This window comes from Ralstonia sp. AU12-08 (assembly GCF_000442475.1).
GTDB classification, from domain to species: Bacteria; Pseudomonadota; Gammaproteobacteria; order Burkholderiales; family Burkholderiaceae; genus Ralstonia; species Ralstonia insidiosa.
The window spans coordinates 1-56,155 of the sequence record NZ_ASZV01000030.1; the positions used below are offsets into that span (position 1 = coordinate 1).

Annotated in this window: 55 protein-coding genes and 1 tRNA gene (1 of these 56 cut by a window edge); 20 read left to right on the top strand and 36 right to left on the bottom strand. The window is 63.6% G+C overall.

Annotated elements, in window-relative coordinates; genetic code table 11:
• The 4 genes from parC to C404_RS45655 form a co-directional block, all read right to left on the bottom strand.
• Window positions 1–2,158, bottom strand: a 2,158-nt coding sequence (gene parC, locus C404_RS45640; protein ID WP_021195459.1) for a DNA topoisomerase IV subunit A, incomplete at its 3' end; no start/stop codon positions are given.
• Between the two features lie 56 nt (window positions 2,159–2,214).
• Window positions 2,215–3,108 carry a lytic transglycosylase domain-containing protein gene (locus tag C404_RS45645; RefSeq protein ID WP_021195460.1) on the bottom strand — a complete coding sequence of 298 codons (894 nt, stop codon included), beginning with the start codon at window positions 3,106–3,108 and terminating at the stop codon, window positions 2,215–2,217.
• A 14-nt stretch (window positions 3,109–3,122) separates the two neighbouring features.
• Complete coding sequence (locus C404_RS45650) at window positions 3,123–5,108, bottom strand: DNA topoisomerase IV subunit B (RefSeq protein WP_021195461.1); 1,986 nt, start codon at window positions 5,106–5,108, stop codon at window positions 3,123–3,125.
• A 159-nt stretch (window positions 5,109–5,267) separates the two neighbouring features.
• Entirely contained in the window at window positions 5,268–7,178 is a 1,911-nt protein-coding gene (locus C404_RS45655) for an ATP-binding cassette domain-containing protein (protein WP_021195462.1), read from the bottom strand.
• A 175-nt stretch (window positions 7,179–7,353) separates the two neighbouring features.
• On the opposite strand from C404_RS45655, the gene C404_RS45660 reads away from it, so the two are divergent.
• Window positions 7,354–7,560, top strand: a complete 207-nt coding sequence (locus tag C404_RS45660; protein ID WP_031329532.1) for a hypothetical protein — start codon at window positions 7,354–7,356, stop codon at window positions 7,558–7,560.
• Window positions 7,561–8,082: 522 nt separating this feature from the next.
• Window positions 8,083–9,006, top strand: coding sequence for an amino acid ABC transporter substrate-binding protein (locus C404_RS45665; RefSeq protein WP_021195464.1), 924 nt, complete (start codon window positions 8,083–8,085; stop codon window positions 9,004–9,006).
• 59 nt (window positions 9,007–9,065) lie between these two features.
• Here C404_RS45665 and C404_RS45670 read toward each other — a convergent pair whose 3' ends face one another.
• Together C404_RS45670 and C404_RS45675 are read right to left on the bottom strand one after the other, a co-directional pair.
• Window positions 9,066–10,028, bottom strand: coding sequence for a Kdo hydroxylase family protein (locus C404_RS45670; protein ID WP_031329533.1), 963 nt, complete (start codon window positions 10,026–10,028; stop codon window positions 9,066–9,068).
• A 143-nt stretch (window positions 10,029–10,171) separates the two neighbouring features.
• Window positions 10,172–10,399: a hypothetical protein gene (locus C404_RS45675; protein ID WP_169340107.1), complete on the bottom strand. Its 228-nt coding sequence runs from the start codon at window positions 10,397–10,399 to the stop codon at window positions 10,172–10,174.
• A gap of 211 nt (window positions 10,400–10,610) precedes the next feature.
• Between C404_RS45675 and C404_RS45680 the strand changes: the two genes are divergently transcribed.
• Together C404_RS45680 and C404_RS45685 are read left to right on the top strand one after the other, a co-directional pair.
• Window positions 10,611–12,044: a chloride channel protein gene (locus C404_RS45680; protein WP_049285808.1), complete on the top strand. Its 1,434-nt coding sequence runs from the start codon at window positions 10,611–10,613 to the stop codon at window positions 12,042–12,044.
• Between the two features lie 79 nt (window positions 12,045–12,123).
• Window positions 12,124–12,198, top strand: a tRNA-Arg gene (locus C404_RS45685).
• 116 nt (window positions 12,199–12,314) lie between these two features.
• On the opposite strand, the gene C404_RS45690 is transcribed toward C404_RS45685, so the two are convergent.
• Window positions 12,315–12,503, bottom strand: a complete 189-nt coding sequence (locus tag C404_RS45690) for a hypothetical protein (protein ID WP_021195468.1) — start codon at window positions 12,501–12,503, stop codon at window positions 12,315–12,317.
• A gap of 487 nt (window positions 12,504–12,990) precedes the next feature.
• On the opposite strand from C404_RS45690, the gene C404_RS45695 reads away from it, so the two are divergent.
• Window positions 12,991–14,871 (top strand): DEAD/DEAH box helicase, encoded by a 1,881-nt coding sequence (locus tag C404_RS45695; RefSeq protein ID WP_021195469.1) that lies wholly within the window; start codon window positions 12,991–12,993, stop codon window positions 14,869–14,871.
• A gap of 67 nt (window positions 14,872–14,938) precedes the next feature.
• On the opposite strand, the gene C404_RS45700 is transcribed toward C404_RS45695, so the two are convergent.
• Both C404_RS45700 and egtD read right to left on the bottom strand, forming a co-directional pair.
• Window positions 14,939–16,237 carry an ergothioneine biosynthesis protein EgtB gene (locus tag C404_RS45700; protein ID WP_021195470.1) on the bottom strand — a complete coding sequence of 433 codons (1,299 nt, stop codon included), beginning with the start codon at window positions 16,235–16,237 and terminating at the stop codon, window positions 14,939–14,941.
• A gap of 74 nt (window positions 16,238–16,311) precedes the next feature.
• Entirely contained in the window at window positions 16,312–17,364 is a 1,053-nt protein-coding gene (gene egtD, locus C404_RS45705) for an L-histidine N(alpha)-methyltransferase (RefSeq protein ID WP_021195471.1), read from the bottom strand.
• A 517-nt stretch (window positions 17,365–17,881) separates the two neighbouring features.
• Here egtD and C404_RS45710 point away from each other — a divergent pair.
• Window positions 17,882–18,577, top strand: a complete 696-nt coding sequence (locus C404_RS45710; protein ID WP_021195472.1) for a TerC family protein — start codon at window positions 17,882–17,884, stop codon at window positions 18,575–18,577.
• Here the strand turns inward: C404_RS45710 and C404_RS45715 are convergent.
• Entirely contained in the window at window positions 18,574–19,575 is a 1,002-nt protein-coding gene (locus C404_RS45715; protein ID WP_021195473.1) for a threonine dehydratase, read from the bottom strand. The two genes, C404_RS45710 and C404_RS45715, sit on opposite strands and share 4 nt — an antisense overlap.
• Before the next feature lie 209 nt (window positions 19,576–19,784).
• On the opposite strand from C404_RS45715, the gene C404_RS45720 reads away from it, so the two are divergent.
• Both C404_RS45720 and C404_RS45725 read left to right on the top strand, forming a co-directional pair.
• Window positions 19,785–20,579 carry a thymidylate synthase gene (locus tag C404_RS45720; RefSeq protein WP_021195474.1) on the top strand — a complete coding sequence of 265 codons (795 nt, stop codon included), beginning with the start codon at window positions 19,785–19,787 and terminating at the stop codon, window positions 20,577–20,579.
• Window positions 20,576–21,079, top strand: coding sequence for a dihydrofolate reductase (locus C404_RS45725; RefSeq protein ID WP_021195475.1), 504 nt, complete (start codon window positions 20,576–20,578; stop codon window positions 21,077–21,079). Before C404_RS45720 ends, C404_RS45725 begins: the two co-directional genes overlap by 4 nt.
• A gap of 64 nt (window positions 21,080–21,143) precedes the next feature.
• Here C404_RS45725 and pmbA read toward each other — a convergent pair whose 3' ends face one another.
• Window positions 21,144–22,517, bottom strand: a complete 1,374-nt coding sequence (gene pmbA / locus C404_RS45730) for a metalloprotease PmbA (RefSeq protein ID WP_021195476.1) — start codon at window positions 22,515–22,517, stop codon at window positions 21,144–21,146.
• 81 nt (window positions 22,518–22,598) lie between these two features.
• Between pmbA and yjgA the strand changes: the two genes are divergently transcribed.
• Window positions 22,599–23,216: a ribosome biogenesis factor YjgA gene (yjgA, locus tag C404_RS45735; protein ID WP_275043504.1), complete on the top strand. Its 618-nt coding sequence runs from the start codon at window positions 22,599–22,601 to the stop codon at window positions 23,214–23,216.
• On the top strand, window positions 23,213–23,860 hold the full coding sequence (gene mog, locus C404_RS45740; RefSeq protein ID WP_021195478.1) for a molybdopterin adenylyltransferase: 648 nt from the start codon (window positions 23,213–23,215) through the stop codon (window positions 23,858–23,860). Before yjgA ends, mog begins: the two co-directional genes overlap by 4 nt.
• A 5-nt stretch (window positions 23,861–23,865) precedes the next feature.
• On the opposite strand, the gene orn is transcribed toward mog, so the two are convergent.
• A complete protein-coding gene (gene orn / locus C404_RS45745) occupies window positions 23,866–24,423 on the bottom strand; it encodes an oligoribonuclease (RefSeq protein ID WP_021195479.1) in 558 nt (185 codons plus the stop codon).
• A 171-nt stretch (window positions 24,424–24,594) separates the two neighbouring features.
• On the opposite strand from orn, the gene C404_RS45750 reads away from it, so the two are divergent.
• The 3 genes from C404_RS45750 to C404_RS45760 all read left to right on the top strand — a co-directional run bounded on the left by C404_RS45750 (window position 24,595) and on the right by C404_RS45760 (window position 27,228).
• Window positions 24,595–25,851, top strand: coding sequence for a M48 family metallopeptidase (locus C404_RS45750; RefSeq protein ID WP_021195480.1), 1,257 nt, complete (start codon window positions 24,595–24,597; stop codon window positions 25,849–25,851).
• The gene (gene rsgA, locus C404_RS45755) at window positions 25,851–26,810 is read left to right on the top strand and encodes a ribosome small subunit-dependent GTPase A (RefSeq protein WP_021195481.1); all 960 of its coding nucleotides are present in this window, start codon (window positions 25,851–25,853) and stop codon (window positions 26,808–26,810) included. Before C404_RS45750 ends, rsgA begins: the two co-directional genes overlap by 1 nt.
• A 103-nt stretch (window positions 26,811–26,913) precedes the next feature.
• Window positions 26,914–27,228 carry a hypothetical protein gene (locus C404_RS45760; protein WP_021195482.1) on the top strand — a complete coding sequence of 105 codons (315 nt, stop codon included), beginning with the start codon at window positions 26,914–26,916 and terminating at the stop codon, window positions 27,226–27,228.
• A gap of 27 nt (window positions 27,229–27,255) precedes the next feature.
• Here C404_RS45760 and C404_RS45765 read toward each other — a convergent pair whose 3' ends face one another.
• The 6 genes from C404_RS45765 to rpsP form a co-directional block, all read right to left on the bottom strand.
• The gene (locus C404_RS45765) at window positions 27,256–28,197 is read right to left on the bottom strand and encodes a CobD/CbiB family protein (RefSeq protein WP_021195483.1); all 942 of its coding nucleotides are present in this window, start codon (window positions 28,195–28,197) and stop codon (window positions 27,256–27,258) included.
• Window positions 28,198–28,293: 96 nt separating this feature from the next.
• Entirely contained in the window at window positions 28,294–28,986 is a 693-nt protein-coding gene (locus C404_RS45770; RefSeq protein WP_021195484.1) for a CoA pyrophosphatase, read from the bottom strand.
• 107 nt (window positions 28,987–29,093) lie between these two features.
• Window positions 29,094–29,480 carry a 50S ribosomal protein L19 gene (gene rplS, locus C404_RS45775; RefSeq protein WP_031329539.1) on the bottom strand — a complete coding sequence of 129 codons (387 nt, stop codon included), beginning with the start codon at window positions 29,478–29,480 and terminating at the stop codon, window positions 29,094–29,096.
• Window positions 29,481–29,553: 73 nt separating this feature from the next.
• Window positions 29,554–30,342, bottom strand: a complete 789-nt coding sequence (gene trmD / locus C404_RS45780) for a tRNA (guanosine(37)-N1)-methyltransferase TrmD (RefSeq protein ID WP_021195486.1) — start codon at window positions 30,340–30,342, stop codon at window positions 29,554–29,556.
• A gap of 23 nt (window positions 30,343–30,365) precedes the next feature.
• On the bottom strand, window positions 30,366–30,914 hold the full coding sequence (gene rimM / locus C404_RS45785) for a ribosome maturation factor RimM (protein ID WP_031329540.1): 549 nt from the start codon (window positions 30,912–30,914) through the stop codon (window positions 30,366–30,368).
• A gap of 145 nt (window positions 30,915–31,059) precedes the next feature.
• Window positions 31,060–31,314 carry a 30S ribosomal protein S16 gene (gene rpsP, locus C404_RS45790; RefSeq protein WP_021195488.1) on the bottom strand — a complete coding sequence of 85 codons (255 nt, stop codon included), beginning with the start codon at window positions 31,312–31,314 and terminating at the stop codon, window positions 31,060–31,062.
• A 145-nt stretch (window positions 31,315–31,459) separates the two neighbouring features.
• Between rpsP and C404_RS45795 the strand changes: the two genes are divergently transcribed.
• The 4 genes from C404_RS45795 to C404_RS45810 all read left to right on the top strand — a co-directional run bounded on the left by C404_RS45795 (window position 31,460) and on the right by C404_RS45810 (window position 34,083).
• The gene (locus C404_RS45795; protein WP_031329541.1) at window positions 31,460–32,533 is read left to right on the top strand and encodes a PQQ-dependent sugar dehydrogenase; all 1,074 of its coding nucleotides are present in this window, start codon (window positions 31,460–31,462) and stop codon (window positions 32,531–32,533) included.
• A 191-nt stretch (window positions 32,534–32,724) separates the two neighbouring features.
• The gene (locus C404_RS45800) at window positions 32,725–33,123 is read left to right on the top strand and encodes a hypothetical protein (RefSeq protein ID WP_031329542.1); all 399 of its coding nucleotides are present in this window, start codon (window positions 32,725–32,727) and stop codon (window positions 33,121–33,123) included.
• 131 nt (window positions 33,124–33,254) lie between these two features.
• On the top strand, window positions 33,255–33,437 hold the full coding sequence (locus C404_RS45805; protein ID WP_021195491.1) for a hypothetical protein: 183 nt from the start codon (window positions 33,255–33,257) through the stop codon (window positions 33,435–33,437).
• Window positions 33,438–33,627: 190 nt separating this feature from the next.
• On the top strand, window positions 33,628–34,083 hold the full coding sequence (locus tag C404_RS45810; RefSeq protein WP_021195492.1) for an NINE protein: 456 nt from the start codon (window positions 33,628–33,630) through the stop codon (window positions 34,081–34,083).
• Here the strand turns inward: C404_RS45810 and C404_RS45815 are convergent, their stop codons facing one another.
• The 3 genes from C404_RS45815 to C404_RS45825 all read right to left on the bottom strand — a co-directional run bounded on the left by C404_RS45815 (window position 34,084) and on the right by C404_RS45825 (window position 37,489).
• Window positions 34,084–35,217 (bottom strand): PA0069 family radical SAM protein, encoded by a 1,134-nt coding sequence (locus C404_RS45815; protein WP_021195493.1) that lies wholly within the window; start codon window positions 35,215–35,217, stop codon window positions 34,084–34,086.
• Window positions 35,218–35,299: 82 nt separating this feature from the next.
• Complete coding sequence (locus C404_RS45820) at window positions 35,300–36,919, bottom strand: alkaline phosphatase D family protein (protein ID WP_021195494.1); 1,620 nt, start codon at window positions 36,917–36,919, stop codon at window positions 35,300–35,302.
• A gap of 72 nt (window positions 36,920–36,991) precedes the next feature.
• Window positions 36,992–37,489, bottom strand: coding sequence for an Lrp/AsnC ligand binding domain-containing protein (locus C404_RS45825; protein ID WP_021195495.1), 498 nt, complete (start codon window positions 37,487–37,489; stop codon window positions 36,992–36,994).
• A gap of 122 nt (window positions 37,490–37,611) precedes the next feature.
• Between C404_RS45825 and C404_RS45830 the strand changes: the two genes are divergently transcribed.
• On the top strand, window positions 37,612–38,901 hold the full coding sequence (locus tag C404_RS45830) for a D-amino acid dehydrogenase (RefSeq protein ID WP_021195496.1): 1,290 nt from the start codon (window positions 37,612–37,614) through the stop codon (window positions 38,899–38,901).
• Between the two features lie 58 nt (window positions 38,902–38,959).
• Here the strand turns inward: C404_RS45830 and C404_RS45835 are convergent, their stop codons facing one another.
• Window positions 38,960–39,883 carry a helix-turn-helix domain-containing protein gene (locus C404_RS45835; protein ID WP_031329543.1) on the bottom strand — a complete coding sequence of 308 codons (924 nt, stop codon included), beginning with the start codon at window positions 39,881–39,883 and terminating at the stop codon, window positions 38,960–38,962.
• 113 nt (window positions 39,884–39,996) lie between these two features.
• Between C404_RS45835 and C404_RS45840 the strand changes: the two genes are divergently transcribed.
• Window positions 39,997–41,415 carry a cytochrome P450 gene (locus C404_RS45840; RefSeq protein WP_021195498.1) on the top strand — a complete coding sequence of 473 codons (1,419 nt, stop codon included), beginning with the start codon at window positions 39,997–39,999 and terminating at the stop codon, window positions 41,413–41,415.
• Window positions 41,416–41,479: 64 nt separating this feature from the next.
• Here the strand turns inward: C404_RS45840 and C404_RS45845 are convergent, their stop codons facing one another.
• The 7 genes from C404_RS45845 to C404_RS45875 all read right to left on the bottom strand — a co-directional run bounded on the left by C404_RS45845 (window position 41,480) and on the right by C404_RS45875 (window position 48,989).
• The gene (locus C404_RS45845; protein WP_021195499.1) at window positions 41,480–43,264 is read right to left on the bottom strand and encodes an acyl-CoA dehydrogenase; all 1,785 of its coding nucleotides are present in this window, start codon (window positions 43,262–43,264) and stop codon (window positions 41,480–41,482) included.
• Window positions 43,265–43,436: 172 nt separating this feature from the next.
• Complete coding sequence (locus C404_RS45850; protein ID WP_021195500.1) at window positions 43,437–44,372, bottom strand: electron transfer flavoprotein subunit alpha/FixB family protein; 936 nt, start codon at window positions 44,370–44,372, stop codon at window positions 43,437–43,439.
• A 49-nt stretch (window positions 44,373–44,421) separates the two neighbouring features.
• Window positions 44,422–45,171, bottom strand: a complete 750-nt coding sequence (locus C404_RS45855) for an electron transfer flavoprotein subunit beta/FixA family protein (RefSeq protein ID WP_021195501.1) — start codon at window positions 45,169–45,171, stop codon at window positions 44,422–44,424.
• 180 nt (window positions 45,172–45,351) lie between these two features.
• Window positions 45,352–46,164, bottom strand: coding sequence for a MetQ/NlpA family ABC transporter substrate-binding protein (locus tag C404_RS45860; RefSeq protein ID WP_021195502.1), 813 nt, complete (start codon window positions 46,162–46,164; stop codon window positions 45,352–45,354).
• A 31-nt stretch (window positions 46,165–46,195) separates the two neighbouring features.
• Window positions 46,196–46,849, bottom strand: a complete 654-nt coding sequence (locus tag C404_RS45865; RefSeq protein ID WP_021195503.1) for a methionine ABC transporter permease — start codon at window positions 46,847–46,849, stop codon at window positions 46,196–46,198.
• Window positions 46,839–47,888, bottom strand: coding sequence for a methionine ABC transporter ATP-binding protein (locus C404_RS45870; RefSeq protein WP_021195504.1), 1,050 nt, complete (start codon window positions 47,886–47,888; stop codon window positions 46,839–46,841). The genes C404_RS45865 and C404_RS45870 overlap by 11 nt, the downstream gene beginning before the upstream one ends.
• Before the next feature lie 177 nt (window positions 47,889–48,065).
• On the bottom strand, window positions 48,066–48,989 hold the full coding sequence (locus tag C404_RS45875) for a histone deacetylase family protein (RefSeq protein ID WP_021195505.1): 924 nt from the start codon (window positions 48,987–48,989) through the stop codon (window positions 48,066–48,068).
• A gap of 141 nt (window positions 48,990–49,130) precedes the next feature.
• Between C404_RS45875 and mltB the strand changes: the two genes are divergently transcribed.
• Window positions 49,131–50,255: a lytic murein transglycosylase B gene (mltB, locus tag C404_RS45880; protein ID WP_031329546.1), complete on the top strand. Its 1,125-nt coding sequence runs from the start codon at window positions 49,131–49,133 to the stop codon at window positions 50,253–50,255.
• A gap of 77 nt (window positions 50,256–50,332) precedes the next feature.
• Here the strand turns inward: mltB and C404_RS45885 are convergent, their stop codons facing one another.
• From C404_RS45885 to lapB, 7 genes are all read right to left on the bottom strand, one after another.
• The gene (locus C404_RS45885; RefSeq protein ID WP_021195507.1) at window positions 50,333–51,028 is read right to left on the bottom strand and encodes a hypothetical protein; all 696 of its coding nucleotides are present in this window, start codon (window positions 51,026–51,028) and stop codon (window positions 50,333–50,335) included.
• A 58-nt stretch (window positions 51,029–51,086) separates the two neighbouring features.
• A complete protein-coding gene (cysM, locus tag C404_RS45890) occupies window positions 51,087–51,989 on the bottom strand; it encodes a cysteine synthase CysM (protein WP_021195508.1) in 903 nt (300 codons plus the stop codon).
• 114 nt (window positions 51,990–52,103) lie between these two features.
• Window positions 52,104–52,415 carry a ComEA family DNA-binding protein gene (locus C404_RS45895; protein WP_021195509.1) on the bottom strand — a complete coding sequence of 104 codons (312 nt, stop codon included), beginning with the start codon at window positions 52,413–52,415 and terminating at the stop codon, window positions 52,104–52,106.
• A gap of 135 nt (window positions 52,416–52,550) precedes the next feature.
• Window positions 52,551–53,546: an ADP-glyceromanno-heptose 6-epimerase gene (gene rfaD, locus C404_RS45900; RefSeq protein WP_021195510.1), complete on the bottom strand. Its 996-nt coding sequence runs from the start codon at window positions 53,544–53,546 to the stop codon at window positions 52,551–52,553.
• Window positions 53,547–53,564: 18 nt separating this feature from the next.
• Window positions 53,565–54,503 (bottom strand): D-glycero-beta-D-manno-heptose-7-phosphate kinase, encoded by a 939-nt coding sequence (gene rfaE1, locus C404_RS45905; RefSeq protein ID WP_021195511.1) that lies wholly within the window; start codon window positions 54,501–54,503, stop codon window positions 53,565–53,567.
• 36 nt (window positions 54,504–54,539) lie between these two features.
• A complete protein-coding gene (locus C404_RS45910) occupies window positions 54,540–55,904 on the bottom strand; it encodes a UDP-glucose dehydrogenase family protein (protein WP_021195512.1) in 1,365 nt (454 codons plus the stop codon).
• A gap of 62 nt (window positions 55,905–55,966) precedes the next feature.
• On the bottom strand, window positions 55,967–56,155 hold the final stretch of the coding sequence (lapB, locus tag C404_RS45915; RefSeq protein WP_021195513.1) for a lipopolysaccharide assembly protein LapB. It continues 1,086 nt past the right edge of the window; 189 of the gene's 1,275 nt are visible here — the last part of the coding sequence; the start codon falls outside the window, past its right edge; it ends in the stop codon at window positions 55,967–55,969.

A 56,155-nucleotide genomic window follows, 5' to 3' on the forward strand; every position in this document is an offset into this window, starting at 1 on the left:
AGGCCAATGCCTGGAGCAGCGTCTCGTTCTTCTCCAGCTCCATCAGGATCACGCCACGGCCACCGCTGGCGAGCGTCTTCAGCTCGCTGATCTGGAACAGCAGCATGCGCCCGCCTTCCGACAGGCAGGCCACGCCGTAGGCGTCTTCCGGTACGGGTGCCGGCTTGTTGGGTTGGTCGCCCTCATCCAGCGTCAGGAACGCCTTGCCGGCCTTCTGGCGGCCGACCATGTCGCTCACCTTGGCCATGAAGCCGTTGCCGCCGCGCGTGGAGATCACCAGGTTCTGCTCGGCATGGCCGGCGAACGTGTGGGCGATATGCGTGCCCGGTGCCAGTTCGATCAGCGTGGTCAGCGGCACACCGTCGCCACGGCCGCCCGGCAGATTCGCCACGGCCACGGAGTAGACGCGGCCCGTACCCTTGTCGTCGCGCGTGCCGAAGATCAGCAGCGCATCGGTCGTGCGACATTCAAACGTGTCGTACAGCGTATCGCCCGCCTTGAAGCCGAATTGCGTGGCGTCGTGGCCATGACCCTGGCGCGTGCGCACCCAACCCTTCTGCGAGACGACCACCGTGACGGGCTCGTCGATGACCTTCACCTCGGCAGCGGCACGGCGCTCTTCCTGGATGAGGGTGCGGCGGTCGTCGCCGTATTGCTTCGCGTCGGTCTCGATCTCCTTGATGATGCGACGGCGCATCATGGTCTCGGACTTCAGCAGCACGTCCAGCTCGGACTGCTCTTCGCGCAGGTTCTTCAGTTCCTGCTCGATCTTGATGGCTTCCAGGCGCGCCAATTGACGCAGGCGGATTTCCAGGATGTCTTCCGCCTGGCGATCGCTCAGGTTGAAGGCCTGGATGAGCGCCGCCTTGGGCTCGTCGCTCTCGCGGATGATGCGAATCACATCTTCGATGCGCAGCAGCACCATCTGCCGGCCTTCGAGGATGTGGATACGGTCTTCCACCTTGCCCAGACGATGGCGCGTGCGGCGCGTGACCGTGGCAAAGCGGTAGCTGATCCACTCGCGCAGGATCTCGGCCAGACCCTTCTGGCGCGGCCGGCCATCCATGCCGATCATCACCAGGTTGATGGCGGCGCCCGATTCGAGTGACGTATGCGCCAGCAGTGAATTCGCAAATTCCTGCTGGTCGATGTTCTTGCTCTTGGGTTCGAACACCAGGCGCACCGGGGCATCCTTGCCCGATTCATCGCGCACCGCATCCAGCAGGCCGAGCATGGTCTGCTTCATGGTGAGCTGGTCCGGCGACAGCGACTTCTTGCCCGTACGCACCTTCGGGTTGGTCAGCTCTTCAATTTCTTCCAGCACCTTCTGCGACGAGGTGTTGGGCGGCAATTCGTTGACCACCAGTTGCCACTGGCCGCGAGCGAGTTCTTCGATCTTCCAGCGCGCGCGCACCTTCAGGCTGCCGCGGCCGGTCTCGTACACCTGTGCAATGTCCGCTGGGGACGAGATGATCTGCCCGCCGCCCGGATAGTCCGGACCCGGCATGTACTGCATCAGGTCGGTGCTGGTGAGCTTGTCGTCGCGGATGAGCGCCACAGCGGCCGTAGCCACTTCGCGCAGGTTGTGCGACGGGATTTCCGTGGCCATGCCCACCGCGATGCCCGATGCGCCGTTGAGCAGCACGAACGGCAAGCGCGCCGGAAGCAGCTTCGGCTCGTCCATTGAGCCGTCGTAGTTGGGGACGAAATCGGCCGTGCCCTGGTCCAGTTCTTCGAGCAGCATGCGCGAGATGGGCGTCAGGCGCGCTTCCGTGTACCGCATCGCCGCCGCACCGTCGCCGTCGCGCGAGCCAAAGTTGCCTTGGCCGTCGATCAACGGGTAGCGCAGCGAGAAATCCTGCGCCAGACGCACCAGCGCGTCGTAGGCGGATTGGTCACCGTGCGGGTGGAATTTACCCAGCACGTCGCCCACCACGCGCGCCGACTTGACGGGCTTGGCGTCAGAGCGCAAGCCCATCTCATGCATCGCGAACAGGATGCGGCGCTGCACCGGCTTCTGGCCGTCGGCCACCTCGGGTAGTGCGCGGCCCTTGACCACGCTGACGGCGTAGTCGAGGTAAGCGCGCTCGGCGTAGGCGCCAAGCGTGAGCGCTTCGGCCGGCTCGCTAGGGTCGAAGAGGATGTCTTGTTGTTCCATGGAAGCTCAAGCGAAGGCGGCGCGCATGCGGCAAGTGCATTGGCGCGCCACCAGGATCAATGTTGTTGTGCGTTCGTGACCACGCCGGTGGCCGGGTCCAGTACCACTTCGATGCGCGCGGATCGGCCCGTACGACCGGGCTTGCGCGTGACCATGGCACCGTTGGCGCTCACGGTCACGAAGCCGCCCGCCCCGTTCATCTCAGCCATCGGGTTGTAGTAGCGGTAGAACTGCATCACCGTCTTCACGTAGTTCTGCGTTTCGGCGTAGGGCGGGATGTCGTTGCCGTGCTTCTGCACGGCGCCCTCGCCCGCATTGTAGGCGGCGAGCACCAGTTCAAGATTGCCGGAGAACATGCGCAGCAGATCGCTCAAATAGCGCACGCCCGTGGTGATGTTGATCTTGGGGTCGGCCAGTTTCTGCGCGGCCGTGCGGCGCGCATCTCCGATCACGCCATAGCGTGCGCCCGTGTCGGGAATCACCTGCATCAGCCCGATCGCCCCCTTGGGTGACACAGCCTGCGGGTTGAAGCCGGACTCGGCAGCAATCACGGCCTTCACGAGTGCCGGGTCGATACCGCGCTTGCCCGCTTCCTGGCGAATCAGCGGCTCGACCGTCGGCACGTTCGGGTGCTGCAGCACCGCGCGCACGAGGCGCTGGCGCATATCACCCGCGTTGTCCAGCGCATCTCGCTTGCTGGCAGCGAGGTAGGCATCGGCGTCCGGCAGCTCGGTAGCCGGCAGGGCGATGGCGTTGTCGCTCTTGTCGCCCGGTCTGCCCGCCACTGCCGCGCCCTTCATGAAGAGCACGTAGCGGTCGTCCAGACGTTCGGAGGCGAAGTGCGCAAGGCCGTTCTCGTCGATGTAGCCGTAGACATCCGCGCGCGCCGGCTGGCTGGCCAACAGGGCCAGCGCCGTGAGCAGCAAAGCGAATCGTCGGAACAACTTCATCGTTCAGTCAGCGATCAAATATCGGCTTCGACCTCGTTGCCGCGCGCTTCCAGCCATGTGCGGCGCGCGCCGGCTTCACCCTTGCCCATCAGCATGTTCATTACGCCGATGGTCTGCTCCTCGCCCAGTTCCCCCAGTTTCACGGGCAGCAGGCGGCGCGTGTCAGGGTTCATGGTGGTTTCCCAGAGCTGCTCGGCGCTCATTTCGCCCAGGCCCTTGAAGCGGGAGATCTGCCAGGCGCCTTCCTTGACGCCGTCCTTGCGCAGCTTGTCTTCAATGGCTTCGAGCTCGCCATCGTCCAGCGCGTAGAGCTTCTGCGCGGGCTTTTTGCCGCGCGCCGGTGCATCGACCCGATACAGCGGCGGGCGGGCCACGCATACGTGCCCGCGGTCGATCAGTTGCGGGAAGTGCTTGAAGAACAACGTGAGCAGCAGCACCTGGATATGGGCGCCGTCCACGTCCGCATCCGACAGGATGCAGATCTTGCCGTAGCGCAGGCCGGAGAGGTCAACCGTGTCGTTCGGGCCATGCGGATCGACGCCGATGGCGACCGCAATGTCATGCACTTCATTGTTGGCGAACAGGCGGTCGCGCTCAGTTTCCCACGTGTTCAGCACCTTGCCGCGCAGCGGCAGGATCGCCTGGAATTCCTTGTCACGGCCCATCTTGGCGGAACCGCCGGCGGAATCGCCCTCCACCAGGAAGAGTTCGTTGCGGGTGATGTCGTCGGATTCGCAATCGGTCAGCTTGCCAGGCAGCACGGCCACGCCGGAGCCCTTCTTCTTCTCGACCTTCTGCGCTGCTCGCGTGCGGGCCTGTGCTTGCTTGATGACGAGTTCGGCCAGCTTCTTGCCGTGCTCGACATGCTGGTTCAGCCACAACTCCAACGCGGGGCGGCTGAACGTGGAAACGAGCCGCACCGCATCGCGGCTGTTCAGGCGTTCCTTGATCTGACCTTGGAACTGCGGGTCCAGCACCTTGGCCGACAGCACGAACGAAGCGCGCGCAAACACGTCTTCGGGCATCAGCTTGACGCCCTTGGGCTGCAGCGCGTGCATCTCGACAAAGCTCTTCACGGCCTGGAACAGGCCTTCGCGCAAGCCGGATTCATGCGTGCCACCAGCAGGCGTGGGGATCAGGTTGACGTACGACTCGCGCACCGGCGAGCCCTCTTCCGTCCACGCCACCACCCACGAGGCGCCTTCGCCCAGGGCAAAGCCTTCTTCGCCGGACTTGTCGGGGTCGGCAAAATGCTCGCCTTCGAACAGCGGGATCACCGGCTCGGCGCCGCTACCTTGCGCAAGCGATTCGACCAGGTAGCCGCGCAGGCCCTCGGCGTACTGCCACTCGAGCGTCTCGCCGGTTTTCTCCAGCGTGAGCGTGACCTTCACGCCCGGCAGCAGCACGGCCTTGCTGCGCAGCAAACGCTGCAGCTCGGCCTGCGGGATGTTCTCGGAATCGAAATACTTGGCGTCGGGCCAGGCGCGTACGCGCGTGCCGCTCTTCTTCTCGCCGCGCTCGGCCTTGCGGGTGGCGAGCGGCTCAATGACGTCGCCGCCGGAGAAGGTAAGCGTGGACACATTGCCATCACGCCAAACCGTCACCTCCAGCCGCGTCGACAGCGCGTTCGTGACCGACACGCCCACGCCGTGCAGGCCGCCGGAGAACGCATACGCGCCGCCACTGCCCTTGTCGAACTTGCCCCCCGCGTGCAGGCGCGTGTAGACGATCTCGACCACCGACACACCCTCTTCCGGGTGGATGCCGACGGGAATGCCGCGCGCCTCGTCTTCCACGCTCACGCTGCCGTCCTTGTGCAGCGTCACGGCAATCAGCTTGCCGAAGCCGCCCAACGCCTCGTCGGCAGCGTTGTCGATCACTTCCTGCACGATGTGCAGGGGGTTGTCGGTGCGCGTGTACATGCCCGGCCGTTGCTTGACCGGTTCCAGGCCCTTGAGGACCTTGATCGACGATTCGCTGTATTGGGAGGTTTTGCTCATGGAAGGCGGAAAAACTGGCGGGCTCAGGGTCTGCCCTGAGCACCGGAATGCAGCGCGCATTGTAAAGGAAGCTGTCCTGAACAATGCGGAGGGATTGTCAGCATCGGGATGCGGCGCACAGCCGACATCCCGCTGACATATTGACGGACTACTGCAACATCACGCCGTACCGGCGCGCTTGCCTTCGAGTGCTTCCCAGCGCTCAAGCGCCTCCAGCAACTCCAGCTCGATGGCCTCGTGGCGCTCGGCCAGCTTCTGGGCGCGCTCCGGATCACGTCCGTAGATCGTGCCGTCTTCCAGTTCGGCGTTGACTTGCTTCTGCTCGGTTTCCAGCGCCTCGATGGTGGCGGGCAGCGCTTCCAGCTCACGTTGTTCCTTGTAGCTGAGCTTGGCCGTGGCGCGCTCGCGCGGCTTGGCGGCTTCGGGCTTTTTCTCTTCGGCGACCGGCGTGGCAGCTTTGGCCATCTGCGCCGAACGCGCCGATTGCGTCTGCCAATCCGAGAATCCGCCCACGTATTCACGCCAGCGGCCCTCGCCTTCCGCCGCGATCACCGACGTGACGACGTTGTCGACGAACGCGCGATCGTGCGAGACCAGGAACACCGTGCCGCTGTATTCCTGCAGCAGCTCTTCCAGCAGCTCGAGCGTATCGATGTCCAGATCGTTGGTCGGTTCATCCAGCACCAGCACGTTGGCCGGGCGCGCGAAGAGGCGCGCCAGCAGCAGCCGGTTGCGCTCGCCGCCAGAGAGCGACGCCACCGGCGAGCGCGCACGCTCGGGCGGGAAGAGGAAGTCGCCCAGATAGCTCATCACGTGCTTGCGTTGGCCATTGACCTCAATCCAGTCGCTGCCCGGGCTGATGGTGTCGGCCAGCGAGCGATTCAGGTCCAGCTGCGCGCGCATCTGGTCGAAATACGCCACTTGCAGGTTGGTGCCGTTGCGCACCGTGCCCGAATCGGGCGCCAGTTCGCCGAGGATCAGCTTGAGCAGCGTGGTCTTGCCGACGCCGTTGGCGCCGAGAATGCCCACCTTGTCGCCACGCATGATGGTGGCGGTGAAGTTGTCGACCACGGTCTTGTCACCGTACTGCTTGGTCACATCGGTCAGCTCGGCGACGATCTTGCCGGAGCGGTCGCCCTGCGAGACTTCGAGCTTGACGTTGCCCTGCACTTCACGACGCGCCTGGCGATCCACACGCATCTGTTCCAGCCGTGCAACGCGGCCGACGCTGCGTGTGCGGCGCGCTTCCACGCCCTTGCGAATCCACACCTCTTCCTGCGCGAGCAGCTTGTCGAAGCGGGCATTTTCCAGCGCTTCGGCTTCCAACTGCTGCGCCTTGCGCTCCTGATACGCCGTGAAGTTGCCGGGGTACGAGCGCAGCTTGCCGCGGTCCAGTTCGATGATGCGCGTGGCGACACGGTCGAGGAACGCGCGATCGTGCGTGATGAACAGCACGCTGCCGCGGAAAGCGAGCAGCAAGTCCTCCAACCAGCGGATGGAGTCGTAGTCGAGGTGGTTGGTCGGCTCGTCCAACAACAGGATGTCAGGCGCCCCCACCAGCGCCTGCGCCAGCGCCACGCGCTTGGTCAGGCCGCCGGAGAGCGAACCGATGCGCGCGCCCGGCTGCAAACCAAGCTGCGCGATGGTGGTTTCCACGCGGGTGTGCAATTGCCAGGCATCAGCGGCGTCGAGCTGCGCTTGCAGGGCATGCAGCTTATGCATCGCCTCGTCATCGTGGGCATCGCCCATGGAAGCGATCAGCGCCTCGTACTCGGCGAGCAGGCCAGCGGCATGCGGCACGCCCATCGCCACGGCTTGGGCCACCGTCTGATCGGGGTCGAATACGGGTTCCTGCGGCACATAGGCAGACGTCACGCCGCTCTGGCGGGCGATCAGGCCGTCGTCGGGGGCGGTCGTGCCCGCCACGATCTTGAGCAGCGACGATTTGCCGGTGCCGTTGCGGCCGATCAGCCCGACGCGCTCGCCAGCCTCCAGCGAGAAATCGGTGTGGTCGAGCAGCGCCACGTGGCCGAACGCCAGTTGTGCATCGGTAATGGAAAACAAGGCCATGCTGGAGTGATAAAGGATGCGGGCCGCGTGGGGCCGGAAGGCGCGTATTGTAGTCGGCCCGCGCGACAGCCATCCGGCGTCATTGCGCTTGCGCGCGTCGGTGCTATAACGCTTGTGCCGCCGGGCTCGCTTTTCCGGCCGCTTCCATCCACAACGTTAGCGAAGGGGAACACTGATGCGCGGACTGTTCGGCTTAATGATCGCCCTGATCGTGGTAGGTATCCCGGTGCGGCAGGTTTTGCTGCGAACCGGTTTCTCGCAGTGGTGGACGCTGCTGGTGCTACTACCGCTGGTGAACCTCGTGGCGCTGTGGATCTTCGCGTTCTCGAACTGGCCGCGGCAGTCGTCGCAGCCGGGCAATGTGTTGCCCAATCAAAGCTGAACCCGGCAACGCTGATATCGGGGTGCGTCGAAGGTTCGCACCAAAGAAAACGGCCCGCTTTCGGCGGGCCGGAAGAGTCTCTCCTCGATGCCTTGCGAACAAGACATGGCCTGAGCATAGCGCCCCTTGTCCGTCTCGGGCAGTCAGGACAAACCCGGTAGGGAAAAACGCCGAGACCACTCACAAAGCCAAGCCCCGAGCGGCTTTGCACCGCAACAACGCATGCCGCGTCAAGCTTGCGCGCGCCCCACGCCACAAGGGTGCGACGCGCCAGCCGCAAGGCTGATGCAGTGCAATCCGCGCACGCTTGATGTGCGTCACGCACCACTGTCAGGCACGCACCCAGTCTCACCTGCAAGCAGATTTCTAGAGCATGGAATCCAGTCTTGCGGCCTGCTTACAACAGCGCAAAAGTGCGGACCTGCAGGCTCGCTCGTCGCGCCGTATCATGCGGCAGGCCCTCCGGCCACAAGCCGGACATAACGATAAGGCGGGCCGCCATTCTTTCCGGGGGATACAACCATGCTGTGCTTCAAGCGCACGCTGCCGATCGCAGCGCTGCTTTCCGCTTTTCTGACCATCTCGCTGTCTGTCTTTGCGCCGGGCACTGCCCTGGCCTCTGCCACACCCGTTCTCGACCGCATTCGTGATACCGGTACCGTCCGCGTCGCGCATCGTGAGAGTTCCGTGCCGTTCTCGTTCTACGACGCCGACAAGAAGCCCATTGGTTATGCGATGGATCTCTGCCTGCGTGTGGTCGACAAGCTGCGTACCGAACTCAAGCGTCCCGACCTGAAGGTGCAGTATGTGATGGTGACGTCGTCCTCGCGTATTCCGACCATCGCCGAAGGCAAGGCTGATGTGGAATGCGGCTCGACCACCAACACGCGCGAGCGCCGCGAGAAAGTGGCCTTCACCATCCCGCACTACATCGCCGGCAGCCGGATGATCGTCAAGACATCGTCGGGCATCCGCAAGTGGGACGACCTGCGCGGCAAGACGGTGGTCTCGACCAAGGGCACCACCAACATCACCGAGTTGCGCAAGGTGAACGACGCGCGCGTGCTGGGCATGAACATCATCGAAGCAAAGGACCACGGCGAGGCCTTCGCCATGGTCGAAGCCGGCAAGGCCGATGCCTTTGCCATGGATGACGTGCTGCTCTACGGCTTTCGTGCCAACGCCAAGAAACCGAGCGACTACGCCGTGGTCGGCGACATGCTGACGATCGAGCCGTACGCGATCATGCTCAGCAAGGACGACGCCGAGTTCAAGCGGATGGTCGACCGCGCGATGACCAACATCATCCTCGACTACGAGGCTGAGAAGCTCTACAAGAAATGGTTCCTGCAGCCGATTCCGCCCAACGGGGCAAAGCTCGATATTCCGATGAGCTTCCTGCTGCGTGATTCGTTCAAGTATCCGAGTGACAAGGTCGCTGACTGAATATCGCAGTTGAACGCTCAACGCCGCCGCTTTGTCCGGCGGCGTTTTTCGTTGCACGACTAGCGCAGCGGTCTGCCGAGCAGGCGCGCGAGCACGGCTTCCGGCGAGTGCGTGTGATCGGCAATCGCAGCGGGATCCAGGTAGAAGGTCTGCTCCATCATCGCGCAGCCGCGCATGGCCGCATGCAGCGCCTGATCGCTGAACACCACCCACGTCGCACCCGGCGCAAGCGCGAAGGTCTGCTGCGGAGCACTGCGCTGGTATTGCAGATCGGCTTTCGCCAAATCATGCAGCTGCAGCATGCGATGGTCGTAATCCGAGCGCACGCGCTTCGTAATGTGCAGCTTGTGCATCAGCCACGGCTGTCCGGGCAGCATGCCTCGCGTTTTCGGTACGAAGCGCTTGGCGAAATGCGCAAACGGCTCACCGATGCGCCAGATGCGCGCCGCATCCGGATCCACGTTGTGGAACACACGCAGCAAACGCTGGCCGTACAACGGGTTCGACGGAAAGGCATCGACGTGCAGGCGTGTGTCGTCCTTGCGCCAGCTCACCGCGCGCCCGGCGATCTCTGCGGGTCGCAGCGAGGTGCCGGCGCGCTTGAGGTGCGGGCCATAGTCGGGAAACAGCGCAAGCACCAGACGCTCGGCAGCATCGGCGTAGCGGCGGATCAGCGTGGAAAGGTCGCGCAGGTCAACAGGTGCACCTACTGCGCCGCGCACAGTGGTCTCGTTGGCGCGCAGGTTGATGTTTTTCGTCTTGCCGTCAGACCAACGCGCATCAAGAAAGCGCCGCTCACGCGTATTCAACGGAAAATCCAGGGCAGGGAAATGCAGCACGTTGCCGCGCTCCAGTGCGGCGCGCATGGCAATCGCTTCGGTTGCGGTAACGGTAGGCGCCCATTCGCGCACTGGCCAAGGCACCACCATGTCGACGGTGGGCGGCGCAACAGCGGCCAACTCCCCAGCGCACTCTTCGCGGACCGGCTGCTGAGCCGGCGCAAACCCCTGCATACTTCCCATGAACTTATCAATCGCCTAGGCAAATTTATTCGCGAATGATAGGGCGTTCACGACGCAGCGCATTGCCAGGAAACACAACGCTGCATGTCATACGGCGCGTCACAAATGTAACGCGCGCAGCCGTTGATGAAGGGAAAGTGGGGTTACAGGAAGTGCTTGACGACCTGTTCTTCCAGACCGATAAAGCGCACGAGCTGGCGCGAGCCGTCCGGAAACTGCTTGATGACGTGACCGTCAGGGGTATCGGTATGACGAAAATAGATCGGGCGATCGATCGTCCCTGGCCGTTGCTTCGGTAGCAGGCTATCCAGCGACGACTCCACCGTCCACGGATCGTCCCGTTCTTCGGATGTCAGCATGTTGGTCGCCAAAAAAGAATTTCCGATGAGAAGGGAAGCATAACTTCCGTGAACAATCATGCAAAGTTCGTAATACTTAAATCAGATTCGGTGACCGATCGTTCGTTCGATTTAGCGTTTGCTACCCCACAATCGCATCCGAATTGTGGGGCGCTTCACACAAAACCCCTACCATCATCAAAGCTTCACGCCGCTCCAATAGTCCCTCTGTGCCGCAGTTTGCGTGGCCCCTGCCTGCCTTTCCATGAGTGATACGCCCTCCCCACCCTCTTCTCCGTTGGCCGCGTTGCGCGAGCGCGTTTTGCGCGCCTTGGATCGCAAACTCCGGCAAACCTCGCGCATGTCGCGCAACGGGCTGCGGTTCTCGATTTTCCTGGCCGGCGCGATGGGCGTGGCGGTGTTCTCATTGGTGTTCTCGTGGGTGGCGGATACCGCGCTGGCGTGGCAACGCGCCCTGCATACGCACTACACGTGGGCGACGCTCGTGCTCCTGCCGCCGGGGTTGGCGGCGTTGCGCTGGCTGACGTTGCGTGTGGCACCGCAGGCGCGCGGCAGCGGCATCCCGCAAGTTATCGCCACGCAGCATCTGCCGCCGTTTGGGGTGGCGCAGACAACGCTGGTGTCTTTTCCGCAAGCGTTGTGGAAGATCGGGCTGACAGCAGTGGCGTTGTTCCTGGGCGCATCCGTCGGGCGCGAGGGGCCATCCGTGCAGGTGGGCGCGGCGGCCATGCTGGCTTGGGGATCTTGGTGGCAGCATCGCGCCGGCGTGCGTGTCGGTTTTCATGCGCAGGCGCTGCTGACAGCCGGAGCGGCCGGCGGCCTGGCGGCGGCGTTTAACACACCGCTGGCTGGGGTGGTCTTCGCCATTGAAGAACTGGGCAAGGGTGCGTCCCTGCGCTGGGACCGCCTCGTGCTGGCAGGCGTGCTGGCGTCGGGTTTCCTGTCGCTGGCCGTCGTGGGCAACAACCCATATTTCCAGGTGCACGCGCCCATCCTGTTTCTGCGCGAAGCGTGGCCGTGGATCGTGCTGGCCGCGCTGGTGTGTGGCGTGTTCGGCGGGTTGTTCGCCAAGCTGTTGCTAGGCGGTGTTACGGGGATTCTGCCCGCAGCCATCGGGCAGCGCGTTCAACAGCATCCGGTGTGGACTGCGTTTGGTTGTGGCGTCGTCCTCGCATGCATCGGCGCCAGCACGCACGGCGATACCTATGGCACCGGCTATGAGCAAGTGGCTGCACTGCTCAACGGCCACCCGATCGAGACGCACTGGTTTGGCGCGTCCAAACTGGCCGCGACTGTGGCGTCCTACTTTGCAGGCATTCCGGGCGGCATCTTCACGCCGTCGTTGGCAATTGGCGCGGGACTGGGCCAGCACTTGTGGCAGCTCACTGCGGGCCTTGCCGACGAGCGCGTATTGGTGCTGGTGTCGATGGCTGCGTTTCTGGCAGCGGCCACGCAGGCGCCCATCACCGCCAGCGTGATCGTCATGGAGATGACGCGCAGCCAGAACATGATGTTCCACTTGCTCGCCGCGACCTTGCTGGCTTCATTCGTGGCGCGGCAGTTCTGCCCGCGGCCGTTCTATCACGCGGCCTCGCGCAACTTCCGGCGTGAGGCACTGGCCGTGGAAGCGGCTTCCGAAAAGGCTGCAAAGGCCTAGGCTGTCTGGCCTTGGCGGGGCAAATTGCGTAGAATCGCCGCTCGCTCGGGCGGCCTTTCGCGTCACCCGGGGCAGGTCACTCGCCGTAGCACAATGGATAGTGCACGCGCCTCCTAAGCGTGAGATACAGGTTCGATTCCTGTCGGCGGGACCAACGCATAGACAACAAAAGCCAGGCAACCATCGCCTGGCTTTTTGTTTTTCCGGCCTTCAAATGACGAGGCCCGCCACAATCGGGCGGGCCTATGGTTGCGGATGGCCCCGGGTCATCTAGGTCAACACCGGCAGCGCTTCGAGCACGAGCAGCCCGATCAGCACCCCAATGATCGTCAGCAGCACACGGATCCCTATCCGCGCACCTCGGATCGCCAGTGGTGCAGACACCAGTCCGATCACGCCCGCCACGCAAACGGCGAGCAACAGATATAGGTTGGAGAAGGCCATCGGGAATTCCATCATCCGCCCCTTGCCGACCGTGAATGGCCGGTGTTTCGAGTATAGGACGCGCTCCCGTTCCGGCAACCTGTTGTAATACAGCCCGCATTTACTTTTTGCGCACTGCAAAAAATCGTGCTATAGTCTGAGGCTTGGCTGCTTACTGCCTCATTGCGGTTGATCGATGTACCGGTTTCTACACCGGCGTGCATTGCTCACAGTTCCGCCCCGTAGCATGCGCAGCCGATTGCCATTGTGCTTGGCATCGTCTCCGATCTCCCGCGTGGATTCACATCACGCCGCAGGGACCGCCGCCCCACCTCGCTGATCCATGTGATTCACATTCAGCCTGAGGCCGGCCCACTCCCCCGTCTGTCCGTTCTGCAGCCCGTCTGTCGAACCGGCCTTATCCGATTGGCGCCGACGCCCGTGATTAACCGGTCGCCGTATCCCATTTCCGTCGTCTGCCTCATGTGAGCGGTCGACGCGGCAGCCTTACTACCTATTCGACATGACGCAGCCTCAAGACGGCAGCGGCGCTATTGCGCACGCTGAAACCATCAATACCAATACCGACAACCTCCTCGCCGAAGCCGCGACGCGTGCGAGCGCATTCGCTGAGCTGGGCCTGGACGATCGCATCGTCCGCGCGCTTGGCGAAGTGAACTACACCACGCCGACGCCGGTGCAAGCGCAGGCCATCCCGGCCTGCCTGTCGGGTCGCGACCTGCTGGTCACGAGCCAGACCGGTTCGGGCAAGACCGCGGCCTTCATCCTGCCGGCCATCCAGCGCATCAGCGAGCAGCCCGAACCGCAGCGTCCGCGCATGGACGGCCCGCCGCAACGCATGAAGGGCCGCCGCCCGCGCCCCAGCCCGGCCAAGCCGTCGCTGCTGGTGCTCACGCCCACGCGTGAACTGGCCCTGCAGGTGACCACCGCCACCGCACAATACGGCCGCCATCTGCGCCGCATCGTCTGCGCCAGCATCCTGGGGGGTATGCCGTACCCGAAGCAGCTCGACATGCTGGCACGCATGCCGGACATCATCATCGCCACGCCGGGCCGCCTGCTCGACCACATCGACTCGGGCCGCATCGACCTGTCGGCGCTCGACATGCTCGTGTTTGACGAAGCCGACCGCATGCTGGACATGGGCTTCTCGGACGACATCGAAGCCATCGTCGGCGCCACGCCGGCTACGCGCCAGATGCTGATGTTCTCGGCCACCATGGACCGCCGCATCGAACAGCTGGCCGAGCGCATGATGCGCGACCCGCAGCGTATTGAAATCGCCGCTGCCAAGGTTGACCAAAGCAACATCGAAGAGCGTCTGCACTTCACCGACGACGTCTCGCACAAGCAGCAACTGCTCGACCACCTGCTGCGCGATTCGTCGCTCAAGCAGGCCATCGTCTTCACGGCCACCAAGCGTGACGCCGACTCGCTGGCCGAACGCCTGACCGAGCATGGTTTCTCCGCTGGCGCCCTGCATGGCGACATGCACCAAGGCGCGCGTAACCGCACGCTGACGGCACTGCGCCGTGGCCAACTGCGCGTGCTGGTGGCCACCGACGTGGCCGCTCGCGGCATCGACGTGCCGGACATCACGCACGTGGTCAACTTCGACCTGCCCAAGCAAGCCGAAGACTACGTGCACCGTATCGGCCGCACGGGCCGTGCCGGCCGTAGCGGTATCGCCATCAACCTGGTGAACCACAACGATACGTTCCAATGGCGCCGCATCGAGCGCTTCGTGGATCGCCGCATCGACGCATCCGTGATTGAAGGCCTGGAGCCGAAGCGTTCGGCCAAGCCCCGCACCGGTGGCCCGCGTGCCGGCGGTGACCGTGGAGGCTACCGTGGCAACAACGGCGGTGGCGGCTATCGCGGCCAACGCGAAGGCTACGGCGCACGCCAAGGTGGCGCCGGTGGTAATGGCGGCAACAGCGAAGGCCGCTTCCAGCGCAGCTTCGGCGGCGACCGTGACGGCTTCGCCCCGCGTCGTGATGATCGCAACGGCAATGGTGGCGGTGGCTACCAAGGCCAAGGCGGCCAGCGCGAGTGGAACCGTGATGACCGCGCCCCGCGCCAGTCGTACGGCCAAGGCCAGCAAGCCCGTGGCGACTGGCAACAGCGCCCGGCCCGTACGCAAGACGGCAACCGTGGCTTCGGCAACAGCAACAGCAACGGCGGCGGCTACGGCAACCGTGACGGCAACCGCGAAGGCTATGGCGCTCGCGAAGGTGCACCGCGTCGCTTCGGCGACAACAACGGCGGCAGCCGCTTCGGCGATAGCAATGGCACAGGCGCACCGCGTCGCAGCTATGGCGACCGTGACGGCAACCGCAGCAGCTACGGCAGCAAGGGCCGCTCGCGCGATTTCGATCGTTGATCAGCTAAGCGCATTGCCCCAATGAAAAAGGCCCCGCAAGGGGCCTTTTCTTTTGTCTGCGCCGAACTCACAGTGCGCACGTGCGGAAGCCAACGAAGATGTCATCACGCTCCGGCAGCAAGAACCCACGGAAGCGTGGATGGTGTGCCCGTTGCGGCGTGTGGGCAGCCGCGCCCCGCACCGCTTGCATCGTCATAAAATGCGGCGCCGACAGGGCTGCCACGCGGCCGCGCGGCACACCCGGCACAAAATCCGGATACGGCTCGAACGGTGATGCGGTCCACTCCCACACCTGCCCCCAGTGGAAGCCAGCCCGGCCCTGCACGGCAGCCATTTCCCACTCATCCTCTGTCGGCAGGCGGCGGCCAGCCCAGCGGCACCATGCCTGTGCTTCGAACAGGCTGACATGGCGCACAGGTTCATCACGGTTGAGCGTGCGCGCCTGACCATAGCGCAGCGCTTGCCACGTGCGCGTGACCGGGTCACGTTGCCAGCCCAGCGGCGCGGAGCGCTCCTGCATCATCAGCCATTCCATGCCGGCGGGCGACCACCACTGCGGATGGTCGTAGCCACGGTCTTCAATGAACTCCAGATACTGAGCGTTGGTAACCGGCTGCGCGTCGATCTCGAATGCAGGCACGTACATGCGGTGCGACGTGCATTCGTTGTCGAAGAAAAACCCGTCTGCATCGGGCCACCCCATCTGAAAGCGGCCACCGGGCAAGGACAGCGTCTGCGCTGCCGGCACGGCCACGGCAGCCAGCGGCGGCTGTCCTGCAGGTTGCAGGCCCAGCACTTGCAGCAGGCCGTGCAGGTGTTCGGCACGCAGATCTTCGTGAAAGACAGCCCAGCGGAACGGCTCTAGCGCCGCGTCATCATCGGTGCCGAGCGTGGCCAGCTTACGCAGCACGCGGTCGAGCACATCGTGCGCGTATTGCTTGACGGCCGCAATGCCAGGCAGCGTCAGATCCCAGCAGGCATCTGGCGGCAGGCGATCCATGTCGAAGAAGCTGTCGGCGCCGTCGAGAGCGGCAGGCAGCGTAGCCTGCCAGCGCGCGAGATCCCATTCAGTGCCGGCGCCGTCTTCAACCGTGTCGCTGCCATTGCGGCGCGGCTCGCGCAGGCACCAGAACTCGGCAAACCAGGCGAGCTGACCCAGCGTCCACAGCGGCGGCGCGTGGTGCGGTACGCGTTCGATCTGCCAGCCGCGCTGCGTGTCGCCAAACGCTGCGAGCAACGCCAGCGTGCGGTTGCGCGCATCCACCAGGCTGTGCGCGATGCCCTGACGCGGCAGGCGACGGCCATCGGTCCAGTCGGACAGCGATCCGATGAAAGTCGGATCGGGGAGCATGAAGAATTCAGCCATCGCGGCACACCTCGGGCGGCATCTCAAGATCGAGGGTCATTATCGCACCGCCCGCCCAGCGCTCCCGCCCTCGCCTAGCGGCTGACGCTGGCATGGCAGACAGCGAAGTCCTTGCCCGCATCGGTCCACGCGTGCAGGTCTTCAAAGCCCGCGTCGGCAAACAGGCGCTGCAGGCGTGGCAGATCGTATTTGACGGAGTTTTCGGTATGCAGGCGGTCGCCGGCAACGAACGCACGCGCCTGGTTGCCCCAGCGGACCGTCACGTCGTGGCGTGCTTCGAGATGCATTTCGATGCGATGGCCGTCGGGCCGATACAGCGCGAGGTGACGCCAATCCCGCACGTCGAAATTTGCGCCCAGCAGGCGATTCAGGTTGCGCAGCACGTTTAGGTTGAATGCCGCCGTCACGCCAAGCGGATCGTCATAGGCTGCCTCCAGGCGGCGCGCATCCTTGATGAGGTCGATGCCAATGAGCACGCTGTCACCCGGAGCGGAAGCCTCTCGCAGACGCGTGAGGAAAGCCCGTGCATCATCCGGCGTGAAGTTGCCCAGGCTGGAGCCCGGATAAAACCACACACGGCGCCCATCGCCCACGGCGTCGGGCAACACGAGCGGCGCGCAAAGGTCTGCCCCGATGCCCACCATGGGGAGCTGCGGATGCTGCCGCGCCAAGGCACGCAGCGTATCGCGCAGAAAATCCGCCGAGATATCGATGGCCACATAACGCGACGGCGCCAGCGTGCGGAAGAGGCGCGCAGCCTTCTCGCAGTTGCCGGCGCCCAGGTCGATCAGCGTGGCCCCCCGCCCGACGCGCAGGGCGATTTCTGCGGCGTGCAGGCTGAAGATGGCGGCCTCTGTGCGGGTCGGGTAGTACTCGGGCAGATCGGTAATCGCCTCGAACAGCCGGGAGCCGAGTGCATCGTAGAAAAATTTCGGGCTGACGCTGGCGGCGGATGCCAGCAAACCGGCCTCTGCCTCGGCACGCAATGCAGCGTCGTCTTCGGTAAAAAGCTGATAGAACGTCAGGCCCGCGCCAATGGCGTCGATGGTTGGTTTGGGCTGCGGCTGGATCAGACGGGCCAGCGCGCGGCGGGCGTAGGCATCGGCGGACGGCTTGGTGGCCGGCATGGTGTCTCCCGTTGGGGTGGAACGGCACGGTACGGCATGGTCATGGAGGCCATTGGCAGCGAAAAATGTGCCACCGCCCCCTCACTCGACTGGCTGTGGGCTGTACTGATGAAATTGCAGCGTAGACGCCGCTTCATGACAGCGCCACCGTTCTTTCACCCGAGAGCGTGGCAATGCTGTGTGACGCATCACGTAAAAATCACCCGCACCGCTGCAAAAAGCCACCTATGCCGCGCGGTGATGCGGGTGTTGCATTTGCGCACCGCAGCAATCACCGCCTGCGCTATAATGCAGGCTCACCCAAAGGGGAGTAGCTCGGGGGTTCTTCAGCCCCAGGCACGATCGTCAAGACGAGGCAAAAAAGCGCCTCCGGTCGTGTCGGCATCAGCAGGTTCCCAACCTGTTTGTGTCGAGCAAGACCTTTGCAACCGGATTTCATGGTCTGCAAAGCGTCTCGCCCCAGCCTTCCATGTCGTTCGGTCAACCGGTTTTTATTGTTGTTTGACTTGGAGCCACCATGGAATGGTTGTCTGACATTTTCACCATGCAGTTTGCTGCCGCGCTGGCATCGATCATCGTGATCGACCTTGTGCTCGCGGGCGATAACGCCATCCTCATCGCGCTGGCCGCGCGCAACCTGCCGCCTGAGTTGCAGAAGAAAGCCATCATGTGGGGGGCGGCGGGTGCCATCGTCGTGCGTGCGCTGATGACGCTGGCTGTGGTGTGGCTGCTGAAGATCCCCGGCCTGATGCTGGTCGGCGGCCTGGCGCTGGTGTGGATTGCCTGGAAGCTGCTGGCTGACGACGGCCAAGGCGGTGATGAACACGGCGCCGGCAGCACCACGCTGATGGGCGCGATGAAGACCATCATCATCGCCGACGCGGTGATGGGTATCGACAACGTACTCGCCATTGCCGGTGCGTCGCACGGCAGCTTCCTGCTGGTAGTGCTGGGCCTGCTGATCAGCGTGCCCGTGGTGGTGTGGGGCAGCGGTGTGGTGCTGCGCCTGATTGAGCGTTTCCCGCTCATCATCTACGGCGGTGCCGCTGTGCTGGCTTATACGGCCGCCCATATGATCGTGGCCGAACCGGTTCTCAAGCCCTTCTTTGCAGAACAACGTCCGCTGGTGTGGGCTGTGTACGCCGTGGTGTTCGTGATCGTGCTGGGCGGCGGCTGGCTGGTGCAGCGTCGCCGCCAGCAGCAGCCTGCTTAAGCCTCAATCGGCTGACCGGCGAGGACCCGCGCCAGCATGGCGCGGTCGATATTGCCGCCGGTCAGCGGCAAGCCAACGCGCAAGCCGGCAATCTGCGTTCGCTGCTGCCATGCGGCCGCCAAGGCCGCGGCAGCGGCGCCTTCCGCCACGTTGTGCGTGGTCGAGAAATACAGGCGGATCGCCTCGGCTACCGCCTCATCCGTCACGGCAACAATCTCGTCGACGCCCGCGCGGATCACCTCCAACGCCTTCGCATCCGGCGTGCGACACGCCAAGCCATCAGCCAGCAGCGTCGTCACCGGCGCCGACACGACCGCACCGCTGGCAAACGAATGCTCATAGCAACGTGCATGTGCGGACACAACGCCGACAATGCGTGTGGACAACCCCAGTGCATCGCGTACCGCCACCGCCGAGCAGATACCCGAACCCATGCCGATCGGCACGTAGACCACGTCCAGCGGCACCGCCTCAAAGAATTCCAGCCAGTAGCTCGCCACCCCGGCGACCAGGTCCTCGTGATACGAAGGCACATAGTGCAGGCCACGCTCGACCGCCAATTCAGCGGCCAACTCACGGCTGGCCTGAAAATCGTCCCCAGCTTCAATCAACTCCGCGCCGAGCGCACGCATGGCGGCGTTCTTTTCCACGCTGTTGCCGTGCGGCACGACAACGGTCGCCGTCATGCCACTCTGGCGCGCTGCCAGTGCGATCGACTGACCGTGGTTTCCACGCGTTGCTGAGATCACACCGCGCAACTCCGGCTCGCGCTGGCGCAATGCATGCAGATACGTCAGCCCACCGCGCACCTTGAAGGCGCCCACTTCTGTGTGGTTCTCATGCTTCACCCACACCGCTGCGCCCACGGCCTGCGAGAGCAGCGGCCAACAGTACTGCGGCGTCGGCGGAATCACCGCGTGAACAACGTCAGCGGCCGCGCGCAGGCGGCGCAGTTCGGCAGCACGGTTGAGGGAAGCGGCGGTGGTCGTGGGTGACATGGCAATCTCCAGCGGACAGCGGACAGTTGGAAGCGATGGCCTTATCTTGCCGGCCTGCCCTGCCCAGGAACATCGACAATTGCGCGACTTGTCAGTCAAACTGTGCCGCCCTTCTGACCGGGCCAGTTTCCGGACACCTCCGGTACAGTCGATGCCGCGTCGCTCACGTTACAATGCGGCTCATTCGCTTTTCACGTCCTGCCGCCGCAATGCAGCCCTATCTCGCCCTGATGCGCCATGTCTACGAACATGGCACCGACAAAGCCGACCGCACCGGCACCGGCACGCGCTCCGTGTTCGGGCACCAGATGCGCTTCAACCTGCAGGACGGCTTTCCGCTGGTGACCACCAAGAAGGTCCACATCAAGTCCATCGTCTATGAACTGCTGTGGTTCCTCCAGGGCTCGACCAACGTGCGCTGGCTGCAGGACAACGGCGTGACAATCTGGGACGAATGGGCCGATGCCGATGGCGAACTGGGCCCCGTCTACGGCTCCCAATGGCGCTCGTGGCCCACGCCCAACGGCGAGCACATCGACCAGATCGCTGAACTCATCGCGCAGATCAAGCGCAACCCCGATTCGCGCCGGCTGATCGTGTCGGCCTGGAACGTGGCCGACATCCCGCGCATGAAGCTGCCCCCCTGCCACGCGTTCTTCCAGTTCTATGTGGCCGACGGCAAGCTGTCGTGCCAGCTCTACCAGCGCAGCGCCGACATCTTCCTCGGCGTGCCGTTCAACATCGCCAGCTATGCGCTGCTCGTGCACATGGTGGCGCAGCAGACCGGCCTCGATGTGGGTGACTTTGTCTGGACCGGCGGCGACTGCCACCTCTACAACAACCACTTCGAACAGGTGGAGACGCAACTCGCGCGCGAACCGCTCCCGCTGCCGAAGCTGCACATCAAGCGCAAGCCCGAGAGCATCTTCGATTACCAGTACGAAGACTTCGAGATCGTCGGCTACCAGAGCCACCCCGCAATCAAGGCACCCGTCGCCGTATGACCCTCCTCACGCTGATCGTCGCCCGCGCCCGCAACGGCGTGATCGGCCGCGACAACACGCTGCCCTGGCGCCTACCGGAAGACCTCGCGCACTTCAAGCGCACCACCATGGGTGCGCCCATCGTGATGGGCCGCAAGACATACGATTCGATCGGCCGTCCGCTGCCGGGCCGGCGCAATATCGTCGTCACGCGCAACGCCAAGCTGGAGCTGCCGGGCTGCGAGATTGCGTATTCGCTGGAAGATGCACAGCGCCTGTGTGTGGGCGTCGAGCAGATCTTCCTGATCGGTGGCGCGCAGCTGTATGCAGATGCCTTGCCGAGCGCAGATCGCCTGATCGTCACCGAGATCGACGCAGATTTCGAAGGCGATGCGCACTTTCCGGCGCCGGACCCGAAGGTCTGGCACGAGGTTGCACGCGAGACGCACCACTCGCCCGCGCCCAACGATTTCGACTACGCGTTCGTCACGTACGAACGACCGCCTTCGGACGATCAGTAACAAGTCGCAGGCAACAAAAAACGCGCTCAGTGTCGAGCGCGTTTTTCATTTTGGCTGCGACGATTTACTCGCCCGCAATCGTCATCTGTTCGATCAGGATCGAGCCGGTTTCCTTCGTGCCGCGCACCAGCGCATCCGCGCCAATGGCAACGATCTGACGGAACATCTCGCCCAGGTTGCCGGCGATGGTGATCTCTTCCACCGGGTACTGGATCACGCCGTTCTCGACCCAGTAGCCCGACGCACCGCGCGAGTAGTCGCCCGTCACATAGTTCACACCCTGGCCCATCAGTTCCGTCACCAAGAGGCCCGTGCCCATGCGGCGCAGCATGCCGGCAAAGTCGTCTTCCGGCTTCGTCTTGTCGGAGAACAACGTCAGGTTGTGCGAGCCGCCCGCGTTGCCGGTCGTCTGCATGCCGAGCTTGCGCGCGGAATACGTCGACAGGAAATAGCCCTCCACCACGCCGTTCTTCACGACGTCACGACGTTGTGTGCGTACGCCTTCTTCGTCGAACGGCGCACTGCCCATGCCGCCCAACACATGCGGGTCTTCCTTGATCTGCACGTGCGGCGCGAAAACTTCCTTGCCCAGCGTATCGAGCAGGAACGTCGACTTGCGATACAGCGCACCGCCCGACACCGCCTGCACAAACGCACCCAGCAGGCCCGCAGCCAGCGGCGCCTCGAACAGCACCGGGCACTTGCGCGTGGTCAGCCGACGGGCGGACAGACGCGCCAGCGCGCGTTCCGCAGCGTATTTGCCGATCGCTTCCGGCGCAGCCAGATCCTCGGGCGAGCGCTTGGACGAATACCAGTCGTCACGCTGCATATGCGCCCCCGAACCGGCAATCGGCGCGGCCGAAATGAAGTGGCGCGAATACGGATAGCCCGCCATGAAACCACGCGAGGTGGCCAGCACGAAGTGCGAATGCTGCGCCGAGATGCTCGAACCATCGCTATTGCGGATCTTCGGGCTCACGGCAAATGCGGCGGCTTCTGCAGCGCGGGCGATTTCGACGGCGGCTTCGGCGTCAATCGTCCACGGGTGATAGAGCTGCAGGTCTTGCGGATGCTTTTCCAGCAACTCTTCTTCGGCCAAGCCGGCAGCGTCGTCATCGGCGGTAAAGCGCGCGATGTTGTAGGCGGCTTCAACCGTGGAGCGCAGCGCCGCCGGCGAGAAATCCGACGTGCTGGCGTTGCCGCGCTTCTTGCCCAGCATGACCGTCACGCCGACGATCTTGTCGCGATTCTGTTCGATGGTCTCGATCTCGCCCTTGCGCACCGTGACCGACAGGCCCTGGCCTTCGGAGATTTCCGTCGCGGCATCGGTGGCACCGAGTTCGCGCGCGACGCGCAGCACATCGCGGGCCATCTCTTCGAGCTGTTCGCGGCGGTAGGCAAACACAGTGTCAGTCTTGGAATCGAGCGTTTGAGACATAGGCAATCAAGGGGGAAAAACGGGCCGCGATTTTGGCACAAGCGGCAGAAGCGCCCATCATAGCAAGATACAATGCGCGCCATGAGCCGAGCATCCCGACACAACCCCACGTATCTGCAACCCATCGTGCGCCTGGACATTGGTGACGAGGACGATCCGGATACGCCCAAGAGCAAATCGCAGCGCAAGCGCGAGGTGAACGCCTTGCAAGACTTGGGCACGGCGCTGGAAGCGCTGCCCAAGGACAAACTCGCCAAGGTGCCGCTGCCCGAGAAGCTGGTCGACGCCCTGCGCGAAGCCAAGCGCACCACCGCGCACGAAGGCAAGCGCCGCCAGATGCAGTACATCGGCAAGCTGATGCGCGCCCTGACCGACGAAGAAGTCGAAGCCATCCGCCGCGTGATGGCCTCCTTCGTGGGCGCCTCCAAGGCGGAAACCGCGCGTCTGCACGCCATCGAGCGCTGGCGCGACCGCCTGATCGCAAGTGACGATGCCGTCACTGATTTCATTGCTGCGCACCCCGATACGGACGTCCAGGCCCTGCGCACGCTGGTGCGCAATGCGCGCAAGGAAGCACAACTGGCCAAGCCACCCAAGTCGTCGCGCGAGATTTTCCAGATGGTCAAGCAAGCGCTGGACGGCAATGCCCGCGACGACGACGACGCCGATCAACCCGAAGCCGAAGACGACGAAGCATGACCGCCCCCGCCCCCGCCTCCCCGCTGGCCCGCCGCCATTCCGACGAACTGATCGTCGGCTTTGTATCGATTTCAGACCGCGCCTCGGCCGGCACGTATCAGGATGAAGGGATTCCGGCGCTGCGCGACTGGTTTGGCAACGCACTGTCGTCGCCGTGGCAAGGCGTGGAGCGACTGATTCCGGATGACCAGGCCACGATTGCCGAAACGCTGATCGACCTGGTCGACCACGCCGGCTGCGATCTGGTGCTGACCACCGGCGGCACCGGCCCGACGCGCCGCGATGTGACGCCCGAGGCCACGCTGGCCGTCGCCACCAAGGACATGCCCGGCTTTGGCGAGCAGATGCGCCAGATCAGCCTGCATTTCGTGCCGACTGCGATTCTGTCGCGTCAGGTGGCGGTGATTCGCGAAACGCCGTCACGCGCCGCACTGATCATCAACCTGCCCGGCCAGCCGCGCGCCATCAAGGAAACGCTGGAAGGCCTGAAGGATGTGGAAGGCCGCGCCACGGTGCCCGGCATCTTTGCCGCGGTGCCCTACTGCATCGACCTGATCGGCGGGCCGTACATCGAAACGCACGACAGCGTGGTCAAGGCCTGGCGGCCCAAGCACGCTGTCCGTGCAAAGCCGTTGCAGGCCTAAGACGCTTAAGGAGCGACCGACGACGCCAGCGCCTCGGCGTCCGGCGTCTGCGGTACGTCGCGGATGAAGTGCTCGCGGTAGTAGCGCAGCTCTTCGATCGACTCGATGATGTCTGCGAATGCGGTGTGCCGCTGGTGCTTGGTAAAGCCCTTGGCAATGGCCGGCTGCCAGCGCTTGCACAGCTCCTTGAGCGTGGAGACATCCAGGTTGCGGTAGTGGAAATACTCCTCCAGCTTGGGCATATAGCGCGCCATGAAGCGGCGGTCTTGGCAGATGGAATTGCCGCACATCGGCGACTTGCTCTTCGGCACCCACTTCTTCAGGAAGGCCAGCAGTTCGGCCTCCGCTTCGGCTTCCGTGGTGGTCGATGCCTTGACCTTTTCGATCAGACCCGAGCGGCCATGCGTGCCCTTGTTCCAGGCGTCCATGCCGTCGAGCAGCTCATCGGACTGGTGAATCACCAGTACCGGGCCTTCGGCCAGCACGTTCAGCTCCGAATCCGTCACCACCACGGCCACTTCGATGATGCGATCGTTCTCGGGGCTCAGGCCGGTCATCTCCATGTCGAGCCAGACCAGGTTGTTGTCGCTCTTGGCGGCAACACGGTTGGGGGTCGAGGGGGAAGCGGCGGACTGGGAAACTGGGGTACTCACGCGAATGCCTTGAGAAAATGACTGAAGGCTATAATTTTCGCATATCTGATAGGTGTTTCCCCGTTTAGTGTCGTCGCCCACATGCCCGCCTTTACCGTCGTCTTCCTGATCGCCCTTGTCTTGATGTCCGCCACACGCCTGTGGTTGGCCGCGCGGCAGATCCGTCACGTGGCGCGCCACCGCGATGCCGTGCCCGCGCAGTTTGCCGAGTCGATCACGCTGGACATGCACCACAAGGCCGCCGACTACACCATCGCCCGCACCCGTCTGGCGATGCTGGAAGTGCCAGTGCAGGCCGCCCTGCTGATCGCACTGACACTGCTCGGTGGGCTGAACTGGATCAACCAGGCCTGGCTGGGCGTGTTCGGGCCGGGCTATGCGTATGGCGTGGCGCTGATTGCGTCGGTCATCGTCATCAGCAGCGTGATCGAGTTGCCGTTCTCGCTGTACGCGCAGTTTGTGGTCGAAGAACGCTTCGGCTTCAACCGCATGACGTGGAAGCTCTGGCTCGCTGACAATCTCAAGGGCCTGGCCATCGGCACCGTGCTGGGCCTGCCTCTGCTGCTGGCCGTGCTGTGGCTGATGGACAAGATGGGCACCTACTGGTGGCTCTACACGTGGATCGTGTGGATGGCCTTCATGCTGTTCGTGCAGGCTATTTACCCGAACGTCATCGCCCCGCTCTACAACAAGTTCACGCCGCTGCAGGACGAAGAGATGCGTGCTCGCATCGAAGGCCTGCTCAAGCGCTGCGGCTTCGCCAGCAAGGGCCTGTTCGTCATGGACGGCAGCCGCCGCAGTGCGCACGGCAACGCCTATTTCAGCGGCTTTGGCGCCACCAAGCGCATCGTCTTCTTCGATACGCTGCTTGAGCGCCTAAACCCGCCCGAGATGGAAGCTGTGCTCGCACATGAACTGGGCCATTTCAAGCGCCACCACATCACCAAGCGCATCGCCGTGACGTTCGTGCTGAGCCTGGGCGCGCTGGCGCTACTCGGCTGGCTGATGACGCGCACGTGGTTCTACCTGGGCCTGGGTGTCGCACCCAACCTCTTCTCCGACAACCACGCGCTGGCGCTGATGCTGTTCTTCCTCGCGCTGCCGGTGTTCACGTTCTTCGTCTCGCCCGTCAGCAGCCTGTCTTCGCGCAAGGATGAATACGAAGCCGATGCCTTCGCCGCGCAGCATGCGGATGCGAAACAGCTCGTCTCAGCACTGGTAAAGCTGTTCCAGGACAACGCCGCAACGCTCACACCCGACCCGGTCTACTCCGCGTTCTACTACTCGCACCCGACCGCGTCGCAGCGCGTTGCTCGCCTCGTACAGGCTGGCGCCTAATGGGCAACAACCTGCGCAGCAAGCCGGGCCGTACCGGTCAGAAGCCACAGGCCGCAGGAGAGCGCGGCCTCGTCATCGCAGCACATGGCCGCCACTACCTCGTTGAACGCGAAGGCGGTGGCTACCTGCAGTGTTTCCCACGCGGCAAGCGCAGCGAATGCGCGGTTGGCGACCACGTCGTCTACGAGGCCACCGCCGTCGATCAAGGCGTGGTCGTGCGTGTGGATGAGCGTCGCAACCTGCTTTACCGCTCCGACCAGTTCAAGTCCAAGGTGCTGGCGGCCAACCTGGATCAGGTCATCATCATGCTCGGCACCGAACCGAGCTTTTCTGAAGACCTGCTCGGCCGCGCGCTCGTCGCTGCTGAATCGCTTGGTATTACGCCGCTGATCCTGCTCAACAAGATCGACCTGACCTCACGACTAGAGACGGCCCGCTCGCGCCTGGCGCTGTATCGGGAACTCGGCTACACGATCGTGGAATTGACGGTGCATGGCGCACCGGAAGCCGCCCATGCCGCGCTGGAACCGCATGTCGCTGGGCGTGCCTCGATCCTGATCGGGCAGTCGGGCATGGGCAAGTCGTCGCTGCTGAATCTGCTGATTCCGGGTGTCGATGCGCAGACGCGCGAGATCTCCGAGAAGCTCGACTCCGGCAAGCACACGACCACGTTCACGCGGCTCTATCACCTGCCCGCCGATTGGGGCCAGGGCGGCGTACTGATTGACTCGCCGGGATTCCAGGAATTCGGCCTGCACCACCTGAGCGAAGGCATGCTGGAGCGCGCCTTCCCTGAATTCCGACCGCGCCTGACCGAGTGCCGCTTTTATAACTGCCGCCACCTACAGGAACCCGGCTGTGGCATTCTGGAAGGCGTGGCCAGCGGCAAGATCGATCCGCGCCGGCACCAGCTCTACGCGCAACTGCTGCATGAATCGGAGCAACAGAAGCCCTGGTAAGGCCGCATCAACGTTAGCGTCTGTTCACGATCCGTAGTGAGCGGGCAAAGACAAGACCGGGCCGCGCAGCAAAATCGCGAGCAGGTTTTTCGGGGAGGCTGGGATGAAGCTGTTGATCAGCAGTCCATCGCTCGGCACGGCGGCACACTGGCAAAACGTGCTGTCCGCTGCAGGCATCCGCACCGAGCTGCGCAACATCTATCTGAGCAGCGTTGCAGGCGACGTTCCTCCGCAGGATTGCGCGGCCCAAGTCTGGCTGGTGAATCCGGAACAGGAAGCGCAGGCACAGACGCTACTGGATCAGGCCCGTCATCCGCCGACGGGCCCTGCCTGGCGCTGCGTACATTGCGGGGAGATACACGAGCCGCAGTTCGCCCAATGCTGGCGCTGCGGCAAGGATCGTGAAGACGCCGCCTGACGGTGGCGTATCAATAGGGCCTGCGGATCAGCCCAGCCACACGGCGATCGACAGCATCGCCAGCAGCAGCATCCACAGCACCACCGCGCGCCACACCAACCCCACGGCCGACTGCAGCGTACGCACGGTGGGCTCATGCCCCACTTCCATCGGATAGGCACCGTCCTCATCGGCGATGCTTTCGGCCGAGTCGCGTTGCGCGATCGGCGTGCCCAGGCGGACACCCAGCGCTCCGCCGCCAGCTGCCAGCAGAATGCCGTCGACCTCGTCGCTCCACTTGGCGGCACGGTTGCGCCATGCATAGACCGCATCTTCAAAATCGCCGACGATAGCGAAGCCGATGGCCGTCAGACGCGCAGGGACATAGTCGATGATGAAGAACGCCTGGCGTGCGAACAGCCCCAGCGCTGGGCTACGCTCCATCGACGGCTCGCTCCAGTGGCGGGCCAGATATTCGGCACCGCGGTAGAGCACCACACCTGCCGGCCCAATCGGCACGAGGAACCAGAAAAACACGCCGAACACGTGGCGATGCGCCGCAACGATTGCGTTCTCCAGCGTATGGCGAACGATCTCGTTCACAGGCATGTCGGTCGTATCCACGCCTGACCACTCATTGAGAAGCAGCCGCGCGGTGACAACATCATCGCCGCGCAGCGCCTCATGAATATCGGTGAAGTAGTGGCTGAACTGGCGGAAGCCGAGGGTCAGGTAGACCATCACCACGTTCCACAGGAACGCCAGCCCGATGCTGATCGACGACAGCAGGTAGTGCACCAGCGCCACGACAACGACAGCCGGTAGCGTGACTACACACCAAGCCAGCACGGCGTCACGACGCTGCCCGGTGTCGAACCATTCTTCCGCCCGCGCAGCGAGAGCGCGCACGACATCGTAGATCGGGTTGTCCCGGCTGAGCGCACGGAACTGCTCGAGGATCAGCGCGCAGAGTACGGAGAAAAAAGTCATTGGAGAGGCGTTGCGAAGGCGTGCATCACGCCATGAATGCGATGTGCAAGACGATAGCACACGGCGTGCGCGCAACAGCGCACAGTGACGCGTACGCTACGCTGCCAGCAGGTGATACAGGTTGCGCAGCATGCCCGCCGTCGCCCCCCAGATGAAGTGGTAGCCGCCATCGCGCTGTCCGGATGCCCGATAAGGCATTGCATAAAAACGGCGCACGCGATCTTCCCAGCGCAGTTCACGCACTTGGTGGTTGGCAGGGTCCATCAGAAAAGCGAGCGGCACCTCGAACACCTCGGCCACTTCGCTGGGGTCCGGCCGTAGCGTGAAATCCGGTGTCAACAACCCAACAATGGGGCTCACGTGGAACCCCGTTCCGGTGATGTAGTCCGGCAGGCGGCCAACCACGTCGATGTGGTCCGCACTGATGCCGACCTCTTCCATCGTCTCGCGCAGCGCCGTGTCGACCATGTCTCGATCGAAGGCTTCGCGCCCTCCACCGGGAAAACTAACCTGCCCGGCATGTTGACTGAGCGACGCATTGCGCTGCGTCAGCAGCACCATCAGACCGGCATCGCGCTGCACCAGCGGCACCAGCACGGCAGCCTCCCGCAACTTGATTGACGCGTCGATCAACCGGGATTCGTCCGTCTGCTCCGGTTGCCAGTCCGGTTGCGTGCGCAATCGTTCGCGCACAAATCCAGCCGTCAGCCGCGCAGCCCCGAGCGCCGGCAAAGATGCCTCTGTCGGCACCACCGGCAACAGCTCTGGATCAAATACAGGACGGCGCATTGGATGAAAAACGGATCTGTCGTACACGGGAAACGCGAGATGGGACAATCTTCCGCCCCAAAAGAGAAAAAAGGCACCCGAAGGTGCCTTTTCGCAACGCGCGCAGATTATGCTGCAGCGGTTTCCTTGCGCTTGAAGGTCAGCTTCTCCTTGATGCGTGCCGACTTGCCCGAGCGTTGGCGCAGGTAGTACAGCTTCGCACGGCGCACATCACCGCGACGCTTCACTTCGATGCTGGCCAGCAGCGGCGAGTACAGCTGGAACGTACGCTCCACGCCTTCGCCCGAAGAGATCTTGCGAACGATGAACGACGAGTTCAGGCCACGATTGCGCTTGGCAATCACGACGCCTTCATACGCCTGCACACGCTTGCGGTTGCCTTCAACGACGTTCACGTTGACGATCACGGTGTCGCCAGGGGCGAACGGGGGGATCGTCTTGTTGGCCGTCAGGCGCTTGATTTCTTCCTGCTCGATTTGCTCGATGAGATTCATCTTTTTCTCCTTGACCATCATGCCGGCGTTTTGCCTGGTCAATTGACCGTGGCCCCGGTAGAGGATGGGAACATCACTTGGTCGAGGCTCCCGGTATGGAAGCATCCGACCCCTTTGCCGTCGTCACCGCGGCAGCGAGGAAAGCCTCATCGCTGCGGGACAACAAACCTTGCTTACGCGCCGCCTCGATCAGATCGGGGCGCTTGCGCATCGTATTCAACAGCGCCTGCTGGCGGCGCCACTTTTCAATCTCGGCATGGTGGCCGCCCAGCAGCACATCGGGCACACGCACACCTTCGTACTCTTCCGGCCGCGTGTAATGCGCGCAGTCCAGCAAGCCGTTGACGAAGCTGTCCTGCACCGCCGACTGCGCATCGCCCAGCACGCCGGGCAACTGCCGCACCACTGCGTCGATGATGGCCATTGCCGCAAGCTCACCACCGGAGAGGACGAAATCGCCAAGGCTGATTTCTTCATCCACCCGACGGTCAACCAAACGCTGATCAATCGCCTCGTAACGCCCGCACAGCAGCGTGAGCGCCGGCAACTGCGCCAACTCCATCACTCGCTTGTGCGTAAGCGGCTTGCCCTGCGGTGAGAGCAGCACCACATGCGATGCTGCAGGCGCTTGCGCCTCGCGAATCGCATCCAGCGCGGCTTCCAGCGGTTTGGCCAACATCACCATGCCAGGGCCACCGCCGTAAGGCCGGTCGTCCACGGTACGGTAGTTGTCCGTCGTGAAGTCGCGTGGGTTCCAGGTGCGCAACGTGTACACCTGCTGCTTGGCTGCGCGGCTGGTGATACCCCAGTCCGTCAGCGCCCGGAACATGTCCGGAAACAGCGAGATGACGTCGAACTGCATCGCCGAATTCTCCGGCCGCATGTTCAGTAATCCAGACCCCAGTCGACGACGATGCGCTGACCAGCCACATCCACCGACTTCACGTAAACCTCGACAAACGGCACGAGCCGCTCGACGTCACCTTCGCCCACAATGCGCAAAATCTGGTGCGCACCGTTGTCGATCAGCCCCGTCACCGTGCCGAGCGTTTCCTGCTGTTCGTTGACGACGGTAGCGCCGATCAGATCGACCCAGTAGAACTCGTCATCATCCGGCGCAGGAAAATCGGCACGGCTAACCCACACGACACAGCCGCGCAGCGCCTCGGCGACATTGCGATCCGGTACGGCAGGCGAACCTGCCACCACCGTACCGCTATGCTCGCGCGACGTTCCAACGGGGAACACCCGCCAGTCCGTCGACGCTGCGACTGCACCTGCTGCCGGCTTGAGCCACCAGGCGCGGGCGTTGAGCAACGCGTCGGCTTCGCCGTGCGGCTGAACCTTGATCCAGCCGCGAATTCCGTAGGCACCGCCCACATAGCCGACCTCAACGAGATCGTCAGGCAGCGTGGTGCCCGCACCCGGGCACATGGCTTGCAAACGCTCAGCCACCTTTTGCGAGGTCGCCTGCGTTGCAGCGGCCACAGGGCCCTTATGTGCGCGATGCGGCGCCGATGCAGCGCGCGTCACAGCAGAATGTGCTCAGACGGCACCGTCGATCGACGCATGCTAAAACTTAGGCAGCAGCCTTGGCGGCGCCTTGCTTCACCAGACGGGCAACCGTCGGCGACAGCTGAGCACCAACACCTTGCCAGTAGGCCAGACGGTCTTGCACCAGGCGCAGACCTTCTTCGCCATCCTTGGCGAGCGGGTTGTAGAAACCGACGCGCTCGATGAAACGGCCATCACGGCGGTTACGCGAGTCGGTCGCAACGATGTTGAAGAACGGGCGCTTCTTGGAGCCACCGCGGGCCAGACGGATCACGACCATGGATCTATTCCTTGAAAAACTGAGTATGCGTACAGAGAAACACTCGAGTATAGCGCAATTTTCCAGACCAAACAAACACTTAGACTGGACGCGACTGAACGATGGGCGGCCTGCGTGGCGCGGACGGTACGTGCGGGGCGCCATTGTGCTCGCGACTTGGCTTGGCGCGGCATTGCCGGCGATGGCCACGTTGCCAGTCGAAACGCTGCACGTACCTCCGGGCTTCCAGATTGAAGTGCTGACCGATGAGATGCCCTCGGCACGCGAGATGGTGATCTCCCCGGCGGGCACGCTGTATGTGGGCAGCCGCGCGGGCAAAGTCTACGCGATGTCGCTGCAGAAGGCTGGCGCGCCAGTGCATGTGGTGGCCTCCGGCCTGCAGCTGCCCGTGGGTGTGGCCTGGCGTGACGGCAGCCTGTATGTGTCGGCCGTGTCGCGCATCGTGCGACTCGATGGCATCGATAAGCGCCTCGACAATCCGCCCGAGCCCGTGGTCGTCAACGACAAGCTGCCCACAGAGACGCATCACGGCTGGAAATTCATCGCCTTCGGCCCCGATGGCAAGCTGTACGTGCCAGTGGGCGCACCCTGCAACATCTGTCACCCCGATGAAAACCGTTACGCCAACCTGATGCGCATGAACGCCGATGGCAGCGGCCTGGAATTGGTCGCGCGCGGCATCCGCAACACGGTCGGCTTTGACTGGCATCCGAAGACACACGAGCTGTGGTTCACCGACAACGGCCGCGACATGATGGGCGACGACGTACCCGACGACGAGCTCAACCGCATCACCGCACCCAACCCGCATTTCGGCTATCCGTTCTGCCATGCCGGCGATGTTCCTGATCCGGAATTCGGCGCGGGTCACCCCTGTAGCAACTACGTGCCACCGGCCGCCAAGCTGGGCGCGCACGTGGCAGCGCTCGGCATGCGGTTCTACACCGGCAGCAGTTTCCCGGCCGAGTATCGCAACAACATCTTCATTGCGGAGCATGGCTCGTGGAATCGTTCGTCCAAGGTCGGCTATCGCGTGATGCGTGTAGTGCTGGATGAAGCGGGCAAGGTCATCCGGCAAGAGCCATTCGTGCAAGGCTGGCTGCAAGGTCAGAGCGTATGGGGCCGCCCGGCCGACGTGCTCGTCGCGCCAGATGGCAGCCTGCTCGTGGCGGATGACTACGCGGGTGCCGTGTACCGCATCCGCTACATCGGGAAATGACGCAATCGTCGCCTACCGCCTGGGTAACGCGTGCGGGAAACATCTCGTTACACAGGAAACCTTTGGACAGTGGATGCGACCTGAGTGAAGCCTTACATTGACAGGCAGAACACGTGCTGCTGCTCTCTTGCTCAAGCTGGAACAAAAGCGGTACGTGGCGCTCTCGAACCCTCGTCAGACAGGAGATAGCCGTGCCGATCCGCGCATTGCTTCGCCCCTTGGCGACAGGTGTTCTGATCGCCGCCTCTGCGGGCGCCCTGGCAGCCAACGCATCGGCGCGTCAGGCCGCCGTTGCCTTCGCAGAAACCGCCATGCCGACATGGACGCAACCCACCAATGCTGTGGCGCAAGCGCGCCCGATGGTGGCGCAGATGTTCTTTGTCGATGCGCGCGCTGACCAAGCCCGCATCCGCGCGCAGATGGAGCGCATGGAAGCACGCGCGCGTGCCGATGACCGCCTCAACGGCCGCGTCCAGCCCCGCGACGGCGGCGGCCGTGGTGACTGGCAGCAGCAGGAACGCGAGCGCATGCACCAAGAGCGCGGCAACGGCGACCGGGGCGGTGAATGGCGCGGCTCGCGCCGGGGCTGACCGCCGCGCAAGCCCGCCGCATTTCACATCGCGGAACTTGCCCGACGCACCTCAGTCGTATTGAATGGTAGGTGGCACACGTTTGGTGTGCCTCCACCATCACACCAATCACAACGACAACAGGTGCTTCAATGCTGTCCCAACTCCACCGCCATGTGCGGCTTCTGCTGGGTCTGATATGGACCTCGGCCTTCATGCTGATGCTTGCCCACTTGCTCTACGGCGAAGTCAGCCTGCGCCAACAAGCGCCTCAACTGCTGCAAGACCTGACGGCTTCGATGAACGTGCCGTCGCTGCGTCTGGTTCCGATTTAGCGCCCCTGCCCTCCCCGCCACAGCCCCATCGCAACGCTGTGCGCGTCCGGCCGAACTGAAGGCCATCTCCCCCGATTGCTGATGCGTCCTTGAGACGCGCCCCCGGTGCCGCCCCTAGGCTGCGTCGCGGTTCATGTTGGGCGTAGAATGCGCGGCGCTGTGTTGTCCTGCCGTGTGTTCTCCGCCTGCCATGCCTACGACCGCTCTTCAGAAAAAATCCAAGCTGCTGACCGTACTGCTCGCCTTCTTGTTCGGGAGCGTGGGCGCGCATCGTTTCTACCTCAAGGGCGGACGCGACTTCTGGGCGTGGTCGCAAGTCTTTGCCATGGTGCTCGGCGCGGTTGGCGTGGCACTCCTGCTGTCGACCCAGCGCGCCAGCGTGCCTGGCTGGATCTGCGCGATCATCGGCGGCGCTTCATTGCTGGCGGGGTTCCTGTCGGCGCTGGTGTATGGCCTGCGCCCGGACGACAAGTGGGATGCGCAGTTCAATGCCGACGGCACGCCCACGCAATCCGGCTGGCCCGTCGTGATGCTGACCATCCTCACGCTGATGATCGGCACCGGCCTGCTCATGGCCGGTCTCGCCATCACCTTCCAGACGTATTTTGAGACGCAGGTGCAGGCAGCGAAGGAGCTGTCGCAGTAATCAGAACAGGCTGCCCTGGCGCTCGTCGACCGGCTTTCTCGGCTTGACGGCGCTGATTGCACGTTCGGGCGGTTTGAACTGCGAGGTGTCGAGCACCAACTCGTTATAGCGGTGATAACGGTAGCCGAGCTTGTCGGCGGCCTTGTAGAAGCGTTGTCGCAGCAGATCGGCCCAGATGCCTGTGCCGCGCATGCGCGTACTGAAATCCGCCTTGTAGTCCTGGCCGCCGTGCAGATCGCGGATGCGATTCATCACGCGTTGTGCGCGGTCGGGAAAATGCGCCATCAGCCAATCCTGAAACACCGCGTTCAGCTCATTCGGCAAACGCAGCACGATGTAGCTGGCGTACGTGGCGCCCGCCTCGCGTGAGGCTTCCAGAATCTGCTCCATGTGATCGTCGGTGATGAAAGGGATCATCGGCGCCACACTCACCCCTACCGGAATACCCGCTTCGGCCAATGTGCGGATCGTGCGCAAGCGGCGCGATGGCGTGGCTGCGCGCGGCTCGAGCTTGCGCGCAAGCTCCGAGTCCAGTGTCGTGATGGTGACTGCTGCGACGACGAGGTTCTTCGCCGCCATCGGTGCGAGCAGATCGATGTCGCGTTCGATCAAGGTCGACTTGGTGATGAGCCCGACCGGATGATCGCAATCGTGCAGCACCTGCAGCACGTCGCGCGTGATGCGCAACTCGCGCTCGATCGGTTGGTACGCGTCGGTGTTCACGCCCAGTGCGATGGCCTCGCAGCGATAGCCGGGCTTGGCCAGCGTTTCGCGCAGCACCTCGGCGGCATTCGTTTTGGCGAACAGCTTGGTCTCGAAATCGAGCCCCGGCGACAACTCCAGATACGCGTGCGTTGGCCGCGCGAAGCAATACACGCATCCGTGCTCGCAACCGCGATAGGGATTCAGCGACACCCCAAACGGAATGTCCGGCGATTGGTTGTGGCTCAGGATCGAGCGCGCACGCTCAACGGAGACCGTGGTCTCGATGCGTGGCGGCGCGTCTTCCGGATCGAGCTGCCCGACGAGCGGCTGCCAGCCGTCATCGACGCGCGTGCGTTCGTCGCGTTCGAAGCGGCCTTGCAGATTGGAAGTGGCGCCGCGCCCCTTGCGGGGGACGCGGCGATCAGACATGTCGGACACAGCGGAATGGATCGGATGGGGGGGCCTGCTGATCGTATCGCATCCGCCCCCGCTTCGCTGTGGGTGGCGTTGGCTACGCCTCTGGATCGAGCTTTACGTCCCAGAGCGATTTGCCGTCGAGATCATGCAGCGACACGTGCATCGTGCGCGTGGCCGGATCGATCTTTGCGCGCCCGTAGTACTGCTGCAGCGCAGCCGGCGACTGGTTCTGCGGATTGTCCTTGGGGATGCTGAAGTAGCGCACATCCGGCCCGAAGGTCTGGTCCACCTCGTTCGGCCCGAACGTGCCCGCATTGATCGGCCCGCCGACGAATTCCCAGAACGGCTTGAACTCCGTGAACTTGGCGCGCGACGGGTGGTAGTACGTGGCCTGCGCATAGTGCACATCGGCCGTCACCCACACCACGTTCTGGATGTTCTCCTGCTTGATGAAGCGCAGGATCTCGGCCAGCTCCAGCTCGCGGCCAGACGGCGCACCGTCATCGGCATTCGCCCACGCTTCGTAGGTGCCCTTGGGCACGTCGGGGTTCAAATCAGGCACCACCAGCGAGATCGGCATGTCGCTGGCAATCACCTTCCACGTGGCCTTCGACTGCTTGAGCGATTGCTTTAGCCACGCCGCCTGCTTCGGGCCGAGGAAAGCGGCATCGGCATCCAGCGTGGTCTGCCGGTTTGGTGAGTTGCGGCCGCGATAGCTCCGCTCATCCAGCATGAACACGTCGAGCAGCGGGCCGTACTGGAACGCGCGATAGATCTGCTCCGGGTCGACCGGGTTGAAGCGGAACGGGTTGTACTCGAACATTGCCTGCTTTGCACGGGCGGCCAGTACGGATGCGCTGCGTTCTTGATAGCGCTTTTCTTCTGGGCCGATCTGCTGGCCGGGGTACCAGTTGTTGCGCACTTCGTGGTCGTCCCACTGCACGAGGAACGGCACCTCGGCAGCAAACGCGCGCTTGTTCTTGTCGAGCTGGTTGTAGGCGAAGGCGCCGCGGTAGTCGTCGAGTGTTTGCGCGACGTGCGACTTGGCTTCGGTCGTGAGGTTGGTCCACAGCGAACCGTCGGGCAGCTTCACCTCGGCTTCGATCGGGCCGTCGGCGTAGATCTGGTCACCGGAGTGGATGAAGAAATCGGGCGACTCGCGACGCATGGCTTCGTACAGGCGATAGCCGCCGAAGCGCTCGTTGATGCCCCAGCCCTGGCCGGCTTCGTCGCCGGAGAACACGAAACAGATCGGGCGGTTGGCATGCACGGGCGCAGTATGAAAGCGGCCGACAACGGGCTCGCTGAACGCTTTCTCGTGCACGAGATCCTGGAAGCGGACGCGGTAGAACAGGTTGGCACCAGCAGGCAAGCCAGTGAGATCGACACGCGCCGTCAGTCCGCTGGTTTCGATGGCCGTCGGGCCAACGCGGCGCACGACCTTCTTGAAGGCGGCATCGGTCGAATATTCGACGATCATGCGCGCCGGGCGGTCAGTGCGGCTCCACACGATGGCGCTGTTGGCGGTGATGTCACCGCTCATTACGCCGCCGGGCACTTGCGGGCGCAGGCGTTCGGAAGTGACTGCGGCGGGCGCAACGCCCTGGGCCAGCACGTCACCCATGCGCGAGCCGAGCAGCGCAGTGCCGCTGGCGGAGACAAGACCCTTGATCAGCGTGCGGCGGGTCGGTTTGAAGATCGGCTGGTCGGACATGGCGGCTCCGCAGGTTGGCGTTGAGTGGTGAGGGTGCCGCCCAGCGTAAGTCGCTTCCGTGACAGCGCTACGTCACCCGCCCTCTTCCGTCACGTCGATGGCGAGGGTCTCCTTGATCTCCTCCATCACGATGTAGCTCTTGGACTGCACTGCGCCCGGAAGCTGCAAAAGGATGTCGCCGAGCAGGCGGCGGTATTCGCTCATCTCGCGGATGCGCGCCTTGATGAGGTAATCGAAATCGCCCGAGACCAAGTGGCACTCCAGCACCTCGGGAATGCGCAGCACCTCGCGCCGGAACTGCTCGAACATGTTGCCGGCTTTGCTGCCCAGGCTGATCTCCACGAACACCAACAGCGAAGCGCCCAGCATGGCCGGGTTCAGGCGTGCGAAATAGCCGAGGATGAAGCCCTCTCGCTCCAGCCGTTTGACGCGCTCAATGCATGGCGTGATGGTCAGGCCGACGGCTTCGGACAGCTCCTTCATCGAGAGCCGCCCGTCCTTTTGCAGCAGGTCGAGGATGCGGCGGTCGAGCTTGTCGAGGGCCCGGACGGGCTTGCGCTGGGTTCGCATGAACGAAAACGCTCCAAATTCGAAGTTGTTCCTGTTTCCTGAAAATATACAGAAACAATTGCTGGTTATGTGCGAATACGATAGCGACATCTATCGTAAATGCATTCCCGGGGAGTATCACCATGCGCGTGCTCGTTCTTGGCAGTGGCGTGATCGGCGTGACGAGCGCCTATTACCTGGCCCGCGCCGGCCATGAAGTCACTGTTGTCGACCGTGAAGCCGGCCCGGCGCTGGAGACGAGTTTTGCCAATGCTGGCCAGATCTCGCCGGGCTATGCATCGCCGTGGGCTGCACCGGGCGTACCGCTCAAGGCCATCAAGTGGATGTTCCAGAAGCACGCGCCGCTCTCCATCCGCCCCGACGGCACCCTCTTCCAACTCAAGTGGATGTGGCAGATGCTGCGCAACTGCGATGCCGCCAGCTACGCGCAAAACAAGGAGCGCATGGTCCGCCTGGCTGAATACAGCCGCGACTGCATCCGCGAACTGCGCGCCGACACCGGCATCGCCTACGAAGGCCGCCAGCAAGGCACGCTGCAAATCTTCCGCACCCAGCAACAGCTCGACGGCGCCGCGAACGACATCGCTGTGCTCGAGCGTGCCGGCGTGCCCTACGAACTGCTTTCGCGCGAAGACCTCGTGCGCAGTGAACCAGGCCTGGCCTCGACCCGCCACAAGCTGGCCGGTGGCTTGCGCCTCCCCAATGACGAAACGGGCGATTGCCAGCTCTTCACCACGCGCCTGGCCGCGATGGCCGAGCAGCTTGGCGTGCGCTTCCATTTCAACCGCACCATCAATAGCCTGATCATCAAGAACGACGCTGTGCGCGGTGCGCTGGTCGATGGCCAGCCGATGGAAGCCGACCTCGTGGTGGTGGCGCTGGGCAGCTACAGCTCGCCGTTCCTGAAGAACCTGGTGAACGTGCCGGTGTATCCGCTCAAGGGCTTTTCGATCACCGTACCGATGACGGACGCGGCCAAGAGCCCCGTCTCCACCATCCTGGACGAGACCTACAAGGTGGCCGTGACGCGCTTTGACGACCGCATCCGCGTGGGCGGCATGGCGCAGATCGTCGGCTACGACAAGCGCCTGGACCCGGGCAAGCGCAACACGCTGGAGTTCGTCGTCAACGATCTGTTCCCGGGTGCCGGCGATGTGTCGCACGCTTCGTTCTGGACTGGCCTGCGCCCGATGACGCCGGACGGCACGCCCATCGTCGGCCAGACGCCGGTGCGCGGCCTGTGGCTCAACACCGGCCACGGCACGCTGGGTTGGACCATGGCCTGCGGCTCGGGCAAGCTGCTGTCGGATCTGGTGTCGGGCCGCTCGCCGGCGATTCGTGCGGATGACCTGTCGGTGTATCGCTATCTGGGCGGCGCGCCGATGCCCACGACCAAGCCCGCATTGGCCTGATCGTCTACGCCATCGTCATGAGAAAGGGAGGCCGAAGCCTCCCTTTCTTTTTGCCTGCTCAAACCCACAGCCGGTACGCCCAGAAGGCCTCGTCTTCGACAAAGCGCTCGACAAACTCACTTGGGGAAAAGCCCGTGATGCGCTTGGCCGTGCGGCTGAAATGCGCCTGGTCGGCAAACCCTTCATCCTGGGCCAGTGCGGCCCAATCGAACGGCACACCGGCTGCGTGCCGATCCATCGCGGCAAAATAGACGCCTTCGGTTTTCACCAGCGCTTGCCACTCGCGCAAAGACCGTCCGCTGAAGGTCTTGATGCGTCGCTCCACTTGGCGTGGACTCTGTGTGCGCCGCCACTCATGTGCCTGCCATGCCAGACGCTGGACCCAATGCCGACCTGCTCTGCGCAGCGACGACACCATCGTGTCCTGTCCCTGTAGCGCGTGCCAGCGCGCAGCAAGATGCTGCTCCAGCACAGCCAGCACAGCCGCATCGTCATGGGTGTCAAGCAACGCATCCAGCAACGGATGCCAGACGGCGCCCAGTACGGTATAGGCGTCGACAAAGCGGTCCGCTGCCACAGCCTTGTCGACGCCGAACAAGGTCTGCGCGACATCTGCCGTCAAGCAGATCATGCCGCCACGCCCAGTGGTCGGTGCCCACGTTACTGTAGGCAGGGATTGACTGCCTGACAGCACCGCCGCCGTACCAAACGGCCGCCATTGCGGTCCGTCATCCGTACGCTCGACAAGCCCTGCATCGATGCCCTGAAACCACGACAGCGACACCATGGGCGACGCAGGAAAATGAGACAGGCGCTGCGCATCGGTCAACGCAACGCCCCGCGTGTCACGGCACAGAATGGCCACGATGGCGCCCTGCAAAGCAGGCGACGCAAGATGCAGCCGCGTATCCGGTACGCGGCCATCGCGTACAACACGTGGCGCTCGCGCGAGGGGATCCGGGCACTCGAATTGTGAGGACATGGCGGCGCAGTATAGGCAGGTGCCGGACAGGTGTCGATGTCGTTTGCGTTCAAGACAGGTCACGCCGCCAAGCGAACAATGTCAGACATGCCCAGATGCCCCTGGAGACCCAGATGAACCCGACCAATTCCGGCCAATGCCCTTTCCACGCAAAGGATGCATCGCCCACACCCGCCGCCCATCCGCCCGGCATTTGGCCGCCAGGCCCATCCACCGCGCTGACTGGCTGGAGCCTGCTCGCCCGCATGTCGCGCGACTTGCTGGGGACGCTGGCAGCATGGCAGCGCGAGTTCGGCGATGTTGTGCATCTGCGCTTCTGGCCCGAACACGAAATCGTCGTCTCAGACCCGTCACTCGTGCGCGAACTGCTGGTGACGCATCACGACGCGCTGGTCCGCTGGGAGCGCGGCATGCACGTGTTTGCACAGCTGCACGGGCACAGCGTACTGATTGCCGAAGGCGAAGCCTGGCGTGGCAAGCGGCACGCCATGCAGCCGAACTTCTCCCCCAAGGCTGTCCAAGCTTTCGTGCCCACGATCAGCGCCGCCACCGAGAAAGCACTCGCACAGTGGCCAAAGCACGATGTGCGCTGGCCGATCGAGAGCGCGATCACCTCGCTCGCCATGGACGTCATTACACGGATGATGTTTTCAAGCGAGATTGGCGAGGAGGCTCGCATCGCGGAGCAAGCCATCCGCGTCGTCAGTGCCGCCGCCAATGCAGAGTTCTACTGGCCCGCAAGCGCACCGGACTGGGTGCCCTGGAAGCGCGCAAAACGGCGTGCCCTGGCTGCACTGCACGGCCTGATCGACCATCATCTCCAAGCGCGATTGGCCCAGCCGCAAGACGCCTGGCCCGACGATCTGCTGACCCGCCTGCTACGGCTGCATCGGGATGCCCCCACCGCATGGCCCCTGCACGCTGTACGCGACGAATGCATGACCGCGTTCCTGGCAGGGCACGAAACCACCGCAGCCACGCTGATCTGGTGGGCCTGGTGCATGGCGTCGAACCCGGCTGCGCAGGCCCTTGCGCGCAGGGAGGTCCAGCAAACACTGCAGGGCCACGCACCGAGCCCGGACACGCTGGCCTCGCTGCCCTACCTCACACAGACGATCAAGGAGACGCTGCGCCTCTACCCGGCTGCCCCGGTGCTCGTGAGCCGGCGAAGCACCCGGCCCATCACCCTGGGCACGTGGCAATTGCCTGCGCGCACCATGTTCCTGATTCCGGTGCAAGTGATGCACCACGACCCGCGCTGGTTCCCCGAGCCGCTGGCGTTCCGCCCGGAACGCTTTGCACTCGATGCTCTAGAACTGCCACGCGCACGCGGTGCCTACCTACCCTTTGGCACCGGCCCGCGCGTCTGTCTTGGGCAGCATTTGGCCATGTCCGAGATGACGGTGATCGCCGCGATGCTGCTGCAGCGTTTCACGTTGTCGGTGCCGGACAACATGCAGCCGCCACGCCCCGTGATGAACGTCACGCTGCGGCCCGATCAGCAGTTGCACCTGGCAATCACACCGGCTTGACGTCAGCAATGCACCAACGAAAAAAGGAGGCCGAAGCCTCCTTTTTTATGCTCGCCGATGCGGCTCAGAACTGCACTTCCGGCACCGCGCCGATCGTCTCGCCACCCGTCAGCACGCTCTGCGCAATGCCAGGCGCCTGCGTGAGCAGCACGTCGGCAAACACGCGCGCCGTGGCGATCTTCGCACCGTAGAAGTTCGGGTCTTCGCTCTCGCGGTCGATGGCCACCAGCAGCGCACGCGCCATCTGCCAGCCCGACAGCACGATGCCGCACAGGCGCAAATACGGCACGCTGCCCGCGAACACGGCGTTCGGCTGCGCCTTGGTCTGCGCCACCACAAAGCGCACCACCGATTCCATCGCCTCGCGGCCCGCCGCCAGACGCGCACGCATCGCTTCGCAATGCGCGCCACCCTTCGCAGCCAGCGCCGCTTCCACCTTGGCAATTTCCGCGCAGATACCCAGTGCCACCGCTCCGCCATCACGCACCGTCTTGCGACCAATCAGGTCATTCGCCTGAATGGCCGTGGTGCCTTCGTAAATCGGCAGGATGCGCGCATCGCGGTAGTACTGCGCAGCGCCCGTCTCTTCGATGAAGCCCATACCGCCGTGCACCTGCACGCCCAGGCTCGTCACGTCGATCGACATCTCCGTGCTCCAGCCCTTCACGATCGGCACGAGGAATTCGTACAGCGCTTCGTTCTGCTTACGCGCAGCATCATCGGCAGCATGGTGGCCGGCATCACACGCGGCGGCGGCCACGTAGGCCAGCGCGCGGGCGCCTTCGGTCATGGCGCGCATCGTCAGCAGCATCCGCTTCACGTCGGGGTGATGAATGATCGCGACAGCCTTGCCGGCCGAACCATCCACCGGGCGGCTCTGCACACGCTCGCGCGCATAGGCCACGGCCTTCTGGTACGCGCGCTCCGACACGCCGATACCCTGCATGCCCACCGCATAGCGCGCGGCGTTCATCATGATGAACATGTACTCCAGGCCGCGGTTTTCTTCGCCGACGAGCGTGCCGATGGCACCACCGTTGTCGCCAAACTGCAGTACGGCCGTCGGGCTCGCCTTGATGCCGAGCTTGTGCTCGATCGACACGCAATGCGCGTCGTTACGCGCACCCAGCGAACCATCTGCATTGACCATGAACTTCGGCACCACGAACAGCGAGATGCCCTTCACGCCCTCGGGCGCACCCGGCGTGCGCGCCAGCACAAGGTGGACGATGTTCTCGGCCATGTCGTGCTCGCCCCAGGTGATGAAGATCTTCGTGCCGAAGATCTTGAACGTGCCGTCACCCACCGGCTCGGCGCGCGTGCGCACGAGTGCCAGGTCGGAACCGGCCTGCGGCTCCGTCAGGTTCATCGTGCCGGTCCACTCGCCCGAAATGAGCTTGGGCACGAACAGCTGCTTCTGTTCTTCGGTGCCAGCAGTCAGCAGCGCCTCGATGGCGCCGTCGGTCAGCAGCGGGCACAGCGCGAACGACAGGTTGGCCGCGTTCAACATCTCGATGCACGCCGTGGCGATCAGCTTGGGCAGGCCTTGGCCGCCGTATTCCACCGGGTGCTGCACGCCCTGCCAGCCGCCTTGGCCGAACTGCGCGAAGGCTTCCTTGAAACCAGCGGTGGCCGTGACGACGCCGTCCTTCCAGCTGCTCGGGTTGCGGTCACCTTCCACGTTGAGCGGCGCGACGACTTCACCGGTAAAGCGCGCGCTCTCTTCCAGCACGGCCTGTGCGGTGTCGGCGGTGGCGTCTTCAAAGCCGGGCAGCTTGGCAACGTTGTCCAGGCCGGCCAGTTCGTTCATCACGAACAGCATGTCCTTGACGGGGGCTTGATAGGTCATGTCTCTCTCCAATCCTTGTTAAGCGCGATCAGGACAGTGCGTCAGCGGGTGCGTGACGCGCTCTCCTGATGGCGCTCGCGTATAAAAAAGCCGTTTCCAAACAGGTCGGAAACGGCTTTGCGTCGGGCGTTCATTGCAGCGCGCGTCAGACGATGCGCGCTGCGCGGTGCGATCAGCCCAGTGCGGTCACCAGCTCCGGCACGACGGTGTTCAGGTCGCCCACGAGGCCGTAGTCAGCCACCTGGAAGATCGGCGCTTCCGGATCCTTGTTGATCGCGACGATCACCTTGGAATCCTTCATGCCGGCCAAGTGCTGGATCGCGCCCGAGATACCGACGGCGATGTACAGCTGCGGCGCGACGATCTTGCCCGTCTGGCCGACCTGGTAGTCGTTCGGCACGAAGCCGGCGTCCACCGCTGCGCGCGAGGCACCCAGTGCGGCGCCCAGCTTGTCAGCCAGCGGCGTCAGCACCTTGGTGTAGTTCTCGCCCGAGCCCACGCCACGGCCACCCGACACGATGATCTTGGCGGCGGTCAGTTCCGGGCGGTCGCTCTTCGTCACTTCACGCGAGACGAATTGCGAGATGCCGGCGTCAGCCACGGCGGTCAGCGTTTCGGTAGCAGCGGAGCCGCCAGTGGTGGCTGCAGCGTCGAACGCCGTGCCGCGCACGGTGATCACCTTCACCTTGTCGGCCGATTGCACGGTGGCAATTGCGTTGCCGGCGTAGATCGGTCGCTCGAAGGTGTCCGGGCTGTCGACCTTGGTGATGTCGGACAGTTGGGCCACGTCCAGCTTGGCGGCCACGCGCGGCAGGATGTTCTTGCCGTAAGCGGTAGCGGGCGCCAGGATGTGGCTGTAGTTGCCGGCAATGGCCAGGGCCTGCTCGGCGACGTTTTCGGCCAGGCCATCGGCAAACTGGGGCGCGTCGGCCACCAGCACCTTGGCAACGCCGGCGATCTGCGCGGCGGCCTGGGCGGCAGCGCCGCAGCCAGCGCCGGCCACCAGCACGTGGACGTCGCCGCCGCATTGGGCGGCTGCGGTCACGGCGTTCAGCGTCGCGGCCTTGATGGATTGGTTGTCGTGTTCAGCAATAACGAGTGCGGTCATCTTGATCTGCCTGTTCGGTGTGCTTGAAGTGCCTGCAGTCAGAGACCGCTTACAGCACCTTCGCTTCGGTCTTGAGCTTGGACACCAGCGTGGCCACATCGGGCACCATCACACCGGCGCTGCGCTTGGCGGGCTCAACCACCTTCAGCGTCTTCAGGCGCGGTGCAACGTCCACGCCCAGATCTTCCGGCTTGACCACGTCGAGTTGCTTCTTCTTCGCCTTCATGATGTTCGGCAGCGTCACGTAGCGCGGCTCGTTCAGGCGCAGGTCGGTGGTGACTACGGCCGGCAGCTTGACCGACAGGGTTTCCAGACCACCGTCCACTTCACGCGTGACCGAAGCCTTGCCGTCGGCAACCTGCACCTTCGAGGCAAACGTGGCTTGCGGCAGACCTGCCAGCGCGGCCAGCATCTGGCCGGTCTGGTTGGCGTCGTCGTCAATCGCCTGCTTGCCCAGGATGATCAGCTGCGGCTGTTCCTTGTCGACCAGCGCCTTGAGCAGCTTGGCGACAGCCAGCGGCTGCAGTTCTTCGTTGGTCTCGACCAGGATGCCGCGGTCGGCGCCGATGGCCATGGCGGTGCGCAGGGTTTCCTGGCACTGCGTCACGCCGCACGACACGGCGATCACTTCGGTAGCGACGCCCGCTTCTTTCAGACGCACCGCCTCTTCCACGGCGATCTCGTCGAACGGGTTCATGCTCATCTTGACGTTGGCAAGATCGACACCGCTACCGTCCGTCTTCACGCGAACCTTCACGTTGTAATCGATCACGCGCTTGACTGCGACCAGGACTTTCATGCGCTCACTCCACTCATTAATAAGACATTTGTTACAAGACGCCGGCCATTATAAGGGTGGTCGGTCGCTCGCGTTAAATTTCCGAACGGTCGTGCTATTTTAACCGCGAAAAATTGCCGGACACCAGTCAAACGTCCGGCAATTTGTTGGGGAAAACCCTCTAACCGTGTGTAAACGTGCTTACCACGCCACGATCACGGCGTCTTTGTACTTCGTCTTGACGAAGGACTTCACCGCGTCGGAATGATACGCCTTCACGAGCTTGGCAACCCAGGGTTGATCCTTGTCGGCGGCACGAATGGCGATCACGTTGGCGTACGGGCCCTTCGGGCTTTCGATGGCGATGCCGTCCTTGGTCGGGTCCAGGCCGGCCTTCTCGGCGTAGTTGCCGTTGACGGCAGCGGCGTCCAGATCATCCAGCGAGCGCGGCAGTTGGGCGGCGTCCAGCTCGACGAACTTCAGCTTCTTCGGGTTCTCCACCACGTCACGCGGCGAAGCCTTGAAACCAGCGTTCGGCTTGAGCTTGATCACGCCCAGCGATTGCAGCAGCAGGAGCGCACGGCCGCCGTTGGTCGGGTCGTTCGGCAGGCCAAAGCGTGCGCCGTCCTTCAGATCCTTGATCGACTTGATCTTCTTCGAGTAGATGCCCATCGGGAACGTGATGGTCTGGCCGACGCTCACGAACTTGTAGCCGCGCGTGGCGACTTGGTCGTCCAGATACGGCTGGTGCTGGTAGCTGTTGGCATCCAGATCACCTGCGGCCAGTGCGGCGTTCGGCTGGATGTAGTCGTTGAACTCGACGATCTGGAGCTTCAGGCCGTCCTTCTCGGCAACCTTCTTCACTTCTTCCATGATCTCGGCGTGCGGGCCGGCGGTCACACCGATCTTGATCGGCTTGCTCTGCGCCATGGCGGCGCCCGATGCCAGTGCCAGCGCAAGGGTGGCACCAGTAGCCAGGCTCGCGGACCATTGCAGCAGTTGACGACGATTCATTGCGTTCCCTCGTAGATGAGTCTGTGATGGTTTAACGATGGCTGAGGCGGCGCACGAGCCAATCGCCCGTCGATTGCACCGCCTGCACGAAGACGATCAGGATGACGACGACCGCCAGCATGATGTCCGATTCATAGCGTTGATAACCGTAGCGGATACCCAGGTCGCCCAGGCCACCGCCGCCGATGGTGCCGGCCATGGCTGAGTAACCGACCAGGCTGACGAAGGTGATGGTCAGACCGGCCAGGATGCCGGGCATGGCCTCGGGCAGCAGCACCTTGTAGACGAGCTGGCCGGTGGTCGCACCCATCGACTGCGCGGCTTCGATCAGGCCGCGGTCCACTTCGCGCAGCGCGGTTTCCACCAGACGCGCGACAAAGGGGATCGCAGCGATCGTCAACGGCACGATGGCCGCTGCGGTGCCGATGGACGATCCTGCCAGCAAGCGCGTAAACGGAATCACCGCTACCAGCAGAATGATGAACGGCACCGAGCGTACGGCGTTGACGATGAGGCCAGCCACGCGGTTGAACGCCGGCGCAGACAGTACACCGCCCGTTGTCGTCAGATACAGCAGCACGCCCAGTGGCACGCCGAACAGCGCACCGATGCCACCCGACACGCCCACCATGGCGAGCGTCTCCCAGAATGCCGGCAGAAACAGATCGGTCAGGTCAGACCACATGGTTGATCTCCTCGACCACCACGCCTTGCTCGCGCAGGAAGTGCATCGCGTTGTTGATATCAGCGGTTTCGCCCGACGCCAGGATCGCCAGCGAGCCGAAAGCCTGGCCCTGGATCTCGTCGATATGGCCGTGCAGGATGTTGAAGTCGAACCCGTAAGTGCGGACGGCTTGCGCCAGCACGGGTTGGTCCACGCCTTCGCCGGTAAAGGCGAGTCGGAACAGGCGGTCGCGGCCGCCGTGCTCGCGGGCAACCAGGCGGCTTTCCACACGCGCCAGTACCGAGGGCGGCAGCTCTTGCGAGATCACCTCGCCGATCAGCGCGCGCGTCACGTCGTGATGCGGCTGCAGGAACACGTCGATCACGCGGCCGAGCTCCACCACACGGCCGGCATCGAGTACGGCCACGCGGTCGCACACCTGCTTGATCACTTCCATCTGGTGCGTGATCAGCACGATGGTCAGACCGAGTTCACGGTTGATCTTGCGCAGCAGGTCGAGAATCGAGCGCGTCGTCTCCGGGTCCAGCGCAGAGGTCGCTTCGTCGGAGAGCAGCACATCCGGCTGGCTCGCCAGCGCGCGAGCGATGCCGACGCGCTGCTTCTGGCCGCCGGAAATCTGCGCGGGGTAGCGATCCTTGTGCGCTGACAGGCCAACCAGATCCAGCAGCGGCAGCACGATCTCGCGGATGCGTTCGCGCGACGTGCCCGCCAACTCCAGCGGCAGCGCCACGTTGTCATACACCGTGCGCGACGACAGCAGGTTGAAGTGCTGGAAGATCATGCCGATCTTGCGGCGCGCCTGGCGCAGCCCATCGGCATTGAGTGCGGTCAGTTCCTGGCCCGCCACCGTGACGGTGCCCGAGGTCGGCTTGTTCAGCAGGTTGATGACGCGCACCAGCGTGCTCTTGCCAGCGCCGCTGCGGCCAATGATGCCGAAGATCTCGCCACGGTCGATGGTGAGGTCGACGTCGCGCAGCGCGTGGACGTCGTTGCCGCCCGCCCCCCGAAAGTGCTGCGATATCCCCTTGAGTTCAATCATGCGTACATGCAAAAACGGCAACTCGCCAAGCCCTTCAGGCTCCAGCGCGGTTGCCGTCTCTTTTATCGTTGGAATGAGGCGCTAGTGTAAGGCAGGCCTTACATGCGAGGAACGATTCTTTAACGATGTCTTTATTACTTTTTCGAATTTTGCAGGCGATTTGTCGCCATATGACGCCTAAAGCTCAGCCAGCGCCTTGACGTGCGCGACCACGCTGCGGCCCAGCGCGCTGAGGTTGTAGCCGCCTTCCAGGCAACTCACAATGCGGCCCTTGGCATGTGTGCGTGCCACCTGCATGAGCTGCTGCGTGATCCAGGCGTAATCGGCTTCAACCAGACCCATCTGGCCGAGGTCGTCTTCGCGGTGCGCGTCAAAGCCGGCAGAAATGAACAGCATCTCCGGCCGGAAGGCTTCCAGGCGCGGCAGCCAGATCGTTTCCACCACTTCGCGCACGGTCAGGCCATTGGTGTACGCCGGCAGCGGGATGTTGACCATGTTGGCCGCCACCACCTCGGTGCCCGAGTACGGATAGAACGGGTGTTGGAAGATGCTGCACATCAGCACACGAGGCTCATCGCGGAAAGCCGCCTCGGTGCCGTTGCCGTGGTGCACGTCAAAGTCGACGATCGCAACGCGCTGCAACCCATGGTGCTCCAGCGCATGCCGTGCAGCTACCGCCACGTTGTTGAAGAAGCAGAAGCCCATCGCACGGCCAGGTTCGGCGTGATGACCGGGCGGACGCACGCTGCAGAAGGCATTTTCCAGCTCACCGGCGATCACTTTATCGGTGGCATCCACCGCCGCACCCGCAGCCAGCACGGCGGCCATGTAGGTGTGCGGGTTCATCGAGGTGTCGGGGTCGATCGGCGTGTAGCCGGCAATCGGCACGCTGGCGACCAGTTCGCGCAGGTATTCAGGCCGGTGCACGCGGCACAGCTGTGCCTCGGTCGCGGGCGGCGCCTCGCAGGGGACGAGCAGATCTTCGATGCGGCTGGCGATCAGTTGATCTTCGATCGCGCGCAGCCGGTCGGGGCACTCGGGGTGGTGATACCCCATCTCGTGCTTGAGAAATTCGGGATGCGTGTAGAGGCCGGTCGCCATGTTCGTGTTGTGTGCCCGCTGGGGCTTATGCGGTGCATGTGTCTCCAACCGCTACGTTAGCACGGCGGCAACACGTCGCACGCCAAGGCGATCCGATGAAACCATCCGCTACAATGCCCTGATCCCGTTTGAAGCCCGCTCATGAGCCAATCGCCTTCTTCCCGTCGTCCCGTATTGCGTGCCCTGTTAGCGGGCGCCGCGTTCTCCGCGCTGTCCTTCCCTGCGCTCTCGCTGGCCGCAAAGAAAGCCACCAAGTCGCCCAAGCGCCGCGTGGCGGTGCATGAAGAAGAGATCGACCCGGACCGCTACCGCAACAACCCCCAAACACAGGCCTTCGTCAACGAACTGGTCGGCCAGTACAACTTCGACCGCGCCTCGCTTGATGTGCTGTTTGCCGGCACCGCTTATTCCGCGACGGTGGCGCGCCTGATCCTGCCGCCGGCCACGCCTGCACGCCGAAGCTGGACGGCGTACCGTGGCCGCTTCATCGAGCCCATCCGCATCAACGCCGGCGTACAGTTCTGGCAGCAGTACGGCGACACGCTGCGCCGCGCCGAAAGCGAATTCGGTGTGCCCGCTGACGTGATCGTCGGCATCCTGGGCGTGGAAACCATCTACGGCCGCGACATGGGCAACTTCCGCGTGATGGATGCGCTGTCCACGCTGGCCTTCGATTACCCCGACACACCCAATCGCGCAGACCGCAGCACGATGTTCCGCAACCAGCTCAAGGATTACCTGATCTGGTGCCGCGACACCGGCACGGACGCGTTCTCGGTGCTGGGATCGTATGCGGGCGCGGTCGGCATTCCGCAGTTCATGCCGACGAGCATTCGCGAATACGCCGTGGACTATGACAAGGACGGCCACATCGACCTGCGCAACAGCGCGGTCGATGCCATCGGCAGCGTCGCGCACTTCCTGCAGATGCACGGCTGGGAGCCGAATCGCCCAGTGATGTGGAATATCGCCGGTGACACCGACAGCCAAGGCATTGCAGCGGCAGCTGCCGACGGTCAGCCGTATCCGCGCATGACGCTGTCCAAGCTCACACGCGCCGGCTTGGCACTGGCGCCCGGCGTGGATGCCACGCGCGAACAGGAAACCGAAGTGCTGGTGGTCGATCTGCCCACGCCCGGCCAGGCCACCGAGTACCGCGTTGGTCTGCGCAACTTCTACGTGCTCACGCGCTACAACCGCAGCTTCTTCTACGCAGCCGCGGTGTATGAGTTGGGTCAAGCCGTGCGGCAGGCAATGCGCGGCTGATCACCAGCCCAGCGCTCACGCAAAGAAAAAGCGCAGCTTCGGCTGCGCTTTTTTCATTGGCCGAACCGGCGTACCGATTATTTCCAGCGTGGTAGGTACACCATGCGCGTGTCGCTCGATGCGGGGTCGAGGACCTTGTCGTCGATACGTATCACAGCCAGATTCCGTCCCTGACGCACCAGCCGCATCTGCTCGAACGGTGCGCGCCCAAGCTGCTCGATATTGTCGACTGAAAACCCGGCCAGCCGTGCCGCAGCACGCTGCGGCGGAATATCGAACCATTGCCAGGCGTCGCTGGTGCCCTTGCGGCGCAGGCCTGCGCGCGCCCATACCTCCGTGGCAGGCATGTCGACCTGAGCATCGCCGTTGGGCAAGGTGACCTGCGTGACAGTCTTGCCCGAGCGCGCCTCGAACTGGACTTCCACGTCCGCCATCGGCCCTTTGCCGGGCAGCCCGACGATCGCCAGCCAAGTGCCGGCTTCCGCAGGCTTTGTGCGGGCAAGGTCTTCGTCACGGAACAGGAAGAACGTCGGCTTACCAGGCGTGTAGGCCCGCAGCAAGATGGTCTCGCCGTCGAACTTCCAGATACCTTCGGCGTGCTTGTCGACGCTGGACACCCAGCGCCACTCGAACCCGCCGTCATCGTGAAGCCGCAACATCGAGCCGATGTCGCGACCCGCATCAAGGTAGTACTGGTCCGCCACGGCCTGAACTGCATCGTCCGGCTCGGCAGCCAGCGCAGTGTTGAACCATCCGGCCAGCGCCAAAACCATGGGCGCAATCCACGCCCGCGTGCACGTCATTCGCATCGTCATTGCGGCGCGCCCTAGATCAGGCGGGGAAGACGCCGGTCGACAGGTAGCGATCGCCTCGGTCGCACACCACGAACACGATCGTTGCGTTCTCGACTTCTTCGGCGATCCGCAGCGCCACGCACAATGCACCCGCCGCCGAGATGCCGCAGAAGATGCCCTCTTCACGCGCCATGCGACGCGCCATGTGCTCGGCGTCGGACTGGCTCACGGGTTCGGTGCGGTCGATGGTTTTCGGGTCGTAGATCTTCGGCATGTAGGCTTCCGGCCATTTGCGGATGCCGGGAATGCGCGAGCCTTCTTCCGGCTGCGCACCGATGATCTGGATGGCCTCGTTCTTCTCTTTCAGGAAGCGCGAAACGCCGGTGATGGTGCCCGTCGTGCCCATCGCTGAGACGAAATGCGTGATGCGGCCTTCCGTGTCGCGCCATAGCTCGGGGCCGGTGGTCTCGTAGTGCGCCAGCGGGTTATCCGGGTTGGCGAACTGGTCAAGGATGACACCCTTGCCTTCCTTCTCCATCGCGTCGGCCAAGTCACGCGCATATTCCATACCGCCCTTGACGGGGGTGAGGATGATCTCCGCGCCGTAGGCAGCCATACTCTGGCGGCGCTCCACCGACAGGTCTTCCGGCATGATCAGCACCATCTTGTAGCCCCGGATGGCCGCCGCCATTGCCAGCGCGATGCCGGTGTTGCCGGAGGTGGACTCGATGAGTGTGTCACCCGGCTTGATACGGCCGCGCGCCTCAGCGCGCTTGATCATGGACAACGCGGGGCGATCCTTGACCGAGCCAGCCGGGTTGTTGCCTTCGAGCTTGCCGAGGATGACGTTGCCGCGTCGCGCATTGCCTTCGCCGGGAATGCGCTGGAGCTGAACCAAGGGCGTGTTGCCGATGGTGTCTTCAATGGTGAGATAAGCCATGATGCGTGGGGAACGGGAATCAGATCATTGTAATGCAGACCTACAACCCTGCCCCGCACATGGCAAAACGCCCCGCTTGGAGCGGGGCGTCATGGGGAAAGACGATCGAGGCGCTTACTTCTTCTTGGCGTCCTTGCCGTCCTTCTTGGCTGCAGCCGGCGCCGGCGCACCGAACGTCAGCCCTTCATTTTCCAGCTTGGCGAGCGTCTTGTCGCCGATGCCGGATACGCGAGACCTGAAGTCGGCGGCGTCCTTGTACGGGCCATTCTTGGTGCGCTCTTCAATAATGGCCTTGGAACGCTTCGGGCCAATGCCGGACAGCGTTTCCAGCCCAGCGTGATCCGCAGTGTTCACATCCACCGACGCCCACGCGGTCGACAGCATGGACAGCGACATCAACGCAACGGCCAACATTTTCTTCAACATGTGCTCCTCCTGATTCTTGGGTTCAGAGATGAAAAAACCGCCACATCGGGTGGCGGTTTCAACGCATCTTAAGGAGCATCACCAGGACACTGCAGCGCGCAAACAAAAAGTCACGCGCTGTCTGATTACTGGCAATCAGGCAGGCTGCTTCAGCAGCCACTGGCAGTAGCGCTCAACGCCTTCCTGCACCGTCAGGAACGGCGCCGTGTAGCCCGCTGCGCGCAGGCGCGACTGATCGGCCTGCGTGAAGCACTGGTACTTGCCGCGCAGCGCGTCCGGAAACTTCACGTATTCAATCAAACCTTCCTGCGCCAGCTCTTCGGTGGAAAGCACCGGTTTGCCTTCTGCGCCACGCAGGGTATTCACCACCGTCGTGGCGATGTCGTTGAACGGTTGTGCACGGCCCGTGCCGAGGTTGAAGATGCCCGACTTGTCCGGATGGTCGAAGAAGAACAGGTTGACCTTCACCACGTCTTCCACCGACACGAAGTCGCGCATCTGGCCGCCCTGCGGGTAGCCGTTGTACTCGCCGAACAGCTTGACGGTGCCTTCCGCGCGGAACTGGTTGAAGTTGTGGAACGCGACCGAGGCCATGCGACCCTTGTGCTGTTCGCGCGGGCCGTACACGTTGAAGTAGCGGAAGCCGACGATCTGCGACAGTGCCGTCGGCATAACGCGGCGCACAACCTGATCAAACAACAGCTTGGAGTAACCGTACACGTTCAGCGGACGCTCGAACTCCGGCGCTTCGCGGAAGGTTTCCGACGCGCCGTACGTGGCCGCCGACGAGGCATAGAGGAACTGCACGCCCTGATCCAGGCACGCGCGCATCACCGCCAACGTGTAGCGGTAGTTGTTGTCCATCATGTAGCGACCGTCGGTCTCCATGGTGTCAGAGCAGGCACCCTCGTGGAAGATCGCGCGAACCTTGCCGAAATCGCCACGCGCAAAGCGCTCCACGAACTCGGTCTTGTCCAGGTAGTCGCTGATCTGGCAGTCGACGATGTTCTTGAACTTGTCGGCGCGCGTGAGATTGTCGACGGCGATGATGTCGGTCTCGCCGCGCTCGTTCAGGCCCTTGACGATGTTGGCGCCGATGAAGCCGGCCGCGCCGGTGACGATGATGGTCATGATCGGTGGATCAAATGATCAGTTAAAGAGTTCTGCGTACGTCACAACGGCCGTGCCCAGCTTGCCGACCACGATGCTGCCCGCACGGTTGGCGTATTGCACGGCTTCCTTGAGGCTGGCACCGGCACCCAGCATGGTGGCCAGCGTGGCGATCACGGTGTCACCCGCGCCCGACACGTCGTACACCTCACGTGCCTGGGCCGACACGTGCAGCACTTCATGCTCGGTGTAGAGCGTCATGCCCTCTTCCGAACGCGTCAGCAACAGCGCTTCGAGCTGCAACTCGCGGCGCAGGTTCTGTGCGCGGATGGTCAGATCCTGCTCCGACTTCCACGAACCGACCACCTGGCGCATCTCGGCGCGGTTGGGCGTGATCATGGTCGCGCCCTTGTAGCGCGAATAATCGTCACCCTTCGGATCGACCAGCACACGGCGGCCAGCCTGACGCGAAGCCTCGATCATCTTGCCTACGTGCGTCAAACCACCCTTGCCGTAGTCGGACAGCACCACCACATCGTGCTGCGGCACCAGCGTGCCAAAACGGTCGAGCACCGACATCAGCACTTCATGCGTGGGCGGGTTCTCGAAATCGACGCGGATCAACTGCTGCTGACGTGCCAGCACACGCAGCTTGATCGTCGTGTTGACGGCCGGATCGCGATGCAGGTGCCCCGTGACTTGGCTTTCGCCGAGCAGCGTTTCGATGCTGCGACCGGGCTCGTCGTCACCGATCACACCCAGCATGCCCACCTGCGCACCAAGCGCGGCGGCGTTGCGCGCCACGTTGGCGGCACCGCCCAGGCGCTCGTCCGAGCGCTTGATCTGCACAACGGGCACTGGGGCTTCGGGCGAAATCCGCTCAACGTCGCCAAACCAGTAGCGGTCGAGCATCATGTCGCCCACCACGAGGATGCGGGCGGCCTGGATCTGTTCGGAAGCGAGTGCAGTCTTGGTCATGGGTGTCGGCGGCGGCCGAGGGTCACAGCGCAGTGATTACGATTGGGTGGAGCGCCCGATGGCCTGGTATTCAAAGCCCGCATCGCGCATGGCTTGCGGCTCGAACAGGTTGCGGCCGTCGAACACCATCGGCGTCTTCAACAGGGCCTTCACGGCGTTGAAGTCCGGGCTGCGGAACGCCTTCCACTCGGTCACGATGACCAGCGCGTCAGCGTTCTTGAGCGCGTCCATCTGACCAGCGCAGAACGTCACACGTTCCAGCTGCTCAGCAGAAAGATCGAGCGCCAGTGCGTGACGGGCCTCTTCCATGGCGACCGGGTCATACACCTGCACACGTGCGCCGCGCGACAGCAGCGAAGCGATCAGGATACGGCTCGGCGCTTCACGCATGTCATCGGTATTCGGCTTGAAGGCCAAGCCCCAGATGGCGAACGTACGGCCGGTCAGGTCTGCACCCATGCGGTCTTCAATCTTGCCGACCAGCACTTCCTTCTGCTTGTCGTTGACGGCCTCGACGGCCTCCAGCACGTGCAGCGTCTGCCCATACTCCTGCGCAGTGCGCACCAGCGCCTGCACGTCCTTCGGGAAGCACGAGCCGCCGTAGCCGGTACCGGCGTAGAGGAAGCTGTAACCGATGCGCGGGTCGGAGCCGATGCCCAGGCGCACGAGTTCGATGTCAGCGCCCACCTTGTCGGCCAAGTTGGCCATCTCGTTCATGAACGAGATACGCGTGGCCAGCATGGAGTTGGCAGCGTACTTGGTGAATTCGGCCGAGCGCACATCCATATAGAAGGTGCGCTCGTGGTTGCGGTTGAACGGCGCGTAGAGCGTGCGCATGATGGCCTTGGCGCGCTGGCCGTCGTTGTCGGCATAGGTACCGAGCACGATGCGGTCCGGGCGCATGAAGTCGTCCACCGCGGCACCTTCCTTCAGGAACTCGGGGTTCGACACTACCGAGAAGCCGACATCGGACTTGCCGCGCGTGGCAAGCACTTCGGCCACGGCAGCGCGCACCTTGTCGCCAGTGCCAACGGGCACGGTCGACTTGTCGACGATCACCTTGAAGCCGTTCATGTGCTGCGCGATGTTGCGCGCAGCCGCCAGCACGTACTTCAGGTCAGCCGAGCCATCCTCATCAGGCGGCGTGCCGACGGCGATGAACTGCACATCACCGTGCGCGACGCTGGCCGCCACATCGGTCGAAAACTGAATGCGACCAGCCGCGCGGTTACGCTCGATCAGCTCTTTCAAGCCCGGTTCGTAGATGGGCACGCCGCCGGCGTTGAGCAGGTCGATCTTCTTCTGGTCGACGTCGAGGCAGAACACATCGTTGCCAAGCTCCGCCAGACACGCGCCGGTGACCAGACCGACATAACCGCTACCGATGATGGTGATTTTCATACGAACACTTCAAAGATTAAAAAAGCGCCAGCGCGATGAACAACCCATCGCGTCGGACTGAATTACATGCTGGCCCCGCCACTGCCGCCAAGCGTTTCGGTACGGCGCGGTGAGTAGGTTTCCCAGCGGTTGCAGCCGGGGCATTGCCAATAGAACAGACGTGCGCGGAAACCGCACTCCTGACACGTATAGCGCGCAAGGTTGCGCGTACGGCTTTGCAGAAGATCGCGAATGGCGCCAAGATCCTGCGC

Coding starts and splice junctions, on each gene's coding strand:
- C404_RS45645 (WP_021195460.1), bottom strand. CDS start 3,108: ATGAAGTTGTTCCGACGATTCGCTTTGCTGCTCACGGCGCTGGCCCTG.
- C404_RS45650 (WP_021195461.1), bottom strand. CDS start 5,108: ATGAGCAAAACCTCCCAATACAGCGAATCGTCGATCAAGGTCCTCAAG.
- C404_RS45655 (WP_021195462.1), bottom strand. CDS start 7,178: ATGGCCTTGTTTTCCATTACCGATGCACAACTGGCGTTCGGCCACGTG.
- C404_RS45660 (WP_031329532.1), top strand. CDS start 7,354: ATGCGCGGACTGTTCGGCTTAATGATCGCCCTGATCGTGGTAGGTATC.
- C404_RS45665 (WP_021195464.1), top strand. CDS start 8,083: ATGCTGTGCTTCAAGCGCACGCTGCCGATCGCAGCGCTGCTTTCCGCT.
- C404_RS45670 (WP_031329533.1), bottom strand. CDS start 10,028: ATGGGAAGTATGCAGGGGTTTGCGCCGGCTCAGCAGCCGGTCCGCGAA.
- C404_RS45690 (WP_021195468.1), bottom strand. CDS start 12,503: ATGATGGAATTCCCGATGGCCTTCTCCAACCTATATCTGTTGCTCGCC.
- C404_RS45695 (WP_021195469.1), top strand. CDS start 12,991: ATGACGCAGCCTCAAGACGGCAGCGGCGCTATTGCGCACGCTGAAACC.
- C404_RS45700 (WP_021195470.1), bottom strand. CDS start 16,237: ATGGCTGAATTCTTCATGCTCCCCGATCCGACTTTCATCGGATCGCTG.
- egtD (WP_021195471.1), bottom strand. CDS start 17,364: ATGCCGGCCACCAAGCCGTCCGCCGATGCCTACGCCCGCCGCGCGCTG.
- C404_RS45710 (WP_021195472.1), top strand. CDS start 17,882: ATGGAATGGTTGTCTGACATTTTCACCATGCAGTTTGCTGCCGCGCTG.
- C404_RS45715 (WP_021195473.1), bottom strand. CDS start 19,575: ATGTCACCCACGACCACCGCCGCTTCCCTCAACCGTGCTGCCGAACTG.
- C404_RS45720 (WP_021195474.1), top strand. CDS start 19,785: ATGCAGCCCTATCTCGCCCTGATGCGCCATGTCTACGAACATGGCACC.
- C404_RS45725 (WP_021195475.1), top strand. CDS start 20,576: ATGACCCTCCTCACGCTGATCGTCGCCCGCGCCCGCAACGGCGTGATC.
- pmbA (WP_021195476.1), bottom strand. CDS start 22,517: ATGTCTCAAACGCTCGATTCCAAGACTGACACTGTGTTTGCCTACCGC.
- yjgA (WP_275043504.1), top strand. CDS start 22,599: ATGAGCCGAGCATCCCGACACAACCCCACGTATCTGCAACCCATCGTG.
- mog (WP_021195478.1), top strand. CDS start 23,213: ATGACCGCCCCCGCCCCCGCCTCCCCGCTGGCCCGCCGCCATTCCGAC.
- orn (WP_021195479.1), bottom strand. CDS start 24,423: ATGGAGATGACCGGCCTGAGCCCCGAGAACGATCGCATCATCGAAGTG.
- C404_RS45750 (WP_021195480.1), top strand. CDS start 24,595: ATGCCCGCCTTTACCGTCGTCTTCCTGATCGCCCTTGTCTTGATGTCC.
- rsgA (WP_021195481.1), top strand. CDS start 25,851: ATGGGCAACAACCTGCGCAGCAAGCCGGGCCGTACCGGTCAGAAGCCA.
- C404_RS45760 (WP_021195482.1), top strand. CDS start 26,914: ATGAAGCTGTTGATCAGCAGTCCATCGCTCGGCACGGCGGCACACTGG.
- C404_RS45765 (WP_021195483.1), bottom strand. CDS start 28,197: ATGACTTTTTTCTCCGTACTCTGCGCGCTGATCCTCGAGCAGTTCCGT.
- C404_RS45770 (WP_021195484.1), bottom strand. CDS start 28,986: ATGCGCCGTCCTGTATTTGATCCAGAGCTGTTGCCGGTGGTGCCGACA.
- rplS (WP_031329539.1), bottom strand. CDS start 29,480: ATGAATCTCATCGAGCAAATCGAGCAGGAAGAAATCAAGCGCCTGACG.
- trmD (WP_021195486.1), bottom strand. CDS start 30,342: ATGCAGTTCGACGTCATCTCGCTGTTTCCGGACATGTTCCGGGCGCTG.
- rimM (WP_031329540.1), bottom strand. CDS start 30,914: ATGTGCCCGGGTGCGGGCACCACGCTGCCTGACGATCTCGTTGAGGTC.
- rpsP (WP_021195488.1), bottom strand. CDS start 31,314: ATGGTCGTGATCCGTCTGGCCCGCGGTGGCTCCAAGAAGCGCCCGTTC.
- C404_RS45805 (WP_021195491.1), top strand. CDS start 33,255: ATGCTGTCCCAACTCCACCGCCATGTGCGGCTTCTGCTGGGTCTGATA.
- C404_RS45810 (WP_021195492.1), top strand. CDS start 33,628: ATGCCTACGACCGCTCTTCAGAAAAAATCCAAGCTGCTGACCGTACTG.
- C404_RS45815 (WP_021195493.1), bottom strand. CDS start 35,217: ATGTCTGATCGCCGCGTCCCCCGCAAGGGGCGCGGCGCCACTTCCAAT.
- C404_RS45820 (WP_021195494.1), bottom strand. CDS start 36,919: ATGTCCGACCAGCCGATCTTCAAACCGACCCGCCGCACGCTGATCAAG.
- C404_RS45825 (WP_021195495.1), bottom strand. CDS start 37,489: ATGCGAACCCAGCGCAAGCCCGTCCGGGCCCTCGACAAGCTCGACCGC.
- C404_RS45830 (WP_021195496.1), top strand. CDS start 37,612: ATGCGCGTGCTCGTTCTTGGCAGTGGCGTGATCGGCGTGACGAGCGCC.
- C404_RS45835 (WP_031329543.1), bottom strand. CDS start 39,883: ATGTCCTCACAATTCGAGTGCCCGGATCCCCTCGCGCGAGCGCCACGT.
- C404_RS45840 (WP_021195498.1), top strand. CDS start 39,997: ATGAACCCGACCAATTCCGGCCAATGCCCTTTCCACGCAAAGGATGCA.
- C404_RS45845 (WP_021195499.1), bottom strand. CDS start 43,264: ATGACCTATCAAGCCCCCGTCAAGGACATGCTGTTCGTGATGAACGAA.
- C404_RS45850 (WP_021195500.1), bottom strand. CDS start 44,372: ATGACCGCACTCGTTATTGCTGAACACGACAACCAATCCATCAAGGCC.
- C404_RS45855 (WP_021195501.1), bottom strand. CDS start 45,171: ATGAAAGTCCTGGTCGCAGTCAAGCGCGTGATCGATTACAACGTGAAG.
- C404_RS45860 (WP_021195502.1), bottom strand. CDS start 46,164: ATGAATCGTCGTCAACTGCTGCAATGGTCCGCGAGCCTGGCTACTGGT.
- C404_RS45865 (WP_021195503.1), bottom strand. CDS start 46,849: ATGTGGTCTGACCTGACCGATCTGTTTCTGCCGGCATTCTGGGAGACG.
- C404_RS45870 (WP_021195504.1), bottom strand. CDS start 47,888: ATGATTGAACTCAAGGGGATATCGCAGCACTTTCGGGGGGCGGGCGGC.
- C404_RS45875 (WP_021195505.1), bottom strand. CDS start 48,989: ATGGCGACCGGCCTCTACACGCATCCCGAATTTCTCAAGCACGAGATG.
- mltB (WP_031329546.1), top strand. CDS start 49,131: ATGAGCCAATCGCCTTCTTCCCGTCGTCCCGTATTGCGTGCCCTGTTA.
- C404_RS45885 (WP_021195507.1), bottom strand. CDS start 51,028: ATGGTTTTGGCGCTGGCCGGATGGTTCAACACTGCGCTGGCTGCCGAG.
- cysM (WP_021195508.1), bottom strand. CDS start 51,989: ATGGCTTATCTCACCATTGAAGACACCATCGGCAACACGCCCTTGGTT.
- C404_RS45895 (WP_021195509.1), bottom strand. CDS start 52,415: ATGTTGAAGAAAATGTTGGCCGTTGCGTTGATGTCGCTGTCCATGCTG.
- rfaD (WP_021195510.1), bottom strand. CDS start 53,546: ATGACCATCATCGTCACCGGCGCGGCCGGCTTCATCGGCGCCAACATC.
- rfaE1 (WP_021195511.1), bottom strand. CDS start 54,503: ATGACCAAGACTGCACTCGCTTCCGAACAGATCCAGGCCGCCCGCATC.
- C404_RS45910 (WP_021195512.1), bottom strand. CDS start 55,904: ATGAAAATCACCATCATCGGTAGCGGTTATGTCGGTCTGGTCACCGGC.